49 protein-coding genes and 1 tRNA gene (1 of these 50 running past the window's edge) are annotated in these 57671 nt (G+C 71.7%); 25 read left to right on the plus strand and 25 right to left on the minus strand.

Features of this window, described 5'->3' with window-relative positions:
- Nucleotides 1-198: 198 nt before the first annotated feature.
- The 5 genes from hppD (at nt 199) to AB0927_RS14900 (ending at nt 5708) form a co-directional block, all read left to right on the plus strand.
- Nucleotides 199-1263 carry a 4-hydroxyphenylpyruvate dioxygenase gene (gene hppD / locus AB0927_RS14880; RefSeq protein ID WP_366667971.1) on the plus strand — a complete coding sequence of 355 codons (1065 nt, stop codon included), beginning with the start codon at nt 199-201 and terminating at the stop codon, nt 1261-1263.
- Nucleotides 1264-1315: 52 nt separating this feature from the next.
- Complete coding sequence (locus tag AB0927_RS14885; RefSeq protein ID WP_366667972.1) at nt 1316-2233, plus strand: phytanoyl-CoA dioxygenase family protein; 918 nt, start codon at nt 1316-1318, stop codon at nt 2231-2233.
- Nucleotides 2233-3144 carry a prephenate dehydrogenase gene (locus AB0927_RS14890; RefSeq protein WP_366667973.1) on the plus strand — a complete coding sequence of 304 codons (912 nt, stop codon included), beginning with the start codon at nt 2233-2235 and terminating at the stop codon, nt 3142-3144. Before AB0927_RS14885 ends, AB0927_RS14890 begins: the two co-directional genes overlap by 1 nt.
- A gap of 39 nt (nt 3145-3183) precedes the next feature.
- Entirely contained in the window at nt 3184-4482 is a 1299-nt protein-coding gene (locus AB0927_RS14895; RefSeq protein WP_366667974.1) for a PLP-dependent aminotransferase family protein, read from the plus strand.
- A gap of 149 nt (nt 4483-4631) precedes the next feature.
- On the plus strand, nt 4632-5708 hold the full coding sequence (locus AB0927_RS14900) for an alpha-hydroxy acid oxidase (RefSeq protein ID WP_366667975.1): 1077 nt from the start codon (nt 4632-4634) through the stop codon (nt 5706-5708).
- Nucleotides 5709-6059: 351 nt separating this feature from the next.
- Here the strand turns inward: AB0927_RS14900 and AB0927_RS14905 are convergent, their stop codons facing one another.
- Entirely contained in the window at nt 6060-6569 is a 510-nt protein-coding gene (locus AB0927_RS14905; RefSeq protein ID WP_366667976.1) for a hypothetical protein, read from the minus strand.
- A gap of 199 nt (nt 6570-6768) precedes the next feature.
- On the opposite strand from AB0927_RS14905, the gene AB0927_RS14910 reads away from it, so the two are divergent.
- A complete protein-coding gene (locus tag AB0927_RS14910; protein ID WP_366667977.1) occupies nt 6769-7527 on the plus strand; it encodes a hypothetical protein in 759 nt (252 codons plus the stop codon).
- On the opposite strand, the gene AB0927_RS14915 is transcribed toward AB0927_RS14910, so the two are convergent.
- The 5 genes from AB0927_RS14915 to AB0927_RS14935 all read right to left on the minus strand — a co-directional run bounded on the left by AB0927_RS14915 (nt 7462) and on the right by AB0927_RS14935 (nt 14090).
- Nucleotides 7462-8223: a ferritin-like domain-containing protein gene (locus AB0927_RS14915; protein WP_366667978.1), complete on the minus strand. Its 762-nt coding sequence runs from the start codon at nt 8221-8223 to the stop codon at nt 7462-7464. The genes AB0927_RS14910 and AB0927_RS14915 overlap by 66 nt on opposite strands.
- A gap of 1158 nt (nt 8224-9381) precedes the next feature.
- A complete protein-coding gene (locus tag AB0927_RS14920; RefSeq protein WP_366667979.1) occupies nt 9382-10869 on the minus strand; it encodes a glycoside hydrolase family 3 N-terminal domain-containing protein in 1488 nt (495 codons plus the stop codon).
- A gap of 6 nt (nt 10870-10875) precedes the next feature.
- Entirely contained in the window at nt 10876-11706 is an 831-nt protein-coding gene (locus AB0927_RS14925; protein ID WP_366667980.1) for a carbohydrate ABC transporter permease, read from the minus strand.
- The gene (locus AB0927_RS14930) at nt 11703-12701 is read right to left on the minus strand and encodes a sugar ABC transporter permease (protein WP_366667981.1); all 999 of its coding nucleotides are present in this window, start codon (nt 12699-12701) and stop codon (nt 11703-11705) included. Before AB0927_RS14930 ends, AB0927_RS14925 begins: the two co-directional genes overlap by 4 nt.
- A 111-nt stretch (nt 12702-12812) precedes the next feature.
- On the minus strand, nt 12813-14090 hold the full coding sequence (locus AB0927_RS14935; RefSeq protein ID WP_366667982.1) for an extracellular solute-binding protein: 1278 nt from the start codon (nt 14088-14090) through the stop codon (nt 12813-12815).
- A 325-nt stretch (nt 14091-14415) separates the two neighbouring features.
- Between AB0927_RS14935 and AB0927_RS14940 the strand changes: the two genes are divergently transcribed.
- A complete protein-coding gene (locus tag AB0927_RS14940) occupies nt 14416-15165 on the plus strand; it encodes a GntR family transcriptional regulator (RefSeq protein WP_366667983.1) in 750 nt (249 codons plus the stop codon).
- 25 nt (nt 15166-15190) lie between these two features.
- On the opposite strand, the gene AB0927_RS14945 is transcribed toward AB0927_RS14940, so the two are convergent.
- The 10 genes from AB0927_RS14945 to AB0927_RS14990 all read right to left on the minus strand — a co-directional run bounded on the left by AB0927_RS14945 (nt 15191) and on the right by AB0927_RS14990 (nt 31618).
- Complete coding sequence (locus tag AB0927_RS14945) at nt 15191-16759, minus strand: MmgE/PrpD family protein (RefSeq protein WP_366667984.1); 1569 nt, start codon at nt 16757-16759, stop codon at nt 15191-15193.
- A gap of 100 nt (nt 16760-16859) precedes the next feature.
- Nucleotides 16860-17228 carry a nuclear transport factor 2 family protein gene (locus tag AB0927_RS14950; RefSeq protein WP_366667985.1) on the minus strand — a complete coding sequence of 123 codons (369 nt, stop codon included), beginning with the start codon at nt 17226-17228 and terminating at the stop codon, nt 16860-16862.
- A 51-nt stretch (nt 17229-17279) separates the two neighbouring features.
- Nucleotides 17280-18230, minus strand: coding sequence for a diacylglycerol kinase family protein (locus tag AB0927_RS14955; RefSeq protein ID WP_366667986.1), 951 nt, complete (start codon nt 18228-18230; stop codon nt 17280-17282).
- 896 nt (nt 18231-19126) lie between these two features.
- Nucleotides 19127-20335, minus strand: coding sequence for a cytochrome P450 (locus AB0927_RS14960; RefSeq protein WP_366667987.1), 1209 nt, complete (start codon nt 20333-20335; stop codon nt 19127-19129).
- 144 nt (nt 20336-20479) lie between these two features.
- A complete protein-coding gene (locus AB0927_RS14965) occupies nt 20480-21955 on the minus strand; it encodes an MFS transporter (RefSeq protein ID WP_366667988.1) in 1476 nt (491 codons plus the stop codon).
- Between the two features lie 152 nt (nt 21956-22107).
- Nucleotides 22108-22875, minus strand: a complete 768-nt coding sequence (locus tag AB0927_RS14970) for a thioesterase domain-containing protein (protein ID WP_366668126.1) — start codon at nt 22873-22875, stop codon at nt 22108-22110.
- A gap of 29 nt (nt 22876-22904) precedes the next feature.
- Nucleotides 22905-23903 (minus strand): LLM class flavin-dependent oxidoreductase, encoded by a 999-nt coding sequence (locus AB0927_RS14975; RefSeq protein WP_366667989.1) that lies wholly within the window; start codon nt 23901-23903, stop codon nt 22905-22907.
- A gap of 38 nt (nt 23904-23941) precedes the next feature.
- A complete protein-coding gene (locus tag AB0927_RS14980; RefSeq protein ID WP_366667990.1) occupies nt 23942-25540 on the minus strand; it encodes a fatty acid--CoA ligase in 1599 nt (532 codons plus the stop codon).
- Nucleotides 25541-25574: 34 nt separating this feature from the next.
- Nucleotides 25575-31307 (minus strand): SDR family oxidoreductase, encoded by a 5733-nt coding sequence (locus AB0927_RS14985; protein WP_366667991.1) that lies wholly within the window; start codon nt 31305-31307, stop codon nt 25575-25577.
- An 11-nt stretch (nt 31308-31318) separates the two neighbouring features.
- Nucleotides 31319-31618, minus strand: a complete 300-nt coding sequence (locus tag AB0927_RS14990; protein WP_366667992.1) for an acyl carrier protein — start codon at nt 31616-31618, stop codon at nt 31319-31321.
- A 152-nt stretch (nt 31619-31770) separates the two neighbouring features.
- Here AB0927_RS14990 and AB0927_RS14995 point away from each other — a divergent pair, with 152 nt between their 5' ends.
- The 12 genes from AB0927_RS14995 to serS all read left to right on the plus strand — a co-directional run bounded on the left by AB0927_RS14995 (nt 31771) and on the right by serS (nt 43868).
- The gene (locus AB0927_RS14995; RefSeq protein ID WP_366667993.1) at nt 31771-33402 is read left to right on the plus strand and encodes an aldehyde dehydrogenase family protein; all 1632 of its coding nucleotides are present in this window, start codon (nt 31771-31773) and stop codon (nt 33400-33402) included.
- A gap of 27 nt (nt 33403-33429) precedes the next feature.
- Nucleotides 33430-34572: an acyl-CoA dehydrogenase family protein gene (locus tag AB0927_RS15000; RefSeq protein WP_366667994.1), complete on the plus strand. Its 1143-nt coding sequence runs from the start codon at nt 33430-33432 to the stop codon at nt 34570-34572.
- Between the two features lie 88 nt (nt 34573-34660).
- Nucleotides 34661-35956, plus strand: a complete 1296-nt coding sequence (locus AB0927_RS15005; protein ID WP_366667995.1) for an aminotransferase class III-fold pyridoxal phosphate-dependent enzyme — start codon at nt 34661-34663, stop codon at nt 35954-35956.
- A 2-nt stretch (nt 35957-35958) separates the two neighbouring features.
- Nucleotides 35959-36441 carry an SRPBCC family protein gene (locus AB0927_RS15010; RefSeq protein ID WP_366667996.1) on the plus strand — a complete coding sequence of 161 codons (483 nt, stop codon included), beginning with the start codon at nt 35959-35961 and terminating at the stop codon, nt 36439-36441.
- 20 nt (nt 36442-36461) lie between these two features.
- Entirely contained in the window at nt 36462-36995 is a 534-nt protein-coding gene (locus tag AB0927_RS15015; protein ID WP_366667997.1) for a hypothetical protein, read from the plus strand.
- Nucleotides 36992-37540, plus strand: coding sequence for a flavin reductase family protein (locus tag AB0927_RS15020; protein WP_366667998.1), 549 nt, complete (start codon nt 36992-36994; stop codon nt 37538-37540). Before AB0927_RS15015 ends, AB0927_RS15020 begins: the two co-directional genes overlap by 4 nt.
- A complete protein-coding gene (locus AB0927_RS15025; protein WP_366667999.1) occupies nt 37537-38517 on the plus strand; it encodes a VlmB-like protein in 981 nt (326 codons plus the stop codon). The genes AB0927_RS15020 and AB0927_RS15025 overlap by 4 nt, the downstream gene beginning before the upstream one ends.
- Entirely contained in the window at nt 38514-39521 is a 1008-nt protein-coding gene (locus AB0927_RS15030) for a beta-ketoacyl-ACP synthase III (RefSeq protein WP_366668000.1), read from the plus strand. The genes AB0927_RS15025 and AB0927_RS15030 overlap by 4 nt, the downstream gene beginning before the upstream one ends.
- Before the next feature lie 35 nt (nt 39522-39556).
- On the plus strand, nt 39557-39787 hold the full coding sequence (locus tag AB0927_RS15035) for a phosphopantetheine-binding protein (RefSeq protein WP_366668001.1): 231 nt from the start codon (nt 39557-39559) through the stop codon (nt 39785-39787).
- Nucleotides 39787-41007, plus strand: coding sequence for a beta-ketoacyl-[acyl-carrier-protein] synthase family protein (locus AB0927_RS15040; RefSeq protein ID WP_366668002.1), 1221 nt, complete (start codon nt 39787-39789; stop codon nt 41005-41007). Before AB0927_RS15035 ends, AB0927_RS15040 begins: the two co-directional genes overlap by 1 nt.
- Before the next feature lie 118 nt (nt 41008-41125).
- A complete protein-coding gene (locus tag AB0927_RS15045; RefSeq protein WP_366668003.1) occupies nt 41126-42607 on the plus strand; it encodes an APC family permease in 1482 nt (493 codons plus the stop codon).
- Nucleotides 42591-43868: a serine--tRNA ligase gene (gene serS / locus AB0927_RS15050; RefSeq protein ID WP_366668004.1), complete on the plus strand. Its 1278-nt coding sequence runs from the start codon at nt 42591-42593 to the stop codon at nt 43866-43868. Before AB0927_RS15045 ends, serS begins: the two co-directional genes overlap by 17 nt.
- A gap of 57 nt (nt 43869-43925) precedes the next feature.
- Here the strand turns inward: serS and fabI are convergent, their stop codons facing one another.
- The 6 genes from fabI to AB0927_RS15080 all read right to left on the minus strand — a co-directional run bounded on the left by fabI (nt 43926) and on the right by AB0927_RS15080 (nt 49978).
- A complete protein-coding gene (gene fabI / locus AB0927_RS15055; RefSeq protein WP_366668005.1) occupies nt 43926-44693 on the minus strand; it encodes an enoyl-ACP reductase FabI in 768 nt (255 codons plus the stop codon).
- Nucleotides 44690-45019 carry a ferredoxin gene (fdxA, locus tag AB0927_RS15060; protein ID WP_366668006.1) on the minus strand — a complete coding sequence of 110 codons (330 nt, stop codon included), beginning with the start codon at nt 45017-45019 and terminating at the stop codon, nt 44690-44692. The genes fabI and fdxA overlap by 4 nt, the downstream gene beginning before the upstream one ends.
- 28 nt (nt 45020-45047) lie before the next feature.
- Nucleotides 45048-46433, minus strand: coding sequence for an MFS transporter (locus AB0927_RS15065; RefSeq protein WP_366668007.1), 1386 nt, complete (start codon nt 46431-46433; stop codon nt 45048-45050).
- Between the two features lie 153 nt (nt 46434-46586).
- On the minus strand, nt 46587-47681 hold the full coding sequence (locus tag AB0927_RS15070) for an acyl-CoA desaturase (protein WP_366668008.1): 1095 nt from the start codon (nt 47679-47681) through the stop codon (nt 46587-46589).
- Nucleotides 47682-48784: 1103 nt separating this feature from the next.
- Nucleotides 48785-48934 (minus strand): hypothetical protein, encoded by a 150-nt coding sequence (locus AB0927_RS15075; RefSeq protein WP_366668009.1) that lies wholly within the window; start codon nt 48932-48934, stop codon nt 48785-48787.
- 36 nt (nt 48935-48970) lie between these two features.
- Entirely contained in the window at nt 48971-49978 is a 1008-nt protein-coding gene (locus AB0927_RS15080; RefSeq protein WP_366668010.1) for a DUF2156 domain-containing protein, read from the minus strand.
- Between the two features lie 176 nt (nt 49979-50154).
- Here AB0927_RS15080 and AB0927_RS15085 point away from each other — a divergent pair.
- The 4 genes from AB0927_RS15085 to AB0927_RS15100 all read left to right on the plus strand — a co-directional run bounded on the left by AB0927_RS15085 (nt 50155) and on the right by AB0927_RS15100 (nt 53226).
- Nucleotides 50155-50249 (plus strand) — tRNA-OTHER (locus AB0927_RS15085).
- 287 nt (nt 50250-50536) lie between these two features.
- The gene (locus AB0927_RS15090) at nt 50537-51334 is read left to right on the plus strand and encodes an AfsR/SARP family transcriptional regulator (protein ID WP_366668011.1); all 798 of its coding nucleotides are present in this window, start codon (nt 50537-50539) and stop codon (nt 51332-51334) included.
- Nucleotides 51335-51476: 142 nt separating this feature from the next.
- Nucleotides 51477-53021: an acyl-CoA carboxylase subunit beta gene (locus AB0927_RS15095; protein ID WP_366668012.1), complete on the plus strand. Its 1545-nt coding sequence runs from the start codon at nt 51477-51479 to the stop codon at nt 53019-53021.
- Between the two features lie 10 nt (nt 53022-53031).
- Complete coding sequence (locus AB0927_RS15100) at nt 53032-53226, plus strand: acyl-CoA carboxylase subunit epsilon (protein WP_366668013.1); 195 nt, start codon at nt 53032-53034, stop codon at nt 53224-53226.
- 129 nt (nt 53227-53355) lie between these two features.
- Here AB0927_RS15100 and AB0927_RS15105 read toward each other — a convergent pair whose 3' ends face one another.
- The 3 genes from AB0927_RS15105 to AB0927_RS15115 form a co-directional block, all read right to left on the minus strand.
- Nucleotides 53356-53781 (minus strand): DUF6299 family protein, encoded by a 426-nt coding sequence (locus AB0927_RS15105; protein ID WP_366668014.1) that lies wholly within the window; start codon nt 53779-53781, stop codon nt 53356-53358.
- Between the two features lie 90 nt (nt 53782-53871).
- Nucleotides 53872-54270, minus strand: coding sequence for a RidA family protein (locus tag AB0927_RS15110; protein ID WP_366668015.1), 399 nt, complete (start codon nt 54268-54270; stop codon nt 53872-53874).
- Entirely contained in the window at nt 54267-55412 is a 1146-nt protein-coding gene (locus AB0927_RS15115) for an acyl-CoA dehydrogenase family protein (protein ID WP_366668016.1), read from the minus strand. The genes AB0927_RS15110 and AB0927_RS15115 overlap by 4 nt, the downstream gene beginning before the upstream one ends.
- 154 nt (nt 55413-55566) lie before the next feature.
- On the opposite strand from AB0927_RS15115, the gene AB0927_RS15120 reads away from it, so the two are divergent.
- Together AB0927_RS15120 and AB0927_RS15125 are read left to right on the plus strand one after the other, a co-directional pair.
- Nucleotides 55567-57159 carry an AMP-binding protein gene (locus tag AB0927_RS15120; protein ID WP_366668017.1) on the plus strand — a complete coding sequence of 531 codons (1593 nt, stop codon included), beginning with the start codon at nt 55567-55569 and terminating at the stop codon, nt 57157-57159.
- 15 nt (nt 57160-57174) lie between these two features.
- A protein-coding gene (locus AB0927_RS15125) for a PaaX family transcriptional regulator C-terminal domain-containing protein (RefSeq protein ID WP_366668018.1) crosses the window boundary here: on the plus strand, nt 57175-57671 show its 5' portion. Its footprint extends 322 nt past the window's final position; the window shows 497 of its 819 coding nt (coding positions 1-497); the start codon lies at nt 57175-57177; its stop codon lies beyond the right edge, outside the window.

Here is a 57671-nt window from a genome sequence, read left to right on the forward strand (position 1 = left end):
ATCTCCCGCCTGCACAACCTCGTCCTTGCCGGGTGACGCAGAAACCACCAGGTCACCCGGCACATCAAAGATCATTTACGGGACAGCCCTTAGTGCGACGTCGCACGCGAATCTCCTGATTCGCCAGGCAGTCCCTTCCCGAAAACATATCGACATCTCGACCTCCTCCTGTCGACGATAGAAGCAGAAGGGTTTCACATGAATATCGGGGCCGTAGATCACATCGAGTTCTACGTCGGAGATGCCCGGCAGTCCGCGTTCTACCTCTGCACCGCTTTCGGCTTCCGTATCTGCGGCCAAGCCGGCCCCGAGACCGGACAGGCCGACCACCGCTCGCTGCTGCTGCGCCAGGGCGGCATCGAGATCGTCCTCACCTCCGCCCTCAACCCCACCCACCCGGCCGCGTCCTACGTGATGCAGCACGGTGACGGCGTCGCCAACATCGCGTTCGAGGTCGACGACGCCACCCGTGCCTTCGAGCTGGCAGTCGAGCGGGGCGCCGTCGCCGTCGAACAGCCCACCGTCCACAGCAAGGACGGCACCGAGGTGGTCACCGCCGCGGTCCTGGGCTTCGGTGACGTGGCCCACCGGTTCGTCCAGCGCACCGGCGACCGCGATCAGTTCCTGCCCGGAGTGATGGACATCATCGCCGCGGACCCCGAGGCGGGCGAGGAGCTGCTCAGCACCGTGGACCACGCGGCGATCTGCCTGCCCGCGGGCCAACTGCGCCCCACGGTCGCGTTCTACGAGCACGTCTTCGGCTTCTCACAGATCTTCGAGGAGTTCATCGAGGTCGGTTCCCAGGCGATGGACTCCAAGGTCGTCCAGAGCCCGTCCGGCAAGGTGACCTTCACCCTGATCGAGCCGGTCACCGACCGCAAGCCCGGCCAGATCGACACCTTCCTCGCCCGCCACGGCGGCGCCGGCGTCCAGCACATGGCGCTGCTCTGCGACGACATCGTGGGCACCGTGCAGGTCCTGGAGCAGCGGGGCGTCACCTTCCTGCAGACGCCGGGCTCCTACTACGACCAGTTGCAGGAGCGCTTCGAGCGCTCCGAGCTCGCGATCGAGGACCTGCGCCGGACCAACGTCCTGATCGACGAGGACCACTGGGGCCAGGTGTTCCAGATCTTCACCCAGTCCCAGCACGTGCGGAAGACGTACTTCTGGGAGGTCATCGACCGGCACGGCGCCCGCACCTTCGGCAGCGGCAACATCAAGGCGCTCTACGAGGCGGTCGCCCGCGAGAAGGTCGTCTCCTGACCCGGCTCAGGGCGCCGTCCATCCACCGAGCTACCGACCTGTAAGGAAGAGCATGACCACCGAGGCCATCCAGACCTTCGCCCTCACCGACGAGGAGCGCGCGCTGCTGCCGACCGACGAGGACGTCGCTTTCTACGCGGAGCACGGCTGGTACCTGTCAAAGAAGCTGTTCACCGACGAGGAGATCGAGCAGCTGGAGGCCGCCAGCGAGCGCTTCTACGCCGGCCACCGCGACCGCACCCTGCCGGTCCGCCCGCCCAAGCTGGCCTACTGGGAGCCGGAGAAGGGTGACATCCAGCGGCACAACGACTACATCCACTACGAGGACGACACCATAGGCCGGATCCTGAGCAAGCCGCTGCTGGGCGCGGTCGCCGCGCGCCTCGCCCAGGCCGAGCAGATCCGGGTGTTCCAGTCGACGCTCATCTACAAGCCCCCGGCGGCGCAGGAGCAGTCGAACATCGTGCCCTGGCACTTCGACCGCCACTACTGGTCCACCTCCACCTCCGAGCGGATGCTGACCGCGTTCATCCCCTTCCACGACTGCGGCGAGGAGATGGGCACCATCACCATGGTCGACGGCAGCCACCGGTGGAAGGAGACCGCCGACAACGACGCCACCTCCCTGCATTTCGCGGAGCGCGACCGCTCCGAGCTGGACCAGATGCTGGAGGAGAACGCGGCGTTCAACGGCGTGGAGGTCACCAAGATCCCGATCATGATCCCCAAGGGGCACGTCAACTTCCACCACTGCCGCACCTACCACGGCAGCGGTGCCAACGTCAGCGACCGTCCGCGCCGCGCGATCTCCTTCCACCTGCAGGACGGCGAGAACCACTACCGCGAGTTCTTCCGCTCGGACGGCACCCAGGTCAGCTACAACCACGACGTGCTGGTGCGCCGCACGGCCGAGGGCACTCCCGACTACAGCGACCCCGAGTACCTCCCGCTGCTGTGGAGCGACCACTGATGCGTAGTGCCGCGGTGGTCGGTACCGGATTGATCGGCACCTCGATCGCCCTGGCCCTGCGTGGCCGGGGCGTGACCACCTACCTGATCGACACCGACCCGGAGTCGGCGCGCACGGCCTCCGAACTCGGGGCCGGCATCGCGGGCAGTCCGCGTGAACCGGTCGACCTGGCGGTCATCGCGGTACCACCGCAGTACGTTGCAGCGGCCCTCAGAGAACACCAGCAACGGGCGCTGGCACACGACTTCACGGATGCGGCCAGCGTCAAGGAGCAGGTCCAGCAGGAGGCGGCCCGGACCGGCTGTGACCTGACCCGCTTCGTCGGAGGGCATCCCATGGGTGGCCGGGAGCAGTCGGGTCCGCTGGCCGCCAGCGCTGACCTGTTCCACGGTCGTCCCTGGGTGCTCACTCCGGCCCCGCAGACCCGGGCGCAGACGGTCGAACGCGCGCGGAAGCTGGCTGAGCTGTGCGGGGCCAGGCCGGTCATGATGACCCAAGCGGAGCACGACCAGGCGGTCGCGCTGGTCTCCCACACCCCGCATCTGGTGTCGAGCCTGCTCGCGGCGCGTCTGCTGCATGGCGAGCAGTCCCAGCTCGGGATCTCAGGACAGGGACTCCGTGACGTGACCCGCCTCGCCGGAGGCCGCGTTGAACTGTGGACCGACATTCTGTGCACGAATGCCGTAGCCGTCGCCGACGTCCTTGCGGAGTTCTCCCACGACGTGGCGCTGATGGTCGAGACATTGCGCGCACTGGGCACCGCCCGGAAGCCGGAGCAAGGCAGTGCCTCAAAGGATCGGCTCGCGTCGGTCCTGCTCCAGGGTGTGCAGGGAAGGGCTTCGATCACCGCGTGCAGCACGGACGGAGCCGACACGAGCCGGACTTATGCGACCGCACCGGGAAGGGTGTGAGGGATGACTCACGTTGGAGCGCCACCAGATCAGGCCCTGTTGCTCGCCGACCTGCACGGCTCGCTCAGTGCCCCGATCCTCGACGCGATGACCTTCCTCAATGAGGTCGTCGGCCGTTTCCCGGACGCGATTTCCTTCGCTCCAGGCCGGCCGACCGAGGGCGACTTCGAACCCGAGGACCTCGCACGCCATCTACAGACCTACACCACGTACCTCGAAAAGGAACTCGGCTGGTCACGTGATCAGGTGCGGACCCAGTTGTTCCAGTACGGCCGAACCAGCGGCATCATCCGGGAACTGATTGCCAGGACGGTCGCCAACGACGAGGGAATCCAGGTCCCGCCGGAAGCGATCGTGGTGACGACGGGTTGCCAGGAGGCGTTGCTCCTCACCCTGAGGGCGCTCTTCGCCAGGCCCGAAGACACTCTGCTGGTCAGTTCACCTTGCTATGTGGGTATTACCGGTGCGGCCCAGCTCATGGGCATCCGAGTGCGCCCCGTGCCTGAAGGCCCCGCCGGACCCGATCCGGAAGCCGTGCTCGCGGCTGTCCACGCCAGCAGGCAGGCAGGCGAAAACCCCCGGGCCTTCTACGTGGTCCCGGATTTCGGCAACCCCTCGGGAGCGAGCATGAGTCCGGCGGCGCGGAGGCGTCTGCTCGACTTGGCCGCTGACGAAGACTTTCTTGTCCTGGAGGACGCCCCCTACGGGTTCTTCGTCCGAACCGGATCCGCCCGCCCGACACTGAAGGCCCTCGACCACAGCCGCCGTGTGATACTCCTGGGCTCCTTCGCCAAGACCGCGCTTCCTGGAGCCCGTGTGGGCTACATCATCGCCGACCAGGAGGTCGTAGGCCCATCCGGCAGGCGCACGATGCTCACGGACGAACTGTCGAAGATCAAGAGCATGACCACGGTGAACACCTCGGCCATCAGTCAGGCCGTCATCGGCGGGCTGCTGGTCGAAAGCGACTGCCGGCTTCGCACCGCGAACTCTCACGCCATCGCCCACTACCGCGCCAACATGGACACGCTGCTCGACGAGTTGGAGCGGCACTTCCCCGCGGCGCGCCGGGCTGAGGTCGGAGTCCGCTGGAACCGTCCCGACGGCGGCTTCTTCGTCGTCGTCGACGTCCCTTTCGTCGCCGACCACCGGGCTCTCGAGCTCTCCGCGCGGTGCTTCGGTGTGCTGTGGACCCCGATGTGCGACTTCCATCTGGATGGCGGCGGCACTCGTCAGTTGCGTTTGTCGTGCAGCTCACAGAGCCCGCAAGAGATCACCGAGGGCGTTGCGAGGTTGGCCGACTTCATCACCGCGCAGACAACCGGCACAGCCGGCTAGTACTCCAGCCGGACTTCGCCCCAACCGTGGCTGACGGCGTGCGCGAATCCGGCTGACACATCGGCATCGAGCCAGGTGGACGGGGTGCGAGGGTTCCAAAAACTGATGGCGTGCGCCCCGCTCACCGGACAAAGAATGGAGAATACGAGGTGCCGAATCTGGACGCTTACGAGGCTGCGGCCAAGGAGCGGCTGCCGAAACCGGTCTGGGACTTCCTCGCAGGCGGAAGCGGCACCGAGTCGATGCTGACGGCGGGCCGGGAAGCCTTGGACCGGATTCAGCTGCGGCCGCGCTGCCTCGTCGACGTCTCTCGCTGCGACTCCTCAACCGCCCTACTGGGTGCCAAGTTGGCGGCCCCATTGGGTATCGCTCCGATGGCCTACCATCGGCTCGCCCACCCTGAGGGGGAGGTGGCAACGGCGCGCGCCGCGGGCGCCGCGGGCGTGCTGTTCACGGTGAGTATGTTCGCCAGTCGGACTCTTGAGGACATCGCCGCCGCGGCCAGCGGCCCCTTGTGGCTCCAGCTCTACTGGCTCAAGGACCGCGGGGCGATGACGGATCTGATCCGCCGGGCCGAGTCCGCCGGCTATCGGGCGCTGGTGCTGACCGTCGACGCGCCGAGAGTCGCGTTCCGCCCGCGCGACGCCCACAACGAGTTCGTGGTACCGCCTGATGTGCGAGCGGTCAACATCTCTCCGGAGGTCATGGCCGCTTCCCACCGGAGCCTGAACGGGCAATCGGCTGTCGCACGGCACTCGAGGGAGCAGTTCGACGCCTCGATCACCTGGGAGGACCTTGCCTGGCTGCGTGGAGTGACGTCTCTGCCGGTGGTGCTGAAGGGTGTGCTGACCGGCGAGGACGCGGAGCTGGCAGTCAAGAACGGCGTTTCGGGGCTGGTCGTCTCCAATCACGGCGGCCGACAGCTCGATTTCGCCAAAAGCGCTCCGGAGTGCCTCACCGAGGTGGTGGACGCTGCGGGAGGAGGCTGCAAGGTCATCCTTGACGGGGGGATCCGGCACGGCGCAGACGTGGCCAAGGCCCTGTGCATGGGCGCGGACGCGGTCCTGATCGGACGTCCGGCTCTGTGGGGGCTGGCGCATTCCGGTGCCAAGGGGGTCGCGGGCGTCCTACGACTGCTTATCGACGAGTTCGAGGAAGTCATGGCCTTGATGGGCGCGCCGTCCGTCGCCGATTTCGGACGGTCGGGAGTCTCCTACCGAGGCTGATTCCCAGCTCCGAGCGGACAGTTGTGATGTCGACGCGTCGATGACGGCACCGGAACGCCGACCGGCCGGATCGGGTTGGTCCAGGGCGACGCGGTGCAGCCTGGCCCAGACCCGGTCCCGCCCCACCGGGGAAAGGGCCGTTCAAGCGTGGACCAGGCCGGCCCGAACACCAGGGGGAGCTGCCGGCAAGGGCACCCCGAAGCGACTACCCAGATGATCGCCGCGAGCGCCCCCGGTCGCCCACCCGCAGCGGCCCTCGCCTTGCGGCCGCTGCGTCTCTGCACGCCACGTGATCGGATATGCAGTCGAGCGTGACCGCTCATCTGGGAACCCGGCGTGGTGTAACTTTCCTTATTTTCCAACCGAGTTGTGGCGTACCCGCCACTCCACCCAGCGCTTGGCGAGCACGAAGAACACGCTGACCACGGCGAAGCAGAACGCCTCGAAAGCGTGCGTCATCGGCTTCGGGTCCTGCTTGCTGAGGGCCCAGAATCCCAGGGCGAGCAACGCGAACACCAGCGGCAAAAGCCAGCCCTTGAGCTTCATGTGAGGCAAGAGCGAGCGGAGAAACCAGGGGAGCTCTGGATCCGTCCGCGCCTCTGCGGCGACCAGGTACTCGGAATCACCGGGCCGGGTCTTCTTCGCTTCCGCCTTCGCCCGCAGCGCGAGCGCCTTTGAGGAGTCTCCGTAGAACCACCACGTGTACCAGGTGATCAGAGCGAATACCACCGCAAAGCCGACCGCCCACGGCACGAGCCTCGTCGGCGAAGCGCCCCGGATCATCCACAACGCGATAAGTCCGAGGACCACTGCGACACCTCTGATGGCGGACATCAGGGTGCGCTTCAAGCGGTTTGACATGCACGCACTGTAAGACCCGCCGAGCAGTCGGCCAAGCCGAGCCCGGCCTGTCAGTGCCGCATGGCAGGCTCCGCGCATGACCTACGACTTGGCAGTGTGGGAGGGCGAGCGCCCGGCGGACGGCAAGGCGGCCGAGTGCGAGTCCGCGTGGTGAAGTGTGGACCTCTGACAACTCCGACAGCAGGGAGCGTTTCTGCCGATGACCGCACAGTCCGTACGCCCGGTCATGGATGTCTCGCCGTTCACACCTTCTCTCGTCAAAGCGGTGTTCAGGGACGTGACGCCGATGCACGTCTCTCGGCCGGCCGCGTGGGCCGCCGCGTCGGTGACGCGGACCGTGCTGACGGAGATCATCGACGGCGCGAGGAGGGCCGCGGCGGAGGAGGCCCGGAAGAAGCTGATTCCCGGGGACCTTCTCTCGGCGATCGACCGGAACGTCGAGCTGGAGGTGGGGACCAAGTGGTACGACCACAGCCCGACGTTTCGGGGCCTGACCGGTGTCGTGTACGACGCCGACGGTGTCATCGTGCCTTCTCGTCAGCGCAGCCAGTCGCGCAGACCGAGTGCCGTGGTCGGCGCCCACAGGTTCGAGGCCGGGGTCAAGAAGCTGCTGTGGAGCCGGGGGGCGACGGCCGTGCCGGCGATGGTCCGCGACCTGGACGGAATCGCGAGTGTGTTCCTGACGGACCTCGCCCGGGACGCGGCCATGGTCGTCCGCGAGGGCGGGGTCAAACGTTTCGGTACGGCCACCCTGGTGATGCCGGGCGAACCGGCCCCAGCCCCGCTCCTCAAGGATTTCCTCCAGGCCCCGACCACCCACAGGGGGGACGGGCGGACCATCGGCAGGGACCACGTCCTGGCCGCCACCACGATGCAGTTGTTCGGCGGCAACCTAAGGCAGCGAGCCCTCACCGAAGCTGCCGACAGCGGTGTTCCTCCACGCGTCCGGCAGCGGTGACAGCACCGCGGAGACGATCGTGCGGGACGAGGTGACGACGTCGGCCACGAAGCGCAGGCGGCCGACGTGGAGTCGGCGCAGTGCCGGACCGTGGTCGACCGCGACGACGAGGGTCACGGCGAGCAGGAGAAGCTGCCACAAGGTCATCACCGGGCGGCGCATCACGCGGGGCAGTTCGGCCAGCGAAGCGTGCAGTCTCTCGCAGTGGAAGGGGACGTGGCGCTGCTCGTCGGACAGGATCCGTCCCGCCACGTCCGACGTGAGCGCGTCGTCGGTGCCGTCGCGCAGGGCCCGGTAATAGCGCAGGGCCACCACTTCGGCGATCATCAGCACGAGCAGTTCCAGGCGCAGGCCCATGAGCCGCCGCAGCCGGACGAAGACCGCGTCGCTCCAGTGGCCGGTCAGCGTCGGTACGCCGCCCGCGGCCAACAGCCGGGCGAGCAGGCGGGCGTGGTTCTGCTCCTCGGCGACGAAGAGCCGGACTGCCCGCGCGTAGTCGTCGTCGCCGGCCTCATCGGCTTTGCCGACGAGGTTGGCGCCGTCGCCGTCCTCGCCGATCTGGAAGCGCTGGATGCCGGCCCACACCGCCGGATGCAGCGTCGCGCCTCGCGTCCAGTCCGGGTCGCCCTGCGCTTGCCTGCGCTCGCGCTCGTCCTCGAACCGCCGTGTCCACTTGGCGAAGTCTCCGCTATGCACCCGGTCTCCCCTCTCCGGGGCACAACCACCGCGCCCTGGAGAGGGACGACGCCGACGGACGGCGAACCGTTCCGCCGGGGGCGAAGACACCTGGCGACGTCCCACCGAAACCGTCCGAAAGCCCGCGCGCATCCCCGGCGATCTCGTCAACGCCCAGTCGAAAGCGCTGGACGCCGCCGTTCACGCCCGTCCGTCGTCTTCGTGATCCAGGATGCTCGGGGTGTCATGTTCCTCATCGCTTGCGCGGGTCTGGAGCGGCTCCGGAAGCGCGGCTCGCGACCAGGCCGTGGCCTCGGGCTAGTAGCGGAAGTGTTCGAGGCGGCAGGGCGCGGAGGCGCAGGAGCCGGACCATACCCACCTGGGGCTTCGGCGACCAGCGATATTCCAGGGGGTGAGGGGAAGGGCGGAGGGGGCCGGGGTGGGCGGGCCCGGCCCTGCCGGGTGGGGCCGGGCCCGCCCTGGCCCGGAGGGGGGTCCGGCCCGAATGACCAGGGCCTGAGCGGCGTCCGGGCCGCATCGGCTGAACCCGGCCCGCCCTGGACGGACGGGGGTCAGCCGGTCGGTGGGGTCTGAACAGGCCCCGTCCCCGATGGACGGGAGTGACGGGGCGTGTCCCTGACGGACGGGAGAGACGGGGCGTGTCCCTGACGGACGGGAGTGACGGGGCGTGTCCCTGACGGACGGGAGAGACGGGGCGTGTCCCTGACGGACGGGAGAGACGGGGCGTGTCCCTGACGGAGGGTGCGCGGGGGCATCGAAACGGCCGAGGACCGGCCCGGTCGGCGTGCGCGGCGCCCGGCTCGGCCGACGTGCGCAGGGCGCGTCCCGGCCGACGCAGTCCGTCCCCACCAGGCGACCGCGTGCGCAGGCCGTACCGGCCGACGCAGGCCCGACCTCACCGGACGACCGCGTGCGTAGGCCGTACCGGCCGACGCAGGCCCGGCCCTACCAGGCGCAGGCCGACCCCGAACCGCCCCGCACCCGACCGACGAGCGCAGGGCACATCCCTGTCGGCGCAGGACCGACCCCACCTGGCGACGGCCGGCCCCGACCCGCACCGCATCAGCAAGGGCCGCCCCCGCCCGCCCGTCGTACCACCTACTCCCTCACTCCCTCACTACCCCACTCCCCCTGCTCCCCCACTCCCCCTGCTCCCCCTCACCCCGCCACAACCGCCTCCGCCGCTGCTATGCCGCACACTCGGGCGGCGCCGTACGTGGCGATGTGCAGGATTCCCCTCGGGGGTGCCTGGGGGAGGCCCATTTCGACGACAACGGTGTCGGGGCGGGCGGCGAGGAGGGTGTCGAGGGCGGAGCGCATCCAGGCGTGGCGGTGTTCGTCGCGGACCACGGCGACGATGCGGCGGTCACCGGCGGCGGCGAGGGCGTGGGTGCCCGCGTCCGTGCCGGTGAAGGTGCCGTCGGTGCTGCCGGGCACCAGCCGGCTCAGCTCGGCGGCGACCCCCCAGGGGGTCTCGTCCCCGACGGCGATGTTGGCCTCGGGGCTGAACCGGGCGACGTGGACGGGTGAGTCGAGGGGCGCGGGGGCGCCGGCGCGGGTGATCCTCAGTGCCCGGCGGGCCGCGGTGAGGCCGATCTCCGGGTCCGGCTCGGTGCGGGCCGCGCCGTCGCGCGCGCCGGCCGTCCAGCGGGCCAGCCGCCGTACCCGGGCGGCCGCGTCGGCGAGCCGTTCCTCGGGCAGTTCGCCGGAGCGTACGGCGGCCACGAGCGCGTCGCGCAGGCCGAGCACGGTGTCCTCGTCGCACAGTCCGCCGCCCACGCAGATGGCGTCGGCGCCGGCCGCGATGGCGAGGACCACGCCGTGTTCCAGGCCGTACGTGCCGGTGATGGCGCGCATCTCCATGCCGTCGGTGACGATCAGTCCCTGGTAGCCGAGTTCGCCGCGCAGCAGGTCGGTGAGGACGCGGCGGGAGAGGGTGCCGGGGCGGTCGGGGTCCAGGGCCGGGACGAGGATGTGCGCGCTCATGACGGCCCGGGTGCCGGCGGCGATCGCGGCGCGGAACGGGGGGAGTTCGCGCGCGAAGAGGGTCTCGATGTCGACGTCGATGCGGGGTACGGCGTGGTGGGAGTCGATGTTGGTGTCGCCGTGGCCCGGGAAGTGCTTGGCGCAGGCGGCGACGCCGGTGGACTGGAGGCCCTCGACCCAGGCGGCGGTGTGCCGGGCGACGAGGTCGGTGTCGGCACCGAAGGAGCGGACACCGATGACGGGGTTGTCGGGGTTGGCGTTGACGTCGGCGGAGGGCGCCCAGTCGAAGTTGACACCGCAGGCGGCCAGGCGGCGGCCCAGCTCGCGGGAGACGGCGCGGGTGAGGGCGGGGTCGTCGACGGCGCCGAGGGCGAGGTTGCCGGGGAAGGAGGAGCCGGTGCGTACGTCGAGGCGGGTGACGTCGCCGCTCTCCTCGTCGATGGCGATCAGGAGGTCGTCCCGCTCGGACCGCAACTGGGCGGTCAGCGACGTCACTTGGGCCTCGGTGACGACGTTGCGGCCGAACAGGGCGACGGAGGCGAGGCCCTCCCCGAGGCGGCGGCGCACCCAGTCGGGGGCGGTGGTGCCGTCGAACCCCGGTTGCAGCACCGCGAGGGCGTCGCGGGTGAGGGTGTCAGGGCCGGTGGCGAGTGTGGTCATCGGGCGTCATCCCTTCACGGCGCCGTCGGTCAGACCGCTGACAGCCTTGCGTTGCAGGAAGATGAAGAGGATCAGGATGGGCAGCGCGAACAGGGACGAGGCGGCCATGGTGGCGCCCCAGTCGTCGCCGAAGGCGGTCTGGAACTGGGACAGCCACAGCGGCAGGGTCTGCTTCTCGATGTCCTTGTTGAGGATCAGGACCAGCGGGAACTCGTTCCAGGCGGTGATGAACCCGAACAGCGAGGTGGCCATGAGGCCGGGCGCGAGCAGCGGGAAGATCACCTTGCGGAAGGCCTGGAGACGGGTGCAGCCGTCGACCATCGCCGACTCCTCCAGCTCCTTCGGCACGGCGGCGATGTAGCCGCGCAGCGTCAGGACGGTGAGGGGCAGCACCATCATCGCGTAGAAGACGGTGAGCGGGACCAGGCTGTTCAGCATGTCGTTGTCGCGCACGATCATGTAGATGGCGATGATCATGACCTCCCAGGGGGCCATCTGCGCCAGCATGAAGGTGACGATGAACCCGCGCCGCCCCTTGAACCGCATCCGCGCCAGCGCGAAGGCGGCGAACAGGGCGATGACGAGCGACAGCAGCACCGAACAGAGCGTGACCGTCACGGAGTTGACGACCAGGGTCCAGAAGTGGTCGGCGTGGACCGCCTTGTCGAAGTGGCCGAAGGTGAAGTGCGTCGGGAACCACACCGGGTTCTCGGTGATGATGTCGCCGGTCGGCTTGAAGGCCGTGGCGAACATCCAGTACACGGGGAACACGAAGCCGACGAAGAGGACGACGGCGGTCGCGTTGGGCCAGATACGGCCGAAGAGCGAGCGCTTCACAGCTCGTCCTCCTCTTGCTTGAGCACCATGCGCAGGTAGTACGAGGTGATGACGAGCAGGACCAGGATGGTCAGGAAGGAGATCGCCGCGCCGACCCCGAAGTGCTGGTTGCCGACGCCCTCGACGTAGGCGTAGATCGGCAGGGTCTCGGTGAGGCGGTCTGGGCCGCCCTCGTTCATGGCGAAGACCTGCGGGAACGCCTTGAAGACCCAGATGACTTCGAGGAACGTCGTGGAGTAGAGGAAGGGCCGCAGGAAGGGCAGGGTCACGGAGGTGAAGCTCTGCCAGGCGCCGGCGCCGTCCAGGGCGGCGGCCTCGTACAGCTCCTTGGGGATGGTGGTCGTCGCGGCGTAGAGGTTGATCGCGACGAACGGGATCGACTGCCACACGATGAGCAGGACGATCACGGAGAAGGTGGAGAACTGGCCGCCCATCCAGTTGTAGTCGGCCATCGAGTGCCAACCGAGCTTGTCCAGGACCCAGTTGACGACGCCGAAGCGCTGCGCGAACAGCCACTGGTAGACGGTGGTGGCGGCGATGACGGGCATGGCCCAGGCGAGCACGAGGCCCACCAGCAGGGTGAGGCGCATCTTCTTGCCGAGGCGGGCGAGCAGCAGTCCGATCAGGGTGCCGATCAGCATGATCAGGACGACGTTGGCGGCGGTGAAGAGGACCGAGCGCTCGACGACCTTCCAGAAGTCCGAACCGGTCAGGACCTGCTGGTAGTTGTGGAAGCCGTTCCACTCGGTGAGGTGCTGGATGAGCTGCCGCGGGTTGAGGTTCTGGAACGACAGCATGCCGTTCTTGACCAGCGGCCAGCCCAGCAGGACCAGGGTGGCCACCAGCGCGGGCAGCAGGAGGAGATAGGGGGCGGCGGCAAGGCGGCCGGCCGGGGACCGGGAGGCCCGGTCCGCACCGCGCGGCGGCGCCGGCGCCCGGCCCTTGCGGACAGCGGGCCCCCCGGCCGTGTCCGTGCCTTCGGTCTGCACTGACATGAGTCGTCGTCTCTTCCGTGGCCGTACGAAATCCGTGCGCGCCGCGGGCGCCAGGGGACGCGGGCGGCGCAGGTGAGCCGGGGGTGTCGTGACGACACCCCCGGCGCTGTGCTAGTTCTGCTGGGCCAGACGCTGGTTGATCTGGCTCTCGACGTCCTTGGCGGCGGCGGCCGGGGCCTTGCCGTTCAGCACGGCGGTCATGTACGACTTGATCGGGTTCGGCGTGTTCTCCACCGCGGCCCACTCGGGGATCAGCGGGGTGGTGCCGCCGACCGCGGCGCCCGGAGCCGCGGCCTCGGCGGCGGCGTTGCCCTTGAGGTTGCTCTCCAGGGACTCCTTGTTCGGGATGACGCCGCTGAGCTTGGCCAGTTCGCCCTCGTACTGGTCGGACAGGGCGATCTTCAGGAACTCCTTGGCCAGGGACTGCTTCTTGCTGTTCTGGGCGACGGCGAGGTTGGAGCCGCCGAGGAAGACGCCCTCGGGCTTGGTGGCGTCGGTGCCCGGGATGGTGAAGTAGCCGAGGTCCTTCTCGATGGACTTGTTGGCCTGGATGGCGGTGGCCGCCTCCCAGCCCATGCCGATGAAGGCGCCGGTCTTGCCCTTGGCGAAGACGGTGGCCTGCTGCGGGGTGGCCTCGTCCTTGTCCTTGGGGGCCTTGGAGTAGGAGGCGTACTTCTTGTAGATCTCCATGGCCGCCGTGACCTTGGGGTCGGCGAGGTTGGAGACGTACTTGTCGCCCTGCTTCTTCACCAGGTCGCCGCCCTGGCCGACGATCAGGCCGTCGAGGAAGTACCAGTTCTGGCCCGGCAGGTAGATCGGCTCGGCGTCGGTCTTCTTGCCGATGGTGTCGAGGTCCTTGAGGAACTCGTCACGGGTCTTCGGCGTGGAGGTGATGCCGGCCTTCGCCCAGATCTTCTTGTTGTAGATGACGACGCGGTTGGCGAAGTACCAGGGGGCCGCGTACTGCTTGCCCTCGTAGACGGAGGACGCGGAGACCGAGGCGGTCCAGTCGGTGCCGATGGACTGCTTGAGGTCGCCGAGGTCCGCGAGGCCGCCGGTGGACGCGTAGGCGGGGGTCTGGGTGTTGCCGACCTCCAGGACGTCCGGCGGGTTGTCCTCCGAGAGTGCGGTGGTGATCTTCTGCTGGATCCCGTCCCACTTCTGGATCTCGAACTTCAGCTTGGCGCCGGTCTTCTTCTCGAAGGCGGCCTGGACGTCCTTGGACCACTGCGGCGGCGCGGAGCCGTCCATGGTCCACACGGTCAGGGTCTGGCCCTTCCAGCTGTCCGGACCCGCGTCCTTGCTGTCCTTGCCGTCGTTTCCGCCACACGCCGCAACGGAGACCATCATGCCCGCGATCACGATCGCGGAAGCGAGCTTGCGCTTCACGCCACCCTCCTCAGGGATGCCACTAACCCCCCACGCCCTCGGCGGTGACCTGCGTACGACGCTGTTGCACGTAGGGCTCGGGACCTGGCCACTAATGGTGTAGACCAGTAGGGTGGAGCTTGGCCTAGACCTTTCGGGGTGTCAAGGGTGCTCCGGGCGGCGGACGGAGGCCGTTACGAGAAAGTCACCGGAGCACTTTCATCCGCTTCCGGACCGGCGTTCGCGGCCCCGTCCGCCCCTTTCGCCCGGTCCGTTCGGTTGGACTAGACCATAGGGCACTTGGTCGCTATAACGGGAGCCCATCGACCCAGCCGGGAAGGCAGGCATGACCACCGACGTCAACGGCGCCGCGCGCGTGCCGAAGTACTACCGGATCAAGCAGCGGCTGCTCGCCATGACCGAGGCGCTGCAGCCCGGTGCGGCGGTGCCCGCGGAACGGGTGCTCGCCGAGCGGTTCGACACGTCCCGGACCACCGTGCGCCAGGCGTTGCAGGAGCTGGTCGGGGAGGGGCGGCTGGACCGGATCCAGGGCAAGGGCACGTTCGTGGCCCAGCCGAAGCTGTACCGGACGCTGCAACTCACCTCGCACACCGAGGACATGCGGGCGCAGGGACTGTCGCCCGCGTCGCAGGTCCTCGACGTCGGGGAGGTGCCGGCGGACGAGCGGCTGGCGGGGCTGCTGGGCATCGCCGGCGGGGAACCGGTGCTGCGCATCGAGCGGCTGCGGCTGGCCAGCGGAGAGCCGATGGCGATCGAGACGACGCATCTGTCCTCCCGGCGCTTTCCCGGGCTGCGGGGGGTGCTGGCGTCCTGCCCGTCGCTGTACACCGCGCTGTCCGAGGTGTACGGGGTGCTGTTGACGTCGGCCGACGAGACGATCGAGACGTCGCTGTCGACGCCGCGCGAGGCCGCGCTGCTGGCGACGGACGTGGGGCTGCCGATGCTGTTGCTCTCACGGCACGCGCGGGACGCCGAGGGGGCGCCGGTGGAGTGGGTGCGGTCGGTGTACCGGGGGTCGCGGTACAAGTTCGTGGCGACGCTGCGGCGGCCGGCGGTCCGCGGGGTCTCGGAGTAGCAGGCGCCTGCCCGGGCCCGGCCCGTCAGTCCAGGAACGCCGTCTCTATCCACCGCCGTACCGCGCTCGGCCGCATCCGGTGCAGGCGGTCCACCGTGTCGGCGACCTCCGGGGAGCCGCCCACGGAGAGGAACTTGTCGCGGACCAGCTCGGTGTGGGAGGCGCGGGTCTCCGGGCCCGCCGCGCCCACCGGGATCAGGCGGGTGCGGGAGACCGTACGGCCGTCGGTCAGGCGGACGGTGACGCGGGCGCCGGTGGCCTTGGTGGAGCGGGAGAAGTCGCGGTTGTCGGCGCGGACGGCGCCCACGAGGTCCACGAGTTCGTCGCCGCCGAAGCCGCGCAGCCACGGCACCGCCAGCTCCCCCGCCTCCCGTACCGCCTCCCCGAACGGGGCGTCCGACAGGAAGAGTTCGCGGGTCATCTCGGTGTCGTGCTCCAGCCGGATCCGCTTGGCCAGCGCCCAGCGGTCGAGGTCGTCCACGCGCGGCGAGGAGAAGTCGTCCACCGAGAACTCGCCGGTGAGCAGGGTGGTCGCCACCGGGTACGGCACGTCAAGGACCAGCGCGCCCAGCGGGGACCCCGGCCCGGTGACGTAGCGCGCGGCCCGCTCCCCCGCGAACAGGGTGTACAGGGAGGCCTCCACGACGACTTCGGCCACGTCCCGCGGGCGCAGCGGGCCCAGTTCGCGGTGGATCTCCGCCGCGCAGTCCACGGCCGCGTCGATGCCGGGGCCGCCGGGATGCATCTTGAAGGACAGCGTGTCGGTGTGCCAGCGCCGGCCGAGCCCCTTGGCCACCGCCTGCGGCAGCGGCACGGTCGCGAAGCGGGCGAGGAAGCCGTCGCTGTGCTCCATGATGTCGGGCGCGCCGCGCAGCCCGGCGTACGCCGCGTCGCAGGCGTCCATCGCGGTGCGCACCGGCGTGAAGGTGTTGAACAGCCGGGCGTCGCTGGCCAGGAAGGCGCGCATCAGGGGCCAGTTGGGCATGGCGAAGGCCAGCCCGAAGGCGTTCTCGTACAGGCTCGCGGAGGCCCGGTCGCAGTGCAGGCGGCCGGCGACCGCGCCGGCCAGGTGGGTGTGCACGGCGCTCTGGCCGCGCAGGGGGCCGAGCGTCGCGGAGGCGGTGATGCGGGCCGCGCACTCGTTGGCCACGACCACCGAGGTCAGCAGGGAGAGGCCGTCCAGGCGGCGGGCGTAGGCGAAGGCGAGCGGCACGGCGACCGTGGAGTTCGACAGGTGGCCCGCGTACGCGGTGTCGTCCAGGTTGAGCCAGGAGCCGAGCGCGGCGAAGACCCCGGCGGCCTGGCGGGGGTCGCGCTGCATGGGGTGCCCGAAGGCGGCCACCAGCTTGCGGCCCAGCGGGTGCTGGAGTCCGGCCCGGATGGAGGCGATCTGCGACAGCACCTGGCTCGCGGCGAGCTTGAGCACCCGGCAGGGCACGGCCTGCGGGCGCAACGTGGCGGCCCAGTGCGACAGTTCGCGCAGCGGGGTGTCGGGGCCCGCGGGCCGGCGGGCGGGCCGGGGCGCCGGGCGGGTCTGCTCGGCCCAGTCGGCGCACAGCGCCCTGGCGACGCTCTCCGCGAGGACGGCGGTCATGGCGGGTACCTTCCGTGCGTGCGTCGAGGTGCGGACGACGGCCGGGACACGAACGCGGGAGCACCGGATCGACCCGGTGCCCCCGCGGCGTGTGGCGGTGTTACGCGGCCGGGACCTTGTCCAGGAAGCCGTAGACGGCCTTGACCTTGCCGGCCTCGTCGGCGACGAGGACGTCGAAGCCGATGGCGATCGGCTCGGCGCCCGGCTCGGTCACCAGGCCCCACTGGAAGCGGGCCTGGTTGTGGTGGGCGTCCACGGTGCCGTGCAGCTCGAAGGAGAGGCCCTTGAACTGGTCACGGGCGCCGGCCACCACGGCCGCGAAGCCCTCACGGCCCTCGACCGCGGCCATCGGGTCGATGTACGGGGCGTCGGCGGTGAACAGCTCGGCAATGGCCGCGGCGCGCTTGTCGGCGTCCGCCTCGTTCCAGATGTCGAGGTAGCGGGTGACGGTGGTGGTCAGGTCGCTCATGCGGGCGATCTCCTTTGTGGTGGTGCTTCTTCGGTTCTTCGGACGGTTGGTTCAGGGGACGGCAGGCGCCCACACGGGGAGGGCTCCGGGGAGCACCTCGAAGGTGGCCGCGGCGCCGATGCCGTGTTGGTACTCACCGTCGTGCTCCAGCGGGAGGCGGCGGCCGTCGGTGCGTTCCACGGTGATCCGGCGGCCCCGCGCGTACACGGTCGCCGGATGGGTCATATGGGCGGCGTTCAGGGTCAGTTCGGGGACCTCGGCCGCGGGGACGCCGCCGCCGATGACGCAGACGTCGAGCAGTCCGTCGTCGAGCAGCGAGTCGGGCAGTACCTGGAAGCGGCCGCCGCGGTAGGGGCCGCCGCCGACGTTGGCGAGGACGGTGGGGCCCTCGTGCACGATCCGGCCGTCGACCGTGACCCGGCCGGGGTACGGCTCGTACCCGTCGGCGGTGTCGGCGAAGGCGCGGGCGTAGCGCTCGCGGCCGGTCAGCGGCAGCTTCTTGGCGGTGAGCAGCGCGTCGGCGATGACGCCGGAACAGGCGCCCAGGTACACGTAGTTGCGGGTCTCGGCGAGTCTGGCCAGGTCGAGCCTGCGCAGCCGGGCGCTGCCGCCGATGCCGTAGTCGGTGAGGACCGCCTTGAGCGACTCGCTCCAGGGCCGCTCACCCCACAGCATCTTGTAGCCGGAGTTGCCGGTGCCGCCGGGCACCACCGCGAGGCTGGCTCCGCCGTCGGCCGGCACCAGTCCCTGGACGGCCTCGCGGACCGTGCCGTCGCCGCCGATGGCCACGATGAGGTCGGGCGCGCCGTCGGTGCGCTCCAGGGCGCGGCGTACGGCGACGGTCGCGTCCCCTGGCCCGGTGGTCGCGTGGACCTCGGCCCGGTCGAGGCAGGAGGCACACAACTGCCTTACCTCCTCGACCAGTTCGGGCGAGTAGCTGCCGGATGCGGGATTGACCAGGACGAGTGCCCGGGTGGGACCCGGGGCCGCGGTGTCTGCCATGGGGGCGTACTCCTTCGTCGGTCGGCACCGGGGAGATTGGGCTGGTGTGCCCCGTCGTCCCGGTGATGTCCACTGTGCCGGGGTGCCCTGTCACGGGGCTGACACGCGGCTGACACGGCGACGGGCGGCGAGGGGCTGGGGCTTCGGGCGGCGAGGCCGGGGCTTGGGTCGGAGGAGGGCGGGACTTCGGGCGGAGACAGGCCGGGGCTTCGGCCGGCAACGGGCCGGGGCTTCCGGAGGCGGCGGGCTGGACCTTCCCGCGGCGACAGGGCGGGGCTTCCGGAGGCGGCGACAGGCCAGGGCTTCCAGCGGCGACAGGCCGAAGCTTCCCACGGCAACGGGGCGGGGCTTCTGGAAGCGGCGAGAGGGCGGGGCTTCCAGCAGCAACAGGCCGAAGCTTCCGCCCGCGAACGGGCTGGGCCTTCCCACGGCAACCGGCCGGGACTTCCGGAAGCGGCGACACGGCCGGGCTCCCAGCGGCGACACGCCTGGGCTTCCGACAGCAACCGGGCCGGGGCTTCCCACGGCAACGGGCCGGGACTTCCGGAGGCGGCGACACGGCGGCGCTTCCAAAGGCGGCAACAGGCCGCGGATTCCGACAGCGGCAAGGCGGGGCTTCCAGCAACGGGCCGCAGCTTCCGGCCGCGAACGGGCCGGGACTTCCGGAGGCAGCAATCGGGCCGGGGCTTCTCACGGCAACAGGCCGGGACCCGGAGGCGGCGACACGGCGGGCCTTCCGACAACAACCGGCCGGGCCCTCCGGCGGCGGCAGGCCGGGCCTTCCGACAGCGGCAAGGCGGGGCTTCCGGCGGCAGCGGCAGCGGCAGCGGCGGGGTTTTCGCCGGTGGGGCCGTGGTGGGGCACGGCCCTTCTGGGGGCCCGGGTGGGGCGGGCTGTCACCAGGTCACATGCAGCGCGGTGAGTCCGTAGTTGATGGTGTTCTGGCGGAACACCACCGGCTCGGGGACGTCCGCGAGGCGCAGCCCGGGGAAGCGGTCGAACAGGGCCCGCAGACAGACCTCCAGCTCCATCCGGGCCAGCGGGGCGCCCGGGCACAGGTGGCGGCCGTAGCCGAAGGCGACGTGCCGGAAGGCGTCCTCGCGGTGGATGTCGAAGCGGGCGCCGTCCGCGAAGACGGCCTCGTCGTGGTTGGCGCTCGGGTAGGCGAGGATGACGCCGTCGCCCGGGGCCATGTGCGCGCCGCCCACCTCGGCGTCGGCGACCGTGACCCGGACCTGGTTGTCCTGGGTGATGGACCAGTAGCGCAGCAGCTCCTCGACGGCCTGGCCGTACAGCGCCGGGTCGCGCCGCAGGTCGGCCAGTTGGTCGGGGTGGCGCAGCAGGCTCGCCACGCCGAGGCTGAGCTGGTGGGCCGTGGTCTCGTGGCCGGCCACCAGCAGCAGCCGGGCCATGGCCACGAAGTCCTCGCGGCTCAGCTCGCCGGTCGCCATGTACTGGGTGGCCAGCCTGCTCAGCAGGTCGTCGCCGGGCTCGTCCAGCTTGGCGGTGATGAGCCGGTCGAGGTACTCCGTCAGCCTCACGAACGCGGCGTATATCTCCTCCGGCGAGGCGTCCTGGGAGAGCACCGCCTGGCTCACCTCGGCGAAGTCCACCTCGTCGGCCTCGGGGACGCCGAGCATCCGGGCGATCACCAGGGAGGGCAGGCGCAGGGAGAGCTGGGCGACCAGGTCGACGGGGCGGGGCCCGGCGGCCAGTTCGTCGAGCAGCCGCTCCACCAGGGACTCGACCTCGGGCCGCATCCTGCGGCTGGCGCGGGCGGTGAACTCCGGCATGACCATGCGGCGCAGCCGGTTGTGCTCCGCGCCGTCCATGCGGGTGAAGGACATCACGCGCGGGGCGGGCGGGAGCTGGATGCGGACGGGGAAGCCGGGCAGGGTGTCGTCCGAGCTGAAGCGTTCGTCGGTCAGTACCTGGCGCAGGTCCTCGTAGCGGGTGACGAGCCAGGCCTCGCCCGTGCGGATGCGCACCTTCACGGGTGGTCCCTGGCGCAGTCCGGTGTAGGCGTCGGGTGGTGAGTAGGGGCAGGAACGCGCCATGGGCCATTCCGCGAGCTCCTCCGTAGGGGAGGGCATGATTCCGGTCATTGGTTCCTCCTGTTGGCCGAGTTCTTTCGGTTGCAGCCATCGTGGAGGTCGCCGTTGACAGGGTTCTGATACGACACTGACGGGCGCCCGCGTGGATCGCGGGCGCCCGTCGGGGAGCTGGTGGCCGGATCTCGGCCGGTTCGGTCAGGCGGTCGTCTTGGACCGGTTGGGCAGCAGTTGCAGCAGGGCCGCGGCGCCCACGCAGATGCCCGCCTGGACCAGCAGGCTGGTGCTGAACGCCTCCGCCATGCCGTGCGCACCGGGCCGGTGCTCGGCCACGTCGAAGAAGACGACGCCGATGATGGCCACGCCGAGGGCGTTGCCCACCTCCTGGGCGGTGGAGAACACGCCGGAGGCGGCCGCGGCGTACTGCGGTGCCACCCGCTCCAGCACCAGCGAGGTCAGCGGCGCCACCACCAGGCCCATGCCGTACCCGCACACCACCATGGCCGGGATGCACCAGGCGACGGCGCCGGTGGTGTCCAGCCGGTCCGCGGTGAAGGCGAGCGCGACGTCGCCCACGGCCACGGTCAGCGCGCCCAGCGCGAGGACCTGCTTGCCCAGCCTGCCCGCGAACTTCGGCGCCTGCACGGAGGACAGGAAGAAGCCGAGGCCGAGCGGGATGAACAGCAGTCCGGACTTCAGGGCGCTGGTGCCGCGCGCCTCCTGGAGGTAGAGCGCGAGGACCAGGAAGAAGGACGCCATCACCGAGAAGTACACGAGGATGGAGACCACGCCGACGCTGAACGAGCGGTCGTGGAAGAGCGAGGGGCTCATCAGCGGGGAGCGGCCACGGGCCGCCAGCCGGCGCTGGGTGATCCAGAACAGGCCGAGCAGCGGCACGGAGGCCACGAGCAGCGCCCAGGTCCAGGCCGGCCAGCCCTGCTCCCGGCCCTCCACCAGCGGCAGCACGACCGCGACGAGCCCGGCCGTCACCAGCAGCACGCCCAGCAGGTCGATTCCGGTCTTGCCGTCGTCGGCCTTCGACTCGGGCACGATCTTCGGGGTGGCGAGCAGCACCACCGCGCCGATGGGCACGTTGATCAGGAAGATGGTCCGCCAGTCCCAGCCGAACAGGTCCGCCTTGATCAGCACGCCGCCGATGAGCTGCCCGAAGACCGCCGCGGCGCCGAGCGCCAGGCCGTAGGCGTTGAACGCGGCGACCCGGGCCTTGCCGGTGTACGCGGTGTTCAGGATGCCGAGCACCTGCGGGATGACGAGGGCGGCGGCGGCGCCCTGGACGGCGCGGGCGACGATCAGTTCGGTCATGTTCGGCGCGATGCCACAGGCCAGCGAGGCCAGCGTGAACACCGCGACGCCGACGGAGTACACCCGTCGCCGCCCGTACAGGTCGCCCAGCCGGCCGCCGGTGATCAGCAGCGCGGCCAGGCCGATGGTGAAGGTCACGGCGACGAGCTGGATCTGTGCCGGTGTGGCGTGCATGTCCCGCTGGAGCGAGGGGATCGCCACGTTGACGATGAAGAAGTCGAGGTTGGTGATGAACAGGCCGGCCAGCACGACCAGGAGGGCTCCCCAGGCGGGTGCGCCGGCGGCCTCCTCGACGTCCGGTGGCGGTGCGGTCGAGGCCGCGGTGCCGGTCAGTTCCGCTTCGGTGGTCATGACGACCCTCCTAGGTCGTTTCGCGCTGGTGGAATGCGGGCCGATCGGTGCCTGCGGCGTACGACGACGGGGCGCGGGACGGCGGCCGGGACGACGGTCCTCGGATCACTGTCCCGCGCCCCGCTGACACTGCGCTGACACGGCCTCCGGGCTCAGCCCGCGAGGCTGGCCGCGGCCCGCTGGAGCCGGTGTGCGAAGTGGGCGGTGACGGCCTGGGCGTGGGTGTCGATGTAGAAGTGGCCGCCCTCGTACTCGTTGTGGCCCAGGTACGACGGGGTGCGCCCGGCCCAGTGGGTCATGGCGTCCGGCGCCTCCTGGAGCGGGTCGCTGCGGCCGCCGTAGGAGGCGAGCGGGCAGCTGACGCCGGCGCCGTCGTCGTCGTAGTCCCCCGCGACGCGGAGGTCGGAGCGCAGGGCCGGCACCACCAGGGCGAGCATCTCGGGGTTGTCGTAGACCTCGGCCGGGAAGGAGCCCAACTTCTTGATCCACTCGACGAGTTCGGGCTCCGGCATCCGGCTCTGCTCCTCGGTCGGCTTGAAGAAGCCGATGGGCGACCAGCCGGACATGCCGACCATCATCGGCGCCGGGCCGCCCTCCTCCTCCATGCGGATGGCGAGCCGGAAGGCCAGCTGGGCGCCGAGGCAGTGGCCGAAGAAGGCGAACGGCCGGTCGTCCAGGTCGTTGAGGACCGCCTCGTGCAGGGCGTCGAGCAGCGGCCAGAAGTTCTCGTAGGTCTCCTCCTCGCGGCGGTTGTGCCGGCCGGGGAGGGTGACGGCCTGCGGGCTGATGTCCGGCGGCAGCAGGCGTTCCCAGTCGCGGTAGATGATGGCGCCGCTGCCCGCGTGGGGCAGCAGGAACAGCCGGATGGAGGCGTCGGGCGACGGCTCCACGGGGTGGAACCAGTGCCCCTCGGTGGACATCTGGCTGCCGACGGTGCCGATGGCGGTGGTCACGACTGCGTACTCCCTAGGGTGGTTACGGGACCGAGGGCGCGTACCGCGGGCAGCAGCACCTCGGCGATCTCCTTCAACTGGGGCTCCGGGTCGAGGGATCCGATGCGGATCACCAGGTGCCGGGCACCGGCGCGGACGTATCCGGCGAGCCACTCGGCGCACTTCTCGGCACTGCCCCAGGCGTAGGCCTGGATGGTGCGCATCTGCTCCAGGGAGCGTCCGTAGTAGTGGCTGATGTAGTGCTCCAACTCGGCCTGGGCGGCGGCCTCGTCGCTGTTGACGGTGACCGTCGCGTACAGCCCGGGGACCACCGCGCGCCCCGCCTCGGCGGCGAGTTCGCCGAGGCGGCCGGCGGCGCGGCCGTAGGCGTCGACGTCGGGGAGGAAGGGCAGCCAGCCGTCGTAGCGGGTCGCGGCGCGGGCGAGCACCTTGGGGGTGTCGCTGCCGGCGAGCCACAGCGGCGGGCCGCCGGGGACGGCGGGCGCGGGCAGCCGGTCCAGGTGCTCGGCCTGCCAGAACCTGCCCTCGAACGCGGTGGGCCGGCCGTCCTCGCCGGAGCGCCAGGCGGTGCGCCACAGCGCGGTGATCTCGTCCAGGCGGCCGACGCGCCCCTGGAAGGAGGCGCCGACGGACTCGAACTCCGCCTCGGTCTCGGCCATCGGGAAGCCCGAACCCAGGCCCAGGATCAGCCGGTCGGCCGCGACATGGCTGAGGCTCGCGATCATGTTGGCGCCGATGAGGGGGTGGCGCAGGGCGGGGGTGAGGGCGGCGGTGCCGACGGTGATGTGCCGGGTGGCCGCGGCGGCGGCGGACAGCACGATCAGGGGGTCGAGCCGGGGGCGGGCGGTGAGGGAGTCCCCGGCCCACAGGGAGTCGAAGCCGAGGGCTTCCGCCTGGCGCGCGAAGTCCAGCAGCGGAGCGGCCGCGTAGGTGCCGTTGATGGCCTGTTCGCGGGTGGGCAGGAGGATGCCGATCCGCAGCGGTCCGGTACTCATGGGCGTGTCACTCTCCGCGGGGACGTCGGGGAACGTGCTCATACGGGGCCCCCGGAAGGAGACCTCGTCGCCGTCAGCTCTCCGCGCACCGCGCGGCGCAGGATCTTGCCCGAGGGGTTGCGGGGCAGGGAGTCGGCGAAGTGGTAGGTGCCGGGGATCTTGTAGTCGGCGATGCGGCCGCGCAGGGACAGCAGGAGTTCGCGCGGGGTCGCCTCGGCGCCGGGGCGCAGGACGACCACCGCGTGCACGCTCTCGCCCCAGCGTTCGTCGGGCAGGCCCACCACGGCCGCGTCGGCGACCGCCGGATGTGCGGCGAGGGCCTTCTCGACCTCGGCCGGGTAGATGTTCTGCCCGGCGACGATGATGGTGTCGTTCATGCGGTCGCACAGATGGAGGTAGCCGTCCTCGTCGAGGTAGCCGGCGTCACCCATGAGCAGCCACTCCCCCACCAGCGTGCGGGCGGTGGCCTCGGGCAGGTTCCAGTAGCCGAGCATCCGGGAGGGCGCGCGCACGCAGACCTGGCCGATGGCGCCGGGCGGCAGGCTCTCGCCGTCGGGGCCGACCACCTTGATCTCGTTGCCGGGGCAGGGCAGGCCCACCGAGGTGAGCCGGGTGCTGCCGGTGTGGTGGTCGCCGGGCGGCAGGCAGACGGCGACGCTGCCGGTCTCCGTGCTGGCGTAGATCTGCGCGAACTCGCAGCGGTACGTCTCCAGGCACTGCTTGAGCAGCGTCTCGGACATGGGCGCCGCGCCGTAGGCGATCTTGCGCAGAGAGGTGAACGCCTCGGGTCCGGCCTCGCGTTCGGCGGCCATCGCCTGGAGCATCGCGGGGGCGGCGAAGGTGGTGGTGACGCCGTGGGCGCGGATGAGCCGGACGGCCTCCTGCGGGTCGAACTGCGGCATGATCACGCTGGTGCCGCCGGCGTTGAAGGTGTGCAGGAACCAGCCGATCCCGGCGACGCCGAAGCCCGGCAGGGAGATCAGCGCGACGTCCTCGGGCAGCCAGTCGATCCAGTCCACGCCCCGCTCGCGGCTGGCGTGCGGCAGGGTGAAGAAGCTGCGGTGGGCGAGGACGGCGCCCTTGGGCAGCCCGGTGGTGCCGCTGGTGTAGATCTGGATGACGGCGTCGTCGGGTCCGGTGCCGGGCGCGGGGTCGGTCTCGGGCTGGTCGGCGGCCCAGGCGAGCAGTCCGGCGCCGCGGGCGGGGTCGCCGTCGGCGTCGGTGCCGTCGACGCGGACCACCCGGTGCAGACCGCGCAGTTGGGACCGTACGGCCGCGACGGTGCCCCAGAACTCGTCGTCCACGAAGATCAGCGCGGCGCCGGAGTCGCGCAGGATGTGGTCGACCTCGTTCGGGGTGAGCCGCCAGTTGACCGGCACCAGGACGGCGCCCGCCTTGGCGCAGGCGATCATCACGACGTAGTAGTTCGCTGACTCGCGTCCCAGGTAGGCGACCCGGTCGCCGCGCCCGACCCCGCCGGCGCGCAGGGCGTGGGCGACGCGGTTGCTGTCGCGGTGCAGCTTGCCGTAGGTGGTGACGCGGCCCTCGCAGATGACCGCCGGGTGGTCGGGGCGGGTGCCGGCGTGGGCACGGGCGGAGTGGTGGAGCGTCCAGCGCTCCCTCGGTATGTCGTTCATGGTGATGTGCCGCCTCTGTCTGACTGTCCGATCGTCACGCCGCCGGCGCCGGGGCGAACTGCCCGTCGACGAACTGGGCGAGCGCGCGGACCGTGGGGTGGTCGTGGGTGAGGGAGGCCGGCAGGGGCAGCCGGAACGACTGCTCCAGTGCGGCCTTGACCTGCTGGGCCATCAGGGAATCCAGGCCCAGCGACACGAACTCGCTGTTCGGGTCCAGCTCGTCGCCCTCCTCCAGGTGCAGGACGGCGCCGACCTTCTCGCTCACCACGCCGGTGACGGCGGCGAGCCGTTCGGCGTCGGGGAGTGCGGTGAGCGCGGCGAGGTCGAGGCCGGTGCCGTCCTCACCGCCGCCCTGGCGGGCGAGCCGGTCGTAGAAGAGGTCGCCGGTGACGCTGCCGGAGACATAGCGGTCCCAGTCGAACTCGCCGACGATCCGCTGGGTGCGGGGCCGCCCCCAGAGCCGGGCGAGCGTGTCCAGGGCGCGGGTGGGGGAGAAGAAGCGGACGCCGCTGCGTTCGATCTCCTGGCTGAGGTGTTCCTCCAGGCGGGCGGACATGCCGACCCGGGCCCAGGCGCCCCAGTTGACCGACAGGCCCGGCACCCCGCGCCGGCCGCGCCATTCGGCGAGCGCGTCGAGCCCGGCGCTGGCTGCGGCGTAGTGGCCCTGGGTGGCGCCGCCGAGGACGGAGGCGATGGAGGAGTAGGTGACGAAGAACTCCAGTTCGGGGAAGGAGGTCTCGGCGGCCTCGTGCAGCAGCCAGCCGCCGTACGCCTTGGCGGCGAGCTGGGCGTCGATGGACTCCCAGGTCAGCTCGGAGATCAGCTTCTTGTCGTAGGAACCGGCGGCGTGCACGATCCCGCCGAGCGGGTGCGGCCCCGCCGCGAGGTGCCTGACCAGGCGCTGGACGTCCTGCGGCCGGGAGATGTCGGCGCGTACGACGTCGATCTCGGCGTCGGCCGCGAGGTCGGCCAGGAGCGGGGCCGCCTCCTCGGTGGCCTTGCCGCTGCGGCTGACCAGGGTGAGGTGGCGGGCGCCGAGCGCGGCCAGCTTGCGGGCGGTGACCAGGCCGAGGCCGCCGAGACCGCCGGTGACCAGGTAGGTGCGGTCGGGGCGCAGCTCGGCGGGCCCCTCGTCGGCCGGCTCGGGCCGCTCTTCGAGGTCCTCGGGCAGGGTCACCCAGGCCGGTCCCGCCGGGTCGGACAGTGCGGTGCGCAGCGCCTCGCCGGTCTCGTCCAGGCGGAAGTGCGGGGCGGCGTCGTCGCCGGTGGCCGGTACGACGGCGACCGCGGGCACGGTGAGCGTGGCGCGGAAGGTCCCGTCGTGCCGTACGAGCACCTCGTCGCCCGGTGCGAAGCCGGTGCCGTCGGCGGCGGCGAGCACGGTGCCGCGGGCCAACTGGCCGAGCAGCGGCGGGGGTTCCTCCTCGCCGGTCTCCTCCGCGCGTTCGGCGCGTCCGGTGTCCAGGGCGGCGCGGGCGTCCTCGGCGGTCAGGCCGACGGCGCTCACCCGGACCTGGACCTCGTCCGCCTGCGGGGCCAGGTCGGCGACCGGCGCGAGCACCAGGTCCGACAGGTCGCCGGAGTCGGGGGCGCGCAGTTCGAAGCCCCCGCTCCAGGTGAGGCTGGCGTCACCGGCGAGCAGCCGGCGCACGTAGCGGCGGCCGGGGCGGTGGGCGACCTGGAACTCGCCGGCCGGTTCGGCCCGCCATTCCTCGGCCAGCGGGGCGAGGCCGCTGCCGGGGGCGAGGTCGACCAGGGTGGCCCGGTACTGCGCGTACTCGGTGAGCAGCACCCGGCCGAAGCCCCACAGGGTGGCCGCGCCGAGGTGGCCGCCGTCACCGGCCGGGTCGCCGGGCAGCCACTGGGCGCCCTCGGTGACCAGCCACAGCCTGGGCGGCCGGTTGGCGGCCTCCAACGCGTTTATGAGGGCGAGGAGTTCGCGGTAGTTGTCCTCGCACTCGGCGCGCAGCCGGTCGGCGGACATGGGCTCGGAGCGCTGGTGCCACAGCCGGCAGACGTCGGTGACGGTGGGGTCCTCCAGGGCCGCCTTGAGGTCGGTGAGGTCGGGCAGCCAGGTGACCTTGAGACCGGGTTCGGCGGCCAGCTCGGCGGCGCGCGCGGCCGAGGGGTCGAGGAGGACGACGTGCCGGGCGGGGGCGCCGCCGCGGGCGGGCAGGGCGCGGCGCACCCACTCCGGGCGGTGCAGGAACTGGCGGCGTCCGCCGCGGCCCTCGGGGCGGGCCATGCGCACCCCGAGGAGTTCGGCGACCGGGTCGCCGTTCTCCAGGAGCAGCACGTCGGCCACGCGCCGGTCCTGTTCGCCGCGGACCCGGGCGAGGACGCGCAGTTGCTCGCCGCGCGGCTTGCGGAAGTGCCGTACGGAGGCGATCTCGCGGGGCACGAACACCGGGCCCTCGGGGTCGAGGACGACCAGCGCCTGCACGGCGGCCTCCAGCAGCTCGGCCGGGACGTGCTCGACGGCGCTCGCGTCGCGGCCGGTCAGCTCGCCGGTGACCAGCGCCCCGGCAGGCGGCGTCCGGCCATCGAGGAGCGGCGTCCGGTGCGTGCTATCGGTGTGCCGGGCGGCCTTGAGGAGGAGCCGCATGCGGGGGCCCTGGGGGCGGCCGACGGAGGCGAGGTCGGTGTAGATGTCCTCGTCGTCGATGTGCTGGGCGGCCGGGGCGAGGCCCGCGTCCAGCTCGGCCAGTTCCGAGACGGGCACGAGGGGCTCGGGGTCGGCGGCGACCGTGGCGGTGGCGTGCAGGTTCTCCTCGCCGCCGACCAGGGTGTACACCTCGACCTCGGCGCCGCCGCCGGGGCGGGGCCGCCAGCGGGTGGTCAGCGCGGTGACCGTCTCGGCGGGCAGCTCCAGCGGGGCGAGCAGCCGCAGGTCGCGGACCGCGTTGCGGGCGTGGCCCTGGACCGCGTCCTGCACCGCGAGCAGCAGGTCGACGTAGGCGCCGGCGGGCAGCACGGTGCGGTCGTCGGCGGCCAGGTCGGCGAGCGCGCCCAGTTCCTCGGCGGTGAACTCGGCCGTGAACTCCCGTACCCCGCTGGCGAATCGCTCCTCGGTGCCGAGCAGCGGGTGGCGCGCGGTGCCGTTCTGGGCGGAGCGGCGCGGGGTGACGGACGGCAGCCAGTAGCGCTTGCGCTGGAAGGCGTACGTCGGCAGGTCGACGCGGGCGGGCGCGGGGTGCCCGGCGTGGTAGCCGTCCCAGGCGACGGCGAGCCCGGCCGCGTAGTAGTCGGCGAGGGCGGTCAGCGTGGTCGCGGTGGTGGTGTCGCGGCGGCGCAGGCTGGCCAGCCACAGGTGGTCCTCGACGGTGACCGAGCGGCGGGCGAGCGCGGTGAGCCCGGCCTGCGGGCCGACCTCGATCAGGGCGTGCCGGCCGCGCTTGGCGACGGCGCGGATGCCGTCGAGGAAGCGCACGGGCTCGCCGATGTGCCGCACCCAGTAGTCGGCGGTGCCGATCTCGCGGAAGCGGGCGAGCCGTCCGGTGACGTTGGAGATGAGGCTGATCTTCGGCTCGTGGAAGGTGATGCCGTCGAGGGCGGCGCGGAAGTCGTCGTAGACCTCGGCCATCAGCGGGGAGTGGAAGGCGTGGGAGACCTTGAGACGCTCGACGCGCACGCCCCGCTCGGCGAGGAGGCCGGTCACCTCGTCCAGGGCGGCGCCGCCGCCCGAGATCACCGTCTGGTCGGGGGCGTTGACCCCGGCGACGGCCAGGTCGTCGTGGCCGTCCAGGAGCGGGGCGACGTCCTCCAGGGGCGCGGAGACGGCGGCCATGCCGCCCTCGGCGGTGACGGCCTGCATCAGCCGGGCGCGGGCGGCGACCAGCTTGACGGCGTCCGGGAGGCTGAACAGCCCGGCCACGGCGGCGGCGACGACCTCGCCGATGCTGTGCCCGATGAGCACATTGGGTTTCACGCCCCAGGCCATCCACTGCTGGGCGAGCGCGTACTCCAGGGTGAACAGGGCGGGCTGGGTGTACTCGGTGCGGTCGATGGCCTCGGGGTCGGCGGCGGTGCCGAGCAGCAGGTCGCGCACGGAGCGGCCGAGGGGGGCGGCGAACAGCTCGTCGCAGGCGTCGACCTGGGCGCGGAAGACGGGGAGGGCCGCGTAGAGGGCGGCGCCCATGCCGGCGTACTGGGAGCCCTGGCCGGTGAACATGAACGCGGTCTTGCGGATGCCGGTCGGGCCCTCGTGCTCCTGCCCGGCGGCCTTGTCGAGGAGCTTGACGAGGGCGGCGCGGTCGGCGACGGGGGCGGCGATCCGGTACGGGTGGTGGGCGCGGCTGGTGTTGGCGCTGTGGCAGAGCGCGGCGACGGAGGTCTCGGGTCGCTCGTCCAGCAACGCGCGGTAGCCCGCGGCGAGTTCGCGCAGGGCGCCCGCGTTCTTCGCGGAGAGGGTGAACAGCGGTGCGGCGCCCGGGAGTTCGGTCTCCTCGACGGAGTGCTGCGGTGCTTCCTCCAGCACCACCGCGCCGATCGTCCCCGCGAAGCCGAAGCTGTTGACGACCGCGCGCTTGACCTCGGCCTTCCAGGGCTCGCAGGCGGTGGGCACCCGCAGCGGGTACAGGTCCCAGGGGATGCGCCCGGAGGGGTTGTTGAGGTTGATGTGCGGGTAGATCGTGCCCGCGCGCAGCTGGAGCACCGTCTTGATGACGCCGACGATGCCGGAGGCCGGCTCCATGTGACCCAGGTTCGTCTTCACCGAACCGACGACCACCGGCTGGTCCTTGGTGTGCGAGTCCACGAAGACGTCGCCGATGGCGCCGAACTCGATGGGGTCGCCGAGCGGGGTGCCGGTGCCGTGCGCCTCGACGTACTGGATGTCCTCGGGCGCGAGGTGGGCCGCGGCAAGCGCGCTGCGGATGACCTTCTCCTGGGCGGGCCCGTTGGGCACGGTCAGGCCCGCGCTGTCGCCGTCCTGGCCGACGGCGGTGCCGCGCACCAGGGCGAGGACGCGGTCGCCGTCGCGTTCGGCGTCGCTGAGCCGCTTGAGGACGACGATGCCGCAGCCCTCGGCGCGCGCGTACCCGTCGGCCGCCTCGTCGAAGGTCTTGCACTGGCCGTCGGGGGCCAGCATCTGCGCGTTGGAGAACATCACCGGGATGCGCGGGTGGTGCAGGGCGTTGACGCCGCCGCACAGCGCGATGTCCGTCTCGCCGCCGCGCAGCGCCTGCACGGCCAGGTGCAGGGCGACCAGCGAGGAGGAGCAGGCGGTGTCCACGCTCATGCTCGGGCCGCGCCAGCCCAGGAAGTAGGAGAGGCGCCCGGAGAGCGGGAACATGGTGATGCCGGAGGCCAGATGGCCGTCCAGCTCCTCGTACGGCAGCGAGTCCAGCTCCAGCGCGTAGTCGATGGAGCTGGCGCCGATGTAGACCCCGCCGTTGCCGCGGCGCAGCGGAGCCGGGTCGATGCCCGCGTGCTCCAGCGCCTGCCAGGCGGTCTCCAGCAGCAGCCGCTGCTGGGGGTCCATGTAACGGGCTTCCTTCGGCGAGATGTTGAAGAAGCCCGCGTCGAACAGGTCGATACGGTCGAGGAACCCGCCGGCCGAGGCGCGGATCTTGCCCTTGTCGTCGGGGCCCTCGGGGGTGAACGCGGCGACGTCCCAGCGGTCGGTGGGGATGGGGCCGATTCCGCTGCGGCCCTCGCGGAGGAACTCGTCGAACTCGTCGGGCGAGCCGCTGCCGCCGGGGAACCGCAGACCGATTCCGACGATCGCGACCGGCTCGGGCGCCTGCGCTGATTCCTTACGCGGCATGGAGCGACTCCTCAAGCTTCCTGGACGGCCTGGGTCAGGTGGTCCACAAGGTGGGAAACGGTCGGCTCGTTGAAGAGCACGCTGACGTTGATCGACAGGTCCAGGAGCTGTTCCAGGCTCTGGCGTATCTCGGTCAGGCGCAGCGAGGTGAGCCCGAGATCGAAGTAGGAGATGTCGACGGGGAGGTCCTCGGAGTCGTCCATGAGGAGAACGGCCTTGAATTTCCGCAGGACGATTGTCTCGATTTCTTCGCTGAGTTCACTGCGCGGCAGCTCGCGCAACCGCTGGATGGTGCTGACGACGGGTGACATGCGCCTCATGCAAGCAGCGGCGGCTGACACCTCGCTGACGGCGCGGAAGCGGCAGGTTGGCTGGATCAGTCGGGTGTCAGCGCCGGGTCAGATTCCGCTGTCACGCTCGCATTGCTTCAAGAAATCCACACGCCATATCCGAAAGGCTGAAGATGCTTCGCGAAGCCGCGCAGGAGGAGAGTGCTGAGGCACCTTCCGGATTGAAGAGTTACGACCTCTACATCGCGGGCAAGGACGTCGCCGGCGACGGCTGGGTGTACACCGTCAGCGGGCGTTCGCTGCTGGAAGACGTGTTCACCAGCGTGAGCCTGAAGCGCTCCCTCGAACAGGACCCGGAGTCCGAGGCGGCCAAGCACCCCTACGTCGTCGGGCGGTGCGCGATCGCCGACGACTCCGCGATCGACCTGGCCACCCAGGCGGCCGCCGCGGCCGCCCCCGCCTGGGCGGCCGTACCGCTGGAGCGGCGGATGCGGCTCGGCACCCGGTTCCGCGAGGAACTGATCAAGCACGAGGACGAGTTCCTGCGGATGCTGGTCGCCGAGTCCCACCCGGTCAAGCTCGCCCGCTGGGAGCTGAGCTGCCTGCTCCAGATCTACGCGCCGGGCTCGCTGCGCTGGTACGACAAGCAGATGCGGGTGGAGAAGGAGTACAACGGCCGCCGGCTGATCCTGCACCGCCAGCCCGACGGGGTGGTCGCCTTCAACCCGCCGCAGAACGCCCCGCTGCCGAGCGCCGCGCTGTGCGTGCTGGCGCTGATGGCCGGCAACGCGGTCGTCGTACGGGCCCCGCGCAGCATCGCGCTGTCCACCATGTGGCTGCTGCGCGACATCGTCGCCCCGCTGCTGGAGGAGTTCGACGCCCCGCCCGGCGTGCTCAACGCGGTCTGCTCCAACCCGAAGCAGACCATGGACCGCTGGATCGCGGACCCGCTGATCAACGACATCTTCTACATCGGCGGCAGCCAGGAGGGCCTGCGCTTCGAGCAGAGCTGCGTGGCCCACGGCAAGAAGCCGATCCTCGAACTCGCCGGGAACGACGGCATCGTGGTGTGGAAGGACGCCGACGTGAAGTGGGCGGCCGAGGCCATCACCGAGGCGTTCTACGGCTCCGGGCAGATCTGCATGGTGCCCAACTACGTGCTGGCGCACCCGGATGTCGCCGAGGCGCTGATCGCCGAGGTGAAGGAGCAGGTCAAGGGCATCAAGCCGGGCCTGCCCGAGGAGGAGGACGTGCTGCTGTCGCCGGTGCGGCGCAGCGAGCGCTTCTTCCGGCTGCTGCGGCAGGCGCTGGACAACGGCGCCGAGCTGGTCACCGGCGGCAACCGCACCGAGGTGGACGGCACGGTCTCGGAGACGGGTGTGTTCCTGCAGCCGACGGTGGTGCGGGTGGACGGCCTGGACCGGGCGCGCACGTACGACGTGGTCCGCGAGGAGACCTTCTTCCCGCTGATCCCGATCGTGGTCGCCGAGCGCGATCACGACGACGCCCTGCTCGAATCGTTCCTTCAGTTCGTCAACAGCAACGACTACGGGCTGCGCAACTCCCTGTGGTCCCGCTCGGACCACGTGGTCGAGACGTTCGTGCGGCGCACCGTCAACGGCGGTCTGCTGAAGGTCAACGACTCCCACATCGGCTTCCTGCCCTACCTGCCGAGCCACGGCGGCACCGGCCGCACCGGCGGGGCGTTCGGCGAGGCCAACTACCCGATGCTCAAGACCTCCCACGTCCAGGGAGTGAGCATCGCCCGCGACGTGAGCCCGTACGACGCGGTCTTCGGCGCCTGAACCCACCCAGTCCTCGGAGGTTTTCCCGTGCGTTCCCTCGATGTCGCCCGGACCGTGTGCGAGCGGTTCCACCCCGGACTGCTCAAGGAACTGGAGCAACTCCCGTACGAGCAACGGGAGAAACCCGGCAGCCCGGTGATCGACCTGTTCCGCATCCACGGCGGGGTCGGCCTGCTGATACCCGAGGCCTACGGCGGCCACGGCGCTGCCCCGCTGGAGGCGCTGCGCGTGCAGCTTGCCCTCGGCGCGGTCTCGCCCTCCCTGGTCGCGGCCGTCTCCATGCACCACTTCACCGCCGCCATGCTGTACTCGCTCGCCGTCAAGTCGGGCCGGCTCACGCCCGCGCAGACCGAGCTGCTGCACCAGATCGTGCCCGACCAGCGGGTGCTGGCCTCCGGCTGGTCGGAGGGCCGTACCGCCGCCAACATCCTCAAGCCGGCCGTGACCGCGCGTCCGGTGGAGGGCGGCTTCCTGCTGTCCGGCGCCAAGAAGCCGTGCAGCCTGTCGCGTTCGATGAGCCTGCTGACGGCGTCCACCGCGATCCACGGCGAGGACGGCGGCGAGCCCGAGCTGGCGCTCGCGCTGGTCCCGGCCGACGCGCCGGGCCTGACGGTGCACGAGTTCTGGGGCAACGACCTGCTGGCCGGCGCCGAGAGCGACGAGGTGCGTCTGGAGGACGTGTTCGTGCCGTCCGAGATGGTGGTGCGGGCCGGCGCGGACGACCCCACCCGCCTGGACGACCTCCAGTCCGCCGGGTTCGTCTGGTTCGAGATGCTGATCTCCGCGGGGTACGCGGGGGCGGCGGCGGCGCTGGTGGAGCAGGTGCTGGACCGCAAGCGGGGCGGCCCCGAGGAGCGGGCGGCGCTCGCCGTCGACATGGAGGCGGCGCTGGCCCTGCTGGAGGGCGTGGCCCGGGGCACCGGGGCCGAGCCGGGAGACGAGGAGTCGGTCGCGCGGGTGCTGGTCGCCCGGTACGCCGTGCAGAACGCGCTGCCGGACATCGTGGCGCGGGCGCTGGAGCTGCTGGGCGGCCTGGCGTTCATCACCGACTCGGCCAGTGCGCAGGCCGCCGCGGCGACACGGGCACTGGCCTTCCACCCGCCGTCCCGGATCGCCGCGTCCGAGCCGCTGCTCACCTACTTCGACGGCGGGCCGCTGGTTCTCGCGTAGTCGGACCGAAGACAGCCCCGCGCCCCTGACCCGGGGCGCCCGCCCCGCCGGCGTCCTGAACCTCCCCATCCATTGGAGTGAGTGACACGTGACCGTCCTGCACGATTCCCCCCACGCCCCCGTCATCGACGACGAGGCCGAGATCCTCAACCTGTACCGGGCCCACCTCTCCAAGGGACGGGCCACGCTCGCCGAGCTGTTCGGCAGCCACATGGAGGTGGCCTCCGAGGGCGCCTGGCTCACCACCAGTGACGGTGAGCGCTTCCTGAACGCGGGCGGCTACGGCGTGTTCATCATGGGCGCCCGGCATCCGATCGTCATGGAGGAGGTGGAGCGCCAGCTTCGCACCCACCCCACCGCGACCCGCATCCTGCTGGAGCCGACGGTGGCCCGCGCCGCCGAGGCGCTGGTGTCCGTGCTGCCGGCCGGGCTCGACCGCGTGCACTTCGCGCTGTCCGGCGCCGAGGCGGTGGAGACCGGCCTGAAGCTGGCCCGCGCGGGCGGCTTCAAGCGGACCGTCTCGATGCGCGGCGGCTACCACGGCAAGACGCTGGGCGCCCTGTCGGCGACCGCCAAGGACGTCTACCAGGCCCCCTTCCGCCCGCTGGTGCCGGACTTCCTGCACCTGCCGTTCGGCGACGCCGACGCCCTGGAGGCCGAGCTGAAGGCCCACCCGGGCGAGGTGTGCGTGATCCTGGAGCCGGTCCAGGGCGAGGGCGGCGTCATCATCCCGCCCAAGGGCTACCTCAAGCGGGTCGAGGAACTGGTCCGCGAGTACGAGGGCTTCCTCATCCTCGACGAGGTGCAGTCCGGGTTCGGCCGGCTCGGCGAGTGGTGGGGCGCCGACTACGAGGGCGTCGTGCCGGACGTGCTGCTGGCCGGCAAGGCGCTCGGCGGCGGGGTGATGCCGGTGTCCGCGGCCATCGCCACCCGCAAGGCGTTCCGCCCCTTCGACAAGGACCCCTACGTCCACACCGCCACCTTCTCCGGGCAGCCGGTGCTGATGGCCGCGGTGCAGGGCGCGGTCCGCGCCGTCAAGGAAGAGCGCCTGGTCACCCGGGCCATGGACCTCGGCGCCCGGCTGCTGCCGCGGATCGCGGAGGTCGCCCACCGCAACATCCCCGAGCTGGTGGTGGACGTCCGCGGCCGGGGGCTGCTCATCGGCGTGGAGCTGGTCGAGGCGGGCCTCGCCGGCGAGCTGCTGATCGAGCTCTTCAACCACGGCGTGGTCGCCAACCACTCCATGAACGGCAGCTCGGTGGTGCGGTTCACCCCGCCCGCCGTGCTCAGCGACACCGACGTCGACTACCTCGTCAACTCCTTCGACCTGGCCACCCGTGACCTGATCAAGGGTGCGGCCACAATGCCGGAAGGCGGTAACTGATCGTGCGGCACGTCGAACTCGAAGCCCTGATACCCGCGGAGCAGGCCGAGGAGGTCCTGCACGCCGTACGGCGCTGGGAGAAGTACCCGGACCTGGCGCCGCACGTGAACGCGACCACCGTGCACTCCGCCTACCCCGACCCGAAGCCCTCCTCCAGCTGGGAACTGCACTTCCGCAGCGGACTGCTGCGCTGGACCGAGGACGACACCGTGCTGCCGGAGGCGGGCGAGATCCGCTTCGAGCAGTCCGACGGCGACTTCGACTCCTTCACCGGCACCTGGGCGGTCAAGCAGGACGGCGCGGACGTCACCGTCCGCTTCGACGCCGACTTCGACTTCGGCATCCCGAGCCTGGAGGGCATCCTCGACCCGATCGCCGAGCGCGTCATCAAGGAGACGGTCGCCTGGGCGCTGACCGGCCTCTACCCGGCCGTGCGCATCCAGGGCGGCATCGAACTGAACACGCCCGCCGCGGTCGGCGCCTGACCCCGCCGAAGGAGCTGACCATGGACCAGGCGAACCCCTTCGAGACCCCGCGCACGTACTCGCTGCACCGCGCCGAGTACCTGGTGGGCCTCGCCGTCACCACCGGCATGATCATCTACCACTTCGGTGACATCCGCTGGCTGCCGGCGCTCGGACTGTTCCTCTACATCGACCTGATCGGCTACATCCCCGGCGCCATCGCCTTCCGCAAGAGCGGCGGACGGCCGATCCACAAGGCGTACTACGTCCTCTACAACGTCATGCACAGCCTCATCACCCAGGGCGTGGTCGCCGCGCTGTGGTGCTGGCTGGTCAAGCCGGAGTGGGCGCTGCTGGTGCTGCCGTTCCATCTCTTCGGCGACCGGGGCCTGTTCGGCAACTTCATGAAGTCCTTCGCGCTGCCCTTCGAGCCGGTGCGCCAGGCGGGCTACCTCCGCCTCCTGGACGACCTGGGCCTGCCGCACCCCAAGCCGGTCGGGCACGAGACGGACCCGGCGCCCGTCGGTCACATCCCCGCGCGTCCCGTCGTACGCGAGACGGAGGCCGCCCGATGACCACCGCCACGTCACCGGTGCGCCGGGCGGTACGCCAGGACCCGGCCGAGCGCCGGCAGGCCCTGTACCACCTGGCCTCCCCGGTGTCCGTGCTGACCACGGGCCCCGAGGAACGGATGCACGGCACCACCGCGAGCACCGTCACCCTGGTCTCGCGCTCGCCCCTGCTGGTCGGGGTGGTGCTGCGGGCGGGCTCGTCCTTCGCCCGGCTCGCCGCCCGCGAGGGCCGGTTCGCGATCAACGTGCTCGGTGGTGAACAGGCGGACGTGGCACGGCGGTTCGCCGACAGCTCCCGGCCCGACGGCAGCGCGGCCTTCGCCGGCCTCGCCTGGACCGCCGACCGCTACGCCCAGGCCCCGCTGATCGCGGGCGCCCTCGCCCACTACGTCTGCCGGTTCCACTCCGCGCACGCCGCGGGCGACAGCGAGCTGCTGCTCGGCCATGTCGTCCGGGCCACCGCGGACGAGGGCCTGCCGCTGCTGAGCTACACCGGCGGGCTGTACGCCGGTGCCCTGCGTCCGGCGAAGGAGAACGCCGCATCATGACCGCATCCATTGCCCCCGAGGCCGACTGGGAGAAGGCCCCCGGCCTGCTGGACGGCGCGAAGGAACTCACCCTCGGCCCCGAGGAGTGCGACCTCGCCTACTGGTTCACCTCGGTCGCCCAGGGCACCCTGCGCGACCGGGGCGCCACCGGCCACCACGCGAACGCCCTCACCCCCGCCTTCCTGAAGGCGCCCGGCCCGCTGCGCGAGGCGCTGGTGCTGGAGTTCGGCTTCCGGGCGCTCGCGGAGGAGCTGGCCACCCGGCTGCTCGGGCACTACGTGACCATCGCGCCCGGCATCCCGCAGATGGAGTTCTACGCCACCCAGCTGATCGACGAGGCCCGGCACGCCCGGGTCTTCCGCCAGCACCTGGTGGACCTCGGCATCCCGCAGGCCACCCTCCTCAAGGACATCGAGGAGATGGCCCGGGACTACCGCAAGCGGGTCCTGGACCCGGTGGTGGACTTCACCCTGGACATCGTCCGCGACAAGGCCGACTTCCCCGGCGGGGTCGCCGTGTTCGCCATCATCATCGAGGGCGTCCTCGCCCCCGCCGCCGAACTCAGCGAGCGCAAGTGGACCCCGCTGTCCCCGGCGACCGGCGAGATCTCCCGCGGCACCGCCATCGACGAGATCCGCCACCTCACCGTGGCCAGCACCATCCTGCGCGACCACGTCGTCGAGCACCCCGAGTACACCCCGCGGCTGCTGGAGATCCTGCGCTCGGGCGTGAAGCTGTGGGACGAGATCCCGGACCGGGAGTTCGTCATCCACCGCGAGGAGCTGTTCCAGGAAGGCATGTTCAAGCACGCCGACCTCATCGGCGACTACGAGGTCTGGCCGGGCGTCCGCCTCCTCGACACCACCGCCGAGCAGCGCTACGACATGGCCGAGCGGTGGACCGACGAGATGGCCGAGGTCCGCATGAAGTACATGGGCCTGCCCGTCGAGGTCCTCTCCTCGGAGGCCGGCGCATGAGCACCGGGCGGGCCGCTGTCGTCACCGGGATCGGATCGTACGTCCCGCCCAACATCGTCACCAACGAGGACCTGTCGCGCCGCCTGGACACCTCCGACCACTGGATCCGCACCCGCACCGGCATCGCCGAGCGGTGCTACATCACCCCCGGCACCTCCACCAGCGACCTCGCGGTGGAGGCGGGCCTGAGGGCCCTGAAGTCGGCGGGCGACGAGCGGGTCGGCGCGGTGGTCCTCGCCACCACCACCCCGGACCAGCCCTGCCCGGCGACCGCACCCCAGGTGGCCGCGCGGCTGGGACTCGGCCAGGTGCCCGCCTTCGACGTGGCGGCCGTCTGCTCCGGGTTCCTGTACGGCCTCGCGTCCGCCGCCGGGCTGATCGCCTCCGGGGTCGCCGACAGCGTGCTCCTCATCGCCGCCGACGCCTTCACCACGATCATCGACCCGCAGGACCGCACCACCGCGGTGATCTTCGCGGACGGCGCGGGCGCGGTGGTGCTGCGGGCCGGCTCGCCCGGCGAACCCGGCGCGTTCGGGCCGCTGGTGCTCGGCAGCGACGGCGAGCTGAGCCATCTGATCGAGGTCCCGGCGGGCGGCTCCAGACAGCGTTCCTCGGGCCGCCCGGCCGCCCCGGAGGACCACTACTTCCACATGCTCGGCCGGGAAACCTACCGGCACGCGGTGGAACGGATGACCAGCGCGTCCACCGAGGCCGCCGAGCGGGCCGGCTGGCGCCTGGAGGACGTCGACCGGTTCGCGGCGCACCAGGCCAACGCCCGGATCCTGGAGGCCGTCTCGGACCGGCTCGGCATCCCCGAGGAACGGCGGCTCAGCAACATCGCGCGGGTCGGCAACACCGGAGCGGCGTCCATCCCGCTGCTGCTCGCCGAGGCCACCGCCGAGGGCGGTCTCGTCGCAGGACAGCGGGTGTTGCTCACCGCCTTCGGCGGCGGGCTGTCCTGGGGCGCGACCACCGTCACCTGGCCCGAGCTGCAAACCATCTGACCGATCGTCAGGAAAGACCTTCGAAAGGAACCGACATGCTGGAGCAGCTCAAGGAAATCCTGTCCAACAAGCTCAAGGTGTCCCCCGAGGCCATCACCCCCGAGGCCACCCGTGAGGACATCGAGCTGGACTCGCTGGCCGTCGTGGAGCTGTCGCTGCTGCTGAAGTCCGAGCTGGACCTGGACGTCAGCGACGACGACCTCCTGGAAGCCGAGACCGTCGCCGACATGGTCCGGCTCATGGAGGATCGGAGCGCGAAGGTCTGATGGCCGCGATGGACATCGCCGTCACCGGGCTCGGTCTGGTCACCCCCGGCGGGATCGGGGTCGGACCGAGCTGGGCGGCGGTCTGCGACGGCAGGCCGGCCGCGGCCCTCGATCCGGTGCTGGCGGACAACCCCGTACAGATCTCCTGCCGGGTGCCCGGCTTCGACCCCGAGACCCTGCTCAGCGCGCGCCGGGCCCACCGCCTGGACCGGTTCGTGCAGTTCGCGCTGGTCGCCGCGCACGAGGCGGTGGCCGACGCGGGCCTGGACCCGCGGACCTGGGACGGCGCCCGGGTGGGTGTGGTCCTCGGCTGCGCCGACGGCGGTCCGGGCACGGTCGAGGAACAGCACCATGTGCTGCGCGAACAGGGCGCGGCCCGGGTGTCGCCGCTGCTGCTGCCGATGCAGCTGCCGAACATGCTGGCCGGTCAGACGGCCATCGAGTTCGGGGCGACCGGTCCCAACCTGGTGGTGGCCACCGCGTGCGCCTCCGGCGCGACGGCCATCGGCACCGCCCGGGACCTGCTGGCGCTGGGCCGCTGCGACATCGTGCTGGCCGGCGGCAGCGAGGCCATGATCACTCCGCTGGTCATGGCCGGGTTCGCCCAGATGGGCGCGCTGTCCCGGCGGCATGACGACCCGGCGTCCGCGTCCCGCCCCTTCGACACCGACCGCGACGGGTTCGTGGCCGGCGAGGGTGCCGGGATCCTGGTGATGGAGCGCGTCGCGGACGCGCGGGCCCGTGGTGCGCACATCCACGGGCGGATCATCGGGTACGGCGCGACGGCCGACGCCCACCACATGACGTCGCCGCATCCCGACGGCGCCGGCATCGAGGCGGCGGTCCGCGCGGCGCTCGCCGACGCGGGAGCGGACCCCGACGACGTCCAGCACGTCAACGCGCACGGCACGTCGACGCCGCTGAACGACCTGTCCGAGGCCCGGATGATCCAGCGGACGCTGCGCGGCGATCCGTTGGTGACGTCCACCAAGGGGGTCACCGGGCACCTGCTCGGCGCGGCGGGGGCGGTCGAGGCCGCGTTCACCGTGCTGAGTGTCGAGCACGAAGTCATCCCCCCCACGGCCAACCTGGTGATACCGGACTCCCGGATGGACATCAAGCTGGCCCAGTCCCTGACCGAGATGCCGATCGATCTGGCGCTGAGCAACTCCCTCGGGTTCGGCGGGCAGAACACGGCCCTGGCGATCGCCCCTGCCTGAGCCGCCGCCCCTCGCTTCCCCGTGCCCCTCGCGGGGTGCTCCAACAGCCGTCCGCTGAGCTGCTCCGCGGGCGGCTGTTGTCCGTACGTCCCCTTTTCTCCCCAGATCTGGAGTTCCCATGTCCACCAGTGGTTCACCGCCCGCTTCGGGGCGGCTCGGCACGGCGCACATCCTGTTCCTCATCGTGGCCGCCGCGGCGCCGCTCTCCGCGATGGTCGGTACGGTCCCGCTCGCGTTCGCGTTCGGGGACGGGGCCGGGGTGCCGGCCGCGTTCCTGTTCGCCGGCGTGACCCTGCTCTGCTTCTCGGTCGGGTACGCGGTCAGCGCGCGGCGTACCGGAGGGTCCGGCGGGTTCTACGCCTCCGTCGCCGACGGCCTCGGGCGGCCCCCGGCGGTCGCGGCCGGGTACCTGGCGCTGCTGGCGTACAACTGCGCGACCATCGGGCTGGCCGGCGCGCTCGGATACTTCACCCAGCTCGTGCTGGCCGCCCACGGGCTGACGGTGCCGTGGGAGTGGTGCGCGGCGGCCGGGCTGGTGCTGACCGCGGTGCTCGGCTACCGGGAGATCGCGCTGAGCGCCCGGGTGCTGGCCCTGCTGATGCTGGGCGAGATCGGGGTGCTGGCGGCCCTGGACGTGGCGATCCTCGTCCGGCACGGGGTGCACGCGCTGCCCGCCGCCTCGTTCTCCCCGCACAACGCCACCGGTCCCGGCGTCGGCGTCTCGCTGATGTTCGCGTTCGTGTCCTTCATCGGGTTCGAGTCGGCGGCGCTGTACGGCAAGGAGGCCCGCGACCCGAAGCGCAGCGTGCCCCGGGCGACGTACGCGGCCGCCGCGCTGATCGCCGGTTTCTACGCGCTGACGAGCTGGCTGGCCGTGGGCGCGATCGGTCCCGACCGGGTGCGGGAGGTCGCGGGCAAGCAGATGGGCGACCTGTTCTTCGGGCTCGGCGACGACTTCCTGGGCACGACGGGCAGCACCATGCTCCAGGTCCTGCTGTGCACCAGCCTGTTCGCGGCGACGCTGGCCCTGCACAGCGCCGCCAACCGCTACGCCCAGGTCATCGCCCAGGACGGGCTGCTCCCTGGGACGCTGGCCGCCGAGCACACCCGGTACCGCTCCCCGCACCGGGCGAGCGTCGCGCAGAGCGTGGTGACCGCGCTGGTGCTGGCCGGGTTCGCGGTGGCGGGCCTGGACCCGTACGCCGACCTGACCACCAGCATGCTCGGGCTCGGCACCCTCGGCATCGTGACGCTCCAGGCGCTGGCCGCGCTGTCGGTGCTCGGGCTGCGGCTGCGCGCCGGACACGGGCACTGGTGGAAGGAGACCGTCGCCCCGCTGCTGGGCTTCGCCGGGCTCGCCACCTCCGTGTGGCTGGTGGTCGGCAACTTCGACATGCTCACCGGCTCCCCCTCGAAGGTGATCGCCGCGCTGCCCTGGCTGCTGCCGCTGGTCGCGCTCGGCGGACTGGTCCACGCGGCCCGGCTGCGCAGGACCCATCCGCTGCGCTACCAGCTGCTCGGCACCCGGCACACCGCCGCCCCCGCCGCCCCCGACCTCTCCCCCGCCCCCTCAGGAGACCGCCATGCACGATCCCAGTGAGCTGATCGAGGCCGGCGAGGACGCCGTGCGGCGCCTGGCCCGCCGCCGCCACCACCTCGACCTGGACGCCGTCAGCGGTGCGCTGCGCGCCCGTTCGGCCGCCAACGCCGAGGTGACCCGGCTGCGCACCGAGCTGAACCGGACGGCCAAGGCCCGCCGTTCGGGCCCGCCCAGCGAGGCCGAGAAGGAGGCCGCCCGCGCGCTGCGCGCCGAGGTGCAGCAGGCGGAGGGCACCGCCCGGACGGCCGCGGCCGAGCTGACCGGGCTGCTGCTCGGGATACCCAACCTGCCGCTGGACAGCGTCCCGGACGGCGACTCCGAGAAGGAGGCCGTGGAGGTACGGCGGGGCGGTCCCGCGCCGCGCCCGGCGGCCGGCGCCCGGCACCACGCGGAGATCGGCGAGGCCCTGGGCATCCTCGACCCGCCGGCCGCGGCCAGGCTGGCCGGCGCCCGGTTCAGCGTGGCGCACGGCGCCGGGGCCCGCCTCGAACGCGCCCTCGCCGACTTCTTCCTCGATCTGCACACCCGCGAGCACGGCTACACCGAGCAGTCGGTGCCGTTCCTGGTCTCCCGCGACACCATGACCGGCACCGGCCAACTCCCCAAGTTCGAGGAGGACTTGTTCCGCACGCAGGTCGGCGAGCGCGAGCTGTTCCTCATCCCGACGGCCGAGGTGCCGCTGACCAACCTGGTCGCCGGCGAGCTGCTGGACGCGCGGGCACTGCCGTACGCCTTCACCGCCCGCACCCCCTGCTTCCGCGCGGAGGCGGGGGCGTACGGCCGCGACACCCGGGGCGTGCTGCGCCTGCACCAGTTCGAGAAGGTGGAGCTGGTGCGCGTCTGCGCCCCCGAACAGGCGCAGGAACAGCTTGAGTTGATGGTCGGGCACGCGGAGGAGTGCCTGCGCCGACTGGAACTCTCCTTCCGCACTGTGCTGTTGCCCGCGGGCGACATGGGCTTCTCGGCGCGGATGACATACGACATCGAGGTGTGGCTGCCGGGCGGTGACGCCTTCCGGGAGATCTCCTCGGTCTCCGACTGCGGCACCTTCCAGGCGCGGCGGGCGGACATCCGGGTCAAGCGGGCCGACGGCCGCAAGACGCCGGCCGCCACGCTGAACGGCTCGGCGCTGCCGATCGGGCGGACGGTCGCCGCGCTGCTGGAGCAGGGCGTGCAGGACGACGGTTCGGTGCTGCTGCCGAAGGCGCTGGAGCCGTACACCGGGTTCCGGCGGATCCTGCCGGGCGGCGCGACCGAGTGACACACGGGAAGGGGGCGGGTGCCGGTCCGGCACCCGCCCCCTTCCCGTGTGCGCCCGTCAGGCGCCCATCATGTGCACGCCGCCGTCCACGTGGACGATCTCGCCCGTGGTCCGCGGGAAGAAGTCCGACAGCAGGGCGACGACCCCGCGCGCGGCCGGGTCGGGGTCGGTGAGGTCCCAGCCGGCCGGGGCCCGGCGGGTGGTCCAGACGTCGGCCAGCTCGCCGAAGCCGGGGATGGACTTGGCGGCCATGGAGCGCAGCGGGCCCGCCGCGACCAGATTGCAGCGGATGCCGAACTCGCCCAGGTCGCGGGCGAGATAGCGGCTGGTGGACTCCAGGGCGGCCTTGGCGACGCCCATCCAGTCGTAGTGCGGCCAGGCCACGGCCGCGTCGAAGGTGAGCCCGACGACCGAGCCGCCGCGCCGCTTCAGCAGCGGAAGGCAGGCGGTCGTCAGGGACTTGAGGGAGTACGCCGAGACGTGCACGGCCGTCGAGACGTCGTCCCAGGTGCCGTCGAGGAAGGAGAAGGCGCCCTGGGGGCCGTAGGCGATGGAGTGCACCACGCCGTCGAGCCCGTCGGTGTGCGTGCCGAGCCGCTCGGCCAGGGTGTCCAGGTGGTCCGGGTCGGTGACGTCCAGCTCGATGACGGGCGCGGGCTTCGGCAGCTTCTGGGCGAAGCGTTCGATGAGGGAGAGCCGCCCGAATCCGGTGAGCAGGACCTCGGCGCCCTCCTCCTGGGCGATCCGGGCCACGTGGAAGGCGATGGAGGCGTCGGTGACCACGCCGGTCACCAGGACGCGCTTGCCCGCGAGGATGCCGCTCATGCCGCCGGCACCCCCTTGGGCAGGCCGCTCACCAGAGCCGAGTCATGGTCCTGGGGGCCGAGGGCGGCGGCGCCGCCGGGTGAGCCGAGGGCGGCGAAGAAGTCGGCGTTGGAGGCCGCGTGGTCGTCGCCCCACTCCTCGGGCAGATCGTCCGCGAAGTAGATGGCGTCGACCGGGCACACCGGCTCGCAGGCGCCGCAGTCCACGCATTCCTCCGGCTGGATGTACAGGGCGCGGCTGCCCTCGTAGATGCAGTCCACGGGGCATTCGTCGACACAGGAGCGGTCCTTGATGTCGACGCAGGGCAGTCCTATGACGTAGGCCATGTTCAACTCCTCTTGGAATAGGGGTTGTTCACTTGAGGGACACGCCGGTGGTGCGCTCGCCGAGGGACAGCACGGTGACGCCGAGGACGGCCATGGCGGCGGCGATGACGCTGAACAGCGCGCCGGGTCCGTGCGCGTCGAGGACCGGCAGCAGCACGAACGGCAGGGCACCGGCGCTGAGTTTGGACAGCGAGTACGCGGCGCCCGCCGCGCCGGCCCGGATCTCGGTCGGGTACTGCTCGGAGAGGTACACGTGGGAGACGCTGGAGAAGACGTTGCTGAACAGGGTGTACGCGAACCCGCACAGCACGATGAGTTCCGCGGACCCGGCGTAGGCGAAGCCCAGTCCGGCGACCACCATCACGGCGGCCGAGAGGGCGACGAGGGTACGGCGTTCCATCCGGTCCACGACCGGCAGGACCAGCGCGGAGCCCACCGGGTAGCCGAGGAAGGAGAGCGCGGTGAAGCCGAGCCCGGCGACGATGCCGTAGCCCTTGGCGGCGACGATCTGCGGGGCGAGGGTGCCGAAGCCGTAGTAGCCGACGGCCGACAGGACGCAGAACACCCACAGCACGAGGGTGCGGCGCCGCAGGCCGGGCCGGAGGATGTCGCGCAGCCGGGTGGCCGGGGCGGGGGTCTCGGCGGGCGGGGCGGTCTCCGGCCCCGTGGCGGGCGGCGCCAGAGGCAGCCCGCGCCCGGCCGCCTCGGCCTCCAGCCGGGCCACCAGGTGGTCGGCCTCCTCGGTGCGCCCGGCGGCGGCGAGCCAGCGCGGGGACTCGATGAGCTGCCGGCGCAGCACCCAGACGACGGCGGAGCCGAGGGCGCCGAGCACGAACAGCCAGCGCCAGCCAGCCACCCCGAGCGGGGTCAGCGGCACCAGCCACAGGGCGGCGAAGCCGACCGCGGGCACCCCGCAGAAGGCGAGGGTGTAGGCCCGGGCGATGAACCGGCCGCGCTTGGACGCGGGCAGTACGTCCGCCAGGTAGCAGTCGGACAGGGCCTGTTCGGCGCCGATGCCGATGCCGGCGAGGAAGCGGGTGACGATCAGCCAGGCGGCGTTGGGCGCGAAGGCGCCGAGCAGCGAGAAGGCCGAGTAGATCGCCAGGTTGATCAGGAAGGCCCGACGCCGGCCGAACCGGTCCGCGATCCGGCCGAGCGTCAGGGATCCGATGAACTGGCCGACGAAGACGGAGGCCAGGACGAGTTTGAGCGAGGTCGAACCGAAGCCGAAGTCGCCCTGCAGCACCTTGCCGATGGTGCCGGAGAGGTTGTTCTCGAAGGTGTCGAAGAACAGGCCGACGCCGATGACCGCGGTGAGTCTTCGGTGCAGGGGAGTGATCGGCATGCGGTCCAGGCGGGCGCCGATCAGGGCGGGAGCGGTGCGCCCGCCCGCCGCGGCGGTGGTCTGGGACATGGGGCTGGCTCCTTGGAAGCTCTTGTCGCAAGCTTTCGCTGTGCTTCTGGGGAAGGAACCGCCCGGGTCACCGGCGGACCCGGGCGTGCGGCCCGGGGGCCGGGTGTGGGGTGAGTGGGAGACGGACGACGTAGGGCGCGGGGAAGCCGGGGATCAGGCCGCTTCCATGGCCCGACGCCGGATCTGCTCCTCGACGTCACCGCGCCGCACCGGCGCGCTGACCTCGTGGAGGTAGGAGGCGACCTCGCGGTACGAGGCCCAGAAGCCGACCTCGTGGTACGGCACGCCGCGTTCGGCGCAGTACTGCATGGTCAGTTCGCGGGCGCGCGGCAGGCTCTTCTGCGGCATGGCCGGGAACAGGTGGTGCTCGACCTGGTAGTTGAGGCCGCCGTAGAGGAAGTCGGTCAGCAGGCTGGGACGGATGTTGCGGGAGGTGAGGACCTGGCGCTCCAGCCAGTCCAGGGTCTCCTCCTCGCCGTCGCGGACCTGCATGCCCTTGTGGTTCGGGGCGAAGATCATGCCGAAGTACACGCCGAGGGCGGCGTGCTGGACGACGATGAAGGCGACCGCGAGCGCCGGGGACAGGACGGTGAAGGCGCAGGTGAGGTAGACGGCGGTGCGCAGCAGGAGGAGGAAGGTCTCCAGCGCGGGCCGCTTGGTCTTGCCGGTGGCGATGGACTTGACCGCCGTCTTCAGCATCTTGAAGCCTTCGAGGACCAGCAGCACGAAGAAGAGCACGCTCTGGTAGCGCACCACGAACTTCTGGGTGCCCTTGCGGGTGGCGTACTGCTTGATGTCGAAGATGGCGGTGCGCCGGCCGATGTCCGGGTCCATGTCGAGGTGGTTGGGGTTGCTGTGGTGCCGGTTGTGGTGGTTGACCCACCAGCCGTAGCTGACCCCGTTGACCAGGTTGGCGTGGATGTAACCGACCGCGGAGGCGGCCTTCTTGCCGCGGAACATGGCCTTGTGGCCGGCGTCGTGCCACATGAACGCCGACTGGCCGCCGCACAGTCCCATCCACAGGGCGGTGAGGAGCTGCCACCAGCTGTTGCCCAGCTCGAAGAAGGCGACGAACCCGACGGCCAGCAGGGCGGTGTTGAGGGCGAGCTTGCCCACGTAGTAGCGCGGGCGCAGGTCGAGGAGACCCTCGGCCTTGACCCGTTTCAGCAGTTCGGCGAACGTGGCCGAAGCGCCGGTGCGTTCGCCGCCCGGCGCGGCCACGGCTTCCTGTATGTGCGGACGCTGCATGCGTTGCTCTCCTTGGGAGAAAGTGCCCGAATGCGGGCGGCGGCGCCGCTGCCCCGCGGACCTGCGGACCTGCGGGCGCCGCGAGTCGACTTCAGCTCCCGCGTGGGGTCACCGCCGCGGGCTGTGGCCCGCCCGGCGGGACCCGGGCGACGGGAGCGCAGTGCGGCACTCCCGGACCCGGACCACCGGGCGAACGTACGTCCAGCGTTCCGTGGACCACTGATGTGGCACTGATACCGGTCTGATCGGACCGACCGTCCCCCGGCCGAAACACCCCCGTCCGGCCCCGCCCCGACGCCCTGCCCACCATCCCGACCGGCGCTTGCCCGGAGCCCGACCGCCCGCCTGGGGCAGTCCTGACCAAACTCCTACCGCCCGCCTGGCGGCATGCCTGACCAGGGCCCGACCGGAAACCTGACCACAGGGACCTGGCCGAGCGCCTTACCGGGGCCCGACCCGAGCCTCGGCCACGGGCCTGGACACGGGCCCGGCCACGGGCCTGGACGCGTGTCTGGCCTGGACGCGTGTCCTGACACGGGTCTGGCCGGAACCCGGCCGAAGACCTGGCCGGAAATCTGACCACGGGCCCGGCCAGAGACCTCGTCGGCACCCCACCCCGAGACAGACCCTGACCGGAGACCTGGCCGTGGCCCTGGCCGGGACCTGCTCGGAAACCCCGCCGGAGTCCTGACGGCAAGCAGACCGGGGCCCACTCGAAAACCTGACCGCCGGGACCTGGCTGCGGGCCTGGGCCGGGACCCGAGCGGAGGCCCGCCGAGGACCCCCGCCCCTGGGCGAGCCGGAGCCCCGAGGCCCGGACAAGAGACTTGATCGCGGACCTGGTCGGCGACCCTTGCCGCCGGCGTGACCAGGGCGCTGGCCGGAGGCCCGACCAGGTCCCGGCCGAAGACCTGCTCGAAAGCCCTGCCGGGAGCCTGGACCTGGCCGAAGGACCGACGAGGGACCCGGCGGGAGCGGCGGTCCGATCGGGGCCCGGCTCCGGGCCTGCACGGAGGCCCCGCCGAGGCCCCGCCGGGAGGCCAGCCGGCGGAGGGTGGGGATGTGGGCGGGGCGGGGTGCGGGCGGTGGGGGCCGGTGGTCGTTCAGGCGGCGGCCTCCGCGTGCAGGCGTTCGTCCAGGGCGCGCACGGCGGCGTCGGCGGTTTCGGCGACCTGGGCGTCGTCGGGGGCGCCGATGACGGCCATCAGCTGCTCGACCACGGCGTGCGAGAGTTCCTCGGTGGACTGGCTCATCTCATCGTCTCCTGTCGTGAGTTGGGTGTCGGAACGTCAGAACGCCTTGCAGGCACGGAAGATGTGCGCGAAGCCGGGCAGCGAGGCCTGCGGTCCGTCGAAGGCGACGTACTCGGGGATGAGCAGGTCGGGGGCCCACTTCTGCTTGTACGAAAGCTGGGTCTGCGCCGGGTACAGCGCCGCGCCCTCCGCCCACAGCGCGTGCATCAGCCACTGGAACCCCGGGCTGTGGCCGTCGAGTTCATGCGCGGCGTCGAGCCCGGTGAACGGCGTGAAGCCGAAGTGCAGCCAGTCGACGCCCTCCGCGCGGAAGACCTCGATGGCGTGCGCGTTGATGGCCTCCATCAGGCCCGGGGAGCCCTCGGGGATGCGTCGGCTGAGGTCGTGCATCCAGCCGGCCCGGCTGCCGTAGACCGGCGAGTAGGAGATGTAGGCGACCGGCTCGCCGTCGATGGTGCCGCTGAACAGCCGCCGCTGCGCCTGCGCCGGGCCGCCGATCTGGCCGACCAGGAACTCCAGTTGCTGCGCGCCGCCCTTGGAGCCGAGCCAGGCCGTGTCGATCACGGCGATGGCGTCGGCGACGTCGGCCGCGTCGACCTCCTGGATCTGGAGGCCGTTGCGCAGCGCGCGCGAGATCTTGTTGCGCAGCTGCATGAACTTGGTGCCGCGCAGCGTGAAGTCCTCCAGCCTGACCGCCCAGGAGGCGCCGACCTGGTTGACGACGCAGCCGCGCGCCGCGTACCGCTCGGCGTCGGTGCGCTGGAGCTGCACCCCGACCAGGCTCAGGCCCTCGTCCCGGACGTACTGCCGGAAGGCGTCCAGCAGCGTGTCGTAGTCCCCCTCGGCGGCGAAGGGGCCGCCGAACTGGACCGCCCAGCGGCCGGTGCGGCGGTAGACGACGACACCGTCCGCGCCCGGGACGGTGAAGACACTGTTTCCGCTGTTGAGCGCCAGGAAGGAACTCGGGTTCTCGCTCGTGGTGTGGGCCCGTATCGCGTCGAGAATCCGACTGTCGGTGCCGGTCTCGGTGGTGATCGCGGTCATTCCCTTACCCCTTTCGGGAGCGTATTCCGTTGAAGTGAGTACAGCACCGCAACATGACCCACGAAAAGAGCAGTTGGGCATTCATTTACCTGTGTCAGAAGCGCGTCAGCATTCCGTCAGCCGTCACTGTCAAAGTAGTTGACGTGAACGGCGCCGGGAACCGGGGCCGGACACGGGGAGAGGTGCCCGGAGTGGTTTATCGGGGACCGTGTGCACCGCATTGGTCGGGCCTTGCCGGCCCACGCAGGTTCGAATCCTGCCCTCTCCGCCACGGCCGTCACCATGGCCGGACGCGCCTTCCGCCCCGGTTGGGCGGACCTCACAGGCGCCCGTCCGGGTATTCGGCTTCACCCGGCCGGTGCTTTTCCGAACGTGTTCGAGCACCGGCACCACCCAGGAACCGCCGGCCGCCCCCCGTCCCGGCGGAACAAATGCCCCGGCGGGCAGCGGTACAGGTCGAGGCCCGCCGGGGCACGGCGCGTTCCGCCATTCTTTCTTTCACGGCAGCACCACTCCGGAATCACCGTCGGCGAGGAATTGTCATCTAGGGGGAAAGACATGCTGAGGTTCTCCGTTCTCGGAGCGCTGGAGATACGCACCGCCGCCGGCGAGGCGGATGTCAGTGGCGATCTGCAGCGCTCACTGGTGCAGACCCTGCTGGTCAGCGAGGGCCGGCCGGTGTCCGGGGAGGGCCTGGCCGAGGAGATGTGGGGCGATGCGCTGCCGGACCGCCGGGCCAACGCCCTCCAGGCGCACATCAGCCGGTTGCGGCGCAGGCTCCGTGCCCTGGAGCCGGACCGGCCGACCTCCCGCGTGACGATCCACCCGGCCGGCTACCGGCTCAGCGTCGGCGAGGGCGAGCTGGACGCGGCGGAGTTCGTGCGGGCCGTGCGGCAGGCGGAGTCGGCCGGGCCGCGGGACGCGGAGCGCACCGCCCGGATGCTGGGCGAGGCGCTGGCGCTGTGGCGGGGACCGGTGTTCGGCGGGTTCCCCGGCGGCACCCTGTGCCAGTTGGCCGGGGCGCGGTACGAGGAGTACCGGATGCGGGCGATGGAGCTGCGCTTCGACGCGGAACTGCGGCTCGGGCGGCACGCGGCGGTGCTCGCGGAGCTGGCCGAGGCGCACACCCACCACCCGTTGCGCGAGCGCTTCTGCGAGCAGTTGATGACCGCCCTGTACGGCTCGGGCAGGCAGGCCGACGCGCTGGACGTCTTCCGCCGGATGCGCCGCAGGCTGGACGAGGAGCTGGGGATACAGCCGTCGCCCGCGCTGCGGCGGGTGGAGCTCGCGATCCTGTCGCACGACCCGGCGCTCACGGCCGACCCGCTGCTCCCGTCGGCGTTGCAGCCGGTGTGACCGCCGGGCGGGGCCGGGCCGTAAGCGGTCCGTCAGCGCCCGGTCAGAGCGCGTTGCCACGATCGTGTCCGGGGTCCCGCGACGGCGGCCCGCCGCGGGCAGCGCCCGAAGTCACGTCACCTCACCGCAGAGGCAGGCAGAGATGAAGTCCCACATCGCGGAACTGGCCGGCATACGCGAACGCGTGCTCGCCGGCCCGAGCGAGAAGGCGACCGCGGCGCAGCACGCCAAGGGCAAGCTGACGGCACGGGAGCGGATCGAGCTGCTCCTGGACCCGGGGTCCTTCCAGGAGGTCGAGCAGTTGCGCCGGCACCGGGCGACCGGGTTCGGGCTGGAGGCGAAGAAGCCGTACACCGACGGTGTGATCACCGGCTGGGGCACGGTCGAGGGCCGCACGGTCTTCGTCTACGCGCACGACTTCCGGATCTTCGGCGGCGCGCTGGGCGAGGCCCACGCCACCAAGATCCACAAGATCATGGACATGGCCATCGCGGCCGGCGCGCCGCTGGTGTCGTTGAACGACGGCGCCGGCGCCCGCATCCAGGAGGGCGTGACCGCGCTCGCGGGCTACGGCGGCATCTTCCGCCGGAACACGGCCGCGTCCGGGGTGATCCCCCAGATCTCCGTGATGCTGGGCCCGTGCGCGGGCGGCGCGGCCTACTCCCCCGCCCTGACCGACTTCGTCTTCATGGTCCGCGAGACCTCGCAGATGTTCATCACCGGACCGGACGTGGTCAAGGCGGTGACGGGCGAGGAGATCACCCAGAACGGCCTGGGCGGCGCGGACGTGCACGCCGAGACCTCCGGCGTCTGCCACTTCGCGTACGACGACGAGGAGACCTGCCTGGAGGAGGTGCGCTACCTCCTCTCCCTGCTCCCGGGCAACAACCGCGAGAACCCGCCGCGCGTGGAGTGCGCCGACCCGGTCGACCGGCGCTGCGAGGCGCTGGCCGACCTGGTGCCGGAGGACGGCAACCGGCCGTACGACATGACGAAGGTGATCGAGGAGATCGTCGACGACGGCGAGTACCTGGAGGTCCACCAGCGCTGGGCCCGCAACATCATCTGCGCGCTGGCCCGCCTGGACGGGCAGGTCGTCGGCATCATCGCCAACCAGCCGCAGACGCTCGCCGGTGTCCTCGACATCGAGGCCTCGGAGAAGGCCGCGCGCTTCGTGCAGATGTGCGACGCGTTCAGCATCCCGCTGATCACCCTGCTGGACGTGCCGGGCTTCCTGCCGGGCGTCGGCCAGGAGCACGGCGGCATCATCCGGCACGGCGCGAAGCTGCTGTACGCCTACTGCGACGCGACCGTGCCGAGGATTTCACTCATCCTGCGCAAGGCGTACGGCGGCGCGTACATCGTCATGGACTCCCAGTCGATCGGCGCGGACCTCACCTACGCCTGGCCGACCAACGAGATCGCGGTGATGGGCGCCGAAGGTGCCGCCAACGTCATCTTCCGCCGCCAGATCACCGAGGCGGAGGACCCCGAGGCCATGCGCACGCGGCTGGTCAAGGAGTACAAGGCCGAGCTGATGCACCCCTACTACGCCGCCGAGCGCGGCCTGGTCGACGACGTCATCGACCCCGCCGAGACCCGCGAGGTCCTGGTGAGGTCGCTGGCGATGCTCCGCACGAAACACGCGGAGCGCCCCACCCGCAAGCACGGCAACCCCCCTCAGTGACGGAGGCCCCATGACCATCCCCTTCCCCACTCCCCCCATCCGGGTCGAGAAAGGCGAAGCCACCGACGAGGAACTGGCCGCCCTGACCGTCCTGCTCCTCAGCCGCAGCGCCCTCCCGGGCCCCGGCACGGAGGCGTCCTCCCCGGGCACGACCTCCTGGCGCCCGCATTCCTTCCACGCCCCGCACAGCTGGCAGCGGGCCTGAGAAAGCCGGCGGACGGCCAGGGGCGTGCGCGGGAGGCTACGGGCGCCGGACGCGCGTGAGCGGCGCCCTCCCGGGCCACCGGGGTGCCCCCCCCTGGCTCCCCCGGCTCACCCCTGGCCCGCCCCTGGCTCAGCCCTGGACCAGGGTGACGTCCCGCTCGGTGACGGCGTGGAACACCGGCAGCGGCACCAGGCCCACCCGGCGCAGTTCCAGCACCGTGGCCTGGACGTGGGCCGTGCCGGGGTGGAGGGTCTCGCCGGTGACCCTGCCGGAGTTGGCCCAGTGGTGGGTCACGCCGTCGCACCGCGCGACGCTGCCGCCGATGCCGTGCCGCACGCCGGGGTCGCGCTGGCTGAGGGAGGAGGTCACGAAGGTCGGGCCGGTGCTGCCGAAGCAGCGGTAGGTGCCGGTCAGGGTGACGGTTCCGTCGGTGGCGAGGCGGCCGACCGAGTCGACGGTGATGGACTCGCCGGGGGCGGCCTGGGCCGGGCCGGCGGCGAGGGTCAGCAGGGCGGCGGCACCGAGGGCCGCGGCGAGGGCGGGACGGACGGGCATGGATTCCTCCAGGTTCGCACCAGTTCGGGGGCTCCCACTGGTACCCGGCATCCGCCCCGGCGCGCGTGACCTCACCCGAGCGGTGGCGCGTCACGGCAGCACGGCGAACCCGTCCAGCTCCACCAGCGCCTCCTCGTCCCACAGCCGTACGACCTGGACCACCGCCATCGCCGGATAGTCCCGGCCCGCCGCCGCGCGCCAGATCCGCCCCAGCTCCCGTACCCGGGCCCGGTACGCGGCGACGTCCGTGGCGTACACCGTGACCCGGGCCAGGTCCGCGGGCGTGCCGCCGGCCGCGCGCAGGGCGGCGAGCAGATTGCCCAGCGCCCGCTCGAACTGCTCGGCCAGCGTGCCGCCCGTGATCTTCCCGTCGGCGTCGAGTGCCGTCTGCCCCGCGAGGAACACCACCCGGGACCCGGTCGCGACGACGGCGTGCGAGAACCCCGTGGGCGGGGACAGCTCGGGCGGGTTGACGCGTTCGGTCGTCACCGGGCCTCCTGCTCGTTCACGGCGTCCGCCTCGGCGTACAACTCCTTGGCGATGATGCCCCGTTGGACCTCGCTCGCGCCCTCGTAGATCCGCGGGGCGCGTACCTCGCGGTAGAGGTGTTCGAGGAGATGACCGTGCTGGAGGGCGCGGGCGCCGTGCAACTGTACGGCGGTGTCGACGACATACTGCGCGGTCTCCGTCGCGAGCAGCTTGGCCATCGCGGACCGCCGGGGCACGTCGGGCGCGCCCTCGTCGTAGGCGGTCGCCGCCGCGTACACCATCAACCGGGCCGCCTCGGTGCGCAGCGCCATCTCCGCGACCTGGTGGGACACGCCCTGGAGATCCATCAACCGCCCCTTGAACGCCTCCCGTCGGCGGGTGTGCGCCACGGTCGCGTCCAGCGCCGCCTGCGCCATGCCCACCGCGAAGGCGCCGACGCTGGGCCGGAAGAGGTTGAGCGTCCCCATGGCTACGGCGAAGCCCCGGCCGACCTCGCCGAGCACATCCCCGGAGGTGACGGGCACGGCGTCGAAGTCGAGCGCGCCGATGGGGTGCGGGGAGATCATCTCCAGCGCCCGGCCGGTGAGTCCGGGCCGGTCGGCGGGGACGAGGAAGGCCGTCACGCCCCGGGCGCCGGCGCCGGGCGCGGTCCGCGCGAAGACGGTGTAGAAGTCGGCCTCGGGCGCGTTGGAGATCCAGCACTTCTCCCCGGTGAGCCGCCACTCCCCCGCCCCCCGGCCCTCGGCGGCGAGCGCCAGCGCGGCCGCGTCCGACCCGGCCCCCGGCTCGCTCAGCGCGAAGGCCGCGACCGCGCTGCCGTCGGCGACCCGGGGCAGCCAGCGCTCCCGCTGGGCCGCGCTGCCGTGCGCGTGCACCGGATGGGCGCCGAGACCCTGGAGGGCGAGCGCCGTCTCCGCCTCCGTACAACCCTGCGCCAACGACTCCCGCATCAGGCACAGATCGAGCGCCCCGGACGTGAACAGCCCCTCCAGCAAGCCAAGTTGTCCCAACTCGGCGAGCAGCGGCCGGTTGACGCGTCCGGGAGCGCCCTTGTCGGCGAGCGGGCGCAGCCGTTCGGCGGCGAAGGCGCGCAGCCGCGCGCACCAGGCCAGCCGCTCCGGTTCGAGTGAGAATGCGGGCACCGCCGGTCCTCCCTCCGGGACGGACCACGGCGACCGTCCCACCCCCGACGTTATCGCGCACAGTTGACTGCCGTCACCAACACGATACGCTCAAACGGCGAGCCCACCAGGAATGCCCGTCCGGACATCCGTCACGGCAAGGGGGCGAACCGCCATGCATCTCTCGGCCCACGTGGACACCTTCGCGCGCGACCATCTCCCGCCGCCGGAGGAGTGGCCCGAGCTGCGCTTCGACCTGCCGGAACTGCGCTATCCCGCCCGGCTGAACTGCGCGGTGGAGCTGCTCGGCCACACCGACGGCGCCCGCCCCGCCTTCCGCACCCCGGACGGACCCGACTGGACGTACGACGAACTGCGCGCGCGGGTCGACCGGATCGCGCACCTGCTCACCGGCGAGCTGGGCGTCGTACCCGGCAACCGGGTGCTGCTGCGCGGCCCCACCACCCCCTGGCTCGCGGCCTGCTGGCTCGCGGTGCTGAAGGCGGGCGCGGTCGCGGTGACCGTGCTGGCCCAGCAGCGCCCGCACGAACTGGCGACGATCTGCGAGATCGCCCAGGTGAGCCACGCGCTGTGCGACGTCCGCGCGGTGGACGACCTGGCGAAGGCCGAGATCCCCGGGCTGCGCGTCACGGCGTACGGCGGCGACGCCCCTGACGACCTCCTCAACCTCCCCGCGCCCACGGCCCCCTACCCCGCGATCGACACCGCCTCCGACGACGTCGCGCTGATCGCCTTCACCTCGGGCACCACCGGCCGCCCGAAGGGGTGCATGCACTTCCACCGGGACGTGCTGGCGATCGCCGACACCTTCTCCCGGCACGTCCTGCGCCCCCGCGCCGACGACGTGTTCGCCGGCAGCCCCCCGCTCGGCTTCACCTTCGGCCTCGGCGGTCTGGTCGTCTTCCCCCTGCGGGCCGGCGCGAGCGCGCTGCTCCTCGAACAGTCGGGCCCCCGCCGGCTCCTGCCCGCGATAGCCGAACACCGCGTCTCGGTCCTGTTCACCGCCCCGACCGCCTACCGGGCCATGCTGGACGCGCTGGACGGCCATGACATCTCGTCACTGCGGCGCTGCGTGTCGGCCGGGGAGAACCTGCCCGCGGCCACCTGGCGGGCGTGGCACGAGCGCACCGGGATGCGGATCATCAACGGCATCGGCGCCACCGAGCTGCTGCACATCTTCGTCTCCGCCGCGGACGAGGGCATAAGACCGGGCACCACGGGGGTACCGGTGCCCGGCTGGCAGGCGCGGGTGCAGCGGCCGGACGGCACCCCGCAGCCCGACGGCGAACCCGGCCTGCTGGCCGTGCGCGGCCCGGTCGGCTGCCGCTATCTGGCCGACCCCCGCCAGCGCCAGTACGTGCGCGGCGGCTGGAACATCACCGGCGACACGTACGTCCGGGAGCCCGACGGCTACTTCCGCTATGTGGCCCGCGCCGACGACATGATCATCTCGGCCGGGTACAACATCGCGGGACCCGAGGTGGAGGACGCCCTGCTGCGCCATCCGGACGTGGTGGAGACGGCGGTGGTCGGCCGCCCCGACGAGGCGCGCGGTCAGGTGGTGGTCGCCTACACGGTGCTGCGCGACGGCGCCGACCGCGACCCGGACGCCCTGCGCGCGTTCCTCACCGGCGAACTGGCGCCGTACAAGTGCCCGCGCGAGTTCGTCTTCCTGGCCGCCCTGCCCCGCACGGCCACCGGGAAGTTGCAGCGGTTCCGCCTACGCACCCCTGATGACCAGCCGTGATGCCGACGACTTAAGATGATCATCGTGTCCGAGCAGCACGCCCCCAGGTCCCTCATCGTCACGCTCTACGGCGCGTACGGCCGTTCCGCGCCCGGCCCGATGCCCGTCGCCGAACTGATCCGGCTCCTGGCCGCGGTCGGCGTGGACGCGCCCTCCGTCCGCTCCTCGGTGTCCCGCCTCAAGCGCCGCGGCCTGCTCCTGCCCGCCCGTACGGACACCGGCGCCGCCGGTTACGAACTCTCCCCCGAGGCCGTCCAGTTGCTGGAGGACGGCGACCGCCGCATCTACGCCGCCGCACCCCCCGAGGACGCGGGCTGGGTTCTCGCGGTCTTCTCGGTGCCGGAGACGGAACGCCAGAAGCGCCACGTCCTGCGCTCCCGCCTCTCCGCCCTGGGCTTCGGCACCGCGGCCCCCGGCGTCTGGATCGCCCCCGCCCGCTTCCACGAGGAGGCCGAACACACCCTGCGCCGCCTCCGGCTGGACCCCTACGTCGACTTCTTCCGCGGCGACCA

The sequence above is a fragment of the Streptomyces sp. NPDC048106 genome, assembly GCF_040706415.1.
Lineage (GTDB): Bacteria > Actinomycetota > Actinomycetes > Streptomycetales > Streptomycetaceae > Streptomyces.

Coding starts and splice junctions, on each gene's coding strand:
- AB0927_RS14930 (WP_366667981.1), bottom strand. CDS start 12,701: ATGTCAGTGCAGACCGAAGGCACGGACACGGCCGGGGGGCCCGCTGTC.
- AB0927_RS15035 (WP_366668001.1), top strand. CDS start 39,557: ATGCTGGAGCAGCTCAAGGAAATCCTGTCCAACAAGCTCAAGGTGTCC.
- AB0927_RS14975 (WP_366667989.1), bottom strand. CDS start 23,903: ATGAGTACCGGACCGCTGCGGATCGGCATCCTCCTGCCCACCCGCGAA.
- hppD (WP_366667971.1), top strand. CDS start 199: ATGAATATCGGGGCCGTAGATCACATCGAGTTCTACGTCGGAGATGCC.
- AB0927_RS15095 (WP_366668012.1), top strand. CDS start 51,477: ATGAAGTCCCACATCGCGGAACTGGCCGGCATACGCGAACGCGTGCTC.
- AB0927_RS15045 (WP_366668003.1), top strand. CDS start 41,126: ATGTCCACCAGTGGTTCACCGCCCGCTTCGGGGCGGCTCGGCACGGCG.
- AB0927_RS15020 (WP_366667998.1), top strand. CDS start 36,992: ATGACCACCGCCACGTCACCGGTGCGCCGGGCGGTACGCCAGGACCCG.
- AB0927_RS14905 (WP_366667976.1), bottom strand. CDS start 6,569: ATGTCAAACCGCTTGAAGCGCACCCTGATGTCCGCCATCAGAGGTGTC.
- AB0927_RS14965 (WP_366667988.1), bottom strand. CDS start 21,955: ATGACCACCGAAGCGGAACTGACCGGCACCGCGGCCTCGACCGCACCG.
- AB0927_RS15075 (WP_366668009.1), bottom strand. CDS start 48,934: ATGAGCCAGTCCACCGAGGAACTCTCGCACGCCGTGGTCGAGCAGCTG.
- AB0927_RS14980 (WP_366667990.1), bottom strand. CDS start 25,540: ATGAACGACATACCGAGGGAGCGCTGGACGCTCCACCACTCCGCCCGT.
- AB0927_RS15100 (WP_366668013.1), top strand. CDS start 53,032: ATGACCATCCCCTTCCCCACTCCCCCCATCCGGGTCGAGAAAGGCGAA.
- AB0927_RS14990 (WP_366667992.1), bottom strand. CDS start 31,618: ATGTCACCCGTCGTCAGCACCATCCAGCGGTTGCGCGAGCTGCCGCGC.
- fabI (WP_366668005.1), bottom strand. CDS start 44,693: ATGAGCGGCATCCTCGCGGGCAAGCGCGTCCTGGTGACCGGCGTGGTC.
- AB0927_RS15080 (WP_366668010.1), bottom strand. CDS start 49,978: ATGACCGCGATCACCACCGAGACCGGCACCGACAGTCGGATTCTCGAC.
- AB0927_RS14945 (WP_366667984.1), bottom strand. CDS start 16,759: ATGACCGCCGTCCTCGCGGAGAGCGTCGCCAGGGCGCTGTGCGCCGAC.
- AB0927_RS15015 (WP_366667997.1), top strand. CDS start 36,462: ATGGACCAGGCGAACCCCTTCGAGACCCCGCGCACGTACTCGCTGCAC.
- AB0927_RS14890 (WP_366667973.1), top strand. CDS start 2,233: ATGCGTAGTGCCGCGGTGGTCGGTACCGGATTGATCGGCACCTCGATC.
- AB0927_RS14950 (WP_366667985.1), bottom strand. CDS start 17,228: ATGAGCGACCTGACCACCACCGTCACCCGCTACCTCGACATCTGGAAC.
- serS (WP_366668004.1), top strand. CDS start 42,591: ATGCACGATCCCAGTGAGCTGATCGAGGCCGGCGAGGACGCCGTGCGG.
- AB0927_RS14970 (WP_366668126.1), bottom strand. CDS start 22,875: ATGTCCACCGAGGGGCACTGGTTCCACCCCGTGGAGCCGTCGCCCGAC.
- AB0927_RS15120 (WP_366668017.1), top strand. CDS start 55,567: ATGCATCTCTCGGCCCACGTGGACACCTTCGCGCGCGACCATCTCCCG.
- AB0927_RS14910 (WP_366667977.1), top strand. CDS start 6,769: ATGACCGCACAGTCCGTACGCCCGGTCATGGATGTCTCGCCGTTCACA.
- AB0927_RS15065 (WP_366668007.1), bottom strand. CDS start 46,433: ATGTCCCAGACCACCGCCGCGGCGGGCGGGCGCACCGCTCCCGCCCTG.
- AB0927_RS14940 (WP_366667983.1), top strand. CDS start 14,416: ATGACCACCGACGTCAACGGCGCCGCGCGCGTGCCGAAGTACTACCGG.
- AB0927_RS15030 (WP_366668000.1), top strand. CDS start 38,514: ATGAGCACCGGGCGGGCCGCTGTCGTCACCGGGATCGGATCGTACGTC.
- AB0927_RS14955 (WP_366667986.1), bottom strand. CDS start 18,230: ATGGCAGACACCGCGGCCCCGGGTCCCACCCGGGCACTCGTCCTGGTC.
- AB0927_RS15025 (WP_366667999.1), top strand. CDS start 37,537: ATGACCGCATCCATTGCCCCCGAGGCCGACTGGGAGAAGGCCCCCGGC.
- fdxA (WP_366668006.1), bottom strand. CDS start 45,019: ATGGCCTACGTCATAGGACTGCCCTGCGTCGACATCAAGGACCGCTCC.
- AB0927_RS14920 (WP_366667979.1), bottom strand. CDS start 10,869: ATGACCACACTCGCCACCGGCCCTGACACCCTCACCCGCGACGCCCTC.
- AB0927_RS15040 (WP_366668002.1), top strand. CDS start 39,787: ATGGCCGCGATGGACATCGCCGTCACCGGGCTCGGTCTGGTCACCCCC.
- AB0927_RS15090 (WP_366668011.1), top strand. CDS start 50,537: ATGCTGAGGTTCTCCGTTCTCGGAGCGCTGGAGATACGCACCGCCGCC.
- AB0927_RS14995 (WP_366667993.1), top strand. CDS start 31,771: ATGCTTCGCGAAGCCGCGCAGGAGGAGAGTGCTGAGGCACCTTCCGGA.
- AB0927_RS14985 (WP_366667991.1), bottom strand. CDS start 31,307: ATGCCGCGTAAGGAATCAGCGCAGGCGCCCGAGCCGGTCGCGATCGTC.
- AB0927_RS14960 (WP_366667987.1), bottom strand. CDS start 20,335: ATGACCGGAATCATGCCCTCCCCTACGGAGGAGCTCGCGGAATGGCCC.
- AB0927_RS15070 (WP_366668008.1), bottom strand. CDS start 47,681: ATGCAGCGTCCGCACATACAGGAAGCCGTGGCCGCGCCGGGCGGCGAA.
- AB0927_RS15105 (WP_366668014.1), bottom strand. CDS start 53,781: ATGCCCGTCCGTCCCGCCCTCGCCGCGGCCCTCGGTGCCGCCGCCCTG.
- AB0927_RS14885 (WP_366667972.1), top strand. CDS start 1,316: ATGACCACCGAGGCCATCCAGACCTTCGCCCTCACCGACGAGGAGCGC.